This window comes from Moorena sp. SIO1G6 (assembly GCF_010672795.1).
Lineage (GTDB): Bacteria > Cyanobacteriota > Cyanobacteriia > Cyanobacteriales > Coleofasciculaceae > Moorena > Moorena producens.
Map to the genome: position 1 here is coordinate 1 of NZ_JAAHFZ010000021.1, position 57671 is coordinate 57671.

49 protein-coding genes and 3 pseudogenes (1 of these 52 running past the window's edge) are annotated in these 57671 nt (G+C 43.5%); 29 read left to right on the forward strand and 23 right to left on the reverse strand.

The window, feature by feature from the left end:
* Positions 1-45: 45 nt before the first annotated feature.
* Both F6K63_RS20095 and F6K63_RS20100 read right to left on the reverse strand, forming a co-directional pair.
* Positions 46-504: a hypothetical protein gene (locus F6K63_RS20095; RefSeq protein ID WP_287312993.1), complete on the reverse strand. Its 459-nt coding sequence runs from the start codon at positions 502-504 to the stop codon at positions 46-48.
* 9 nt (positions 505-513) lie between these two features.
* On the reverse strand, positions 514-1035 hold the full coding sequence (locus tag F6K63_RS20100) for a hypothetical protein (protein ID WP_287312994.1): 522 nt from the start codon (positions 1033-1035) through the stop codon (positions 514-516).
* Positions 1036-1526: 491 nt separating this feature from the next.
* Between F6K63_RS20100 and pstS (F6K63_RS20105) the strand changes: the two genes are divergently transcribed.
* A complete protein-coding gene (pstS, locus tag F6K63_RS20105) occupies positions 1527-2540 on the forward strand; it encodes a phosphate ABC transporter substrate-binding protein PstS (protein ID WP_008177852.1) in 1014 nt (337 codons plus the stop codon).
* On the opposite strand, the gene F6K63_RS20110 is transcribed toward pstS (F6K63_RS20105), so the two are convergent.
* Positions 2524-2718, reverse strand: a complete 195-nt coding sequence (locus F6K63_RS20110; protein WP_287263103.1) for a hypothetical protein — start codon at positions 2716-2718, stop codon at positions 2524-2526. The genes pstS (F6K63_RS20105) and F6K63_RS20110 overlap by 17 nt on opposite strands.
* 57 nt (positions 2719-2775) lie before the next feature.
* The gene (locus F6K63_RS20115) at positions 2776-3249 is read right to left on the reverse strand and encodes a hypothetical protein (RefSeq protein ID WP_137985690.1); all 474 of its coding nucleotides are present in this window, start codon (positions 3247-3249) and stop codon (positions 2776-2778) included.
* A 515-nt stretch (positions 3250-3764) separates the two neighbouring features.
* On the opposite strand from F6K63_RS20115, the gene pstS (F6K63_RS20120) reads away from it, so the two are divergent.
* The 5 genes and pseudogenes from pstS (F6K63_RS20120) to proX all read left to right on the forward strand — a co-directional run bounded on the left by pstS (F6K63_RS20120) (position 3765) and on the right by proX (position 11605).
* Positions 3765-4796 (forward strand): phosphate ABC transporter substrate-binding protein PstS, encoded by a 1032-nt coding sequence (gene pstS / locus F6K63_RS20120; RefSeq protein ID WP_287312995.1) that lies wholly within the window; start codon positions 3765-3767, stop codon positions 4794-4796.
* A 206-nt stretch (positions 4797-5002) separates the two neighbouring features.
* The gene (locus F6K63_RS20125) at positions 5003-6958 is read left to right on the forward strand and encodes an iron uptake porin (protein ID WP_287312996.1); all 1956 of its coding nucleotides are present in this window, start codon (positions 5003-5005) and stop codon (positions 6956-6958) included.
* Positions 6959-7500: 542 nt separating this feature from the next.
* Positions 7501-7977, forward strand: a pseudogene (locus tag F6K63_RS20130) (Uma2 family endonuclease); the annotation flags it as partial.
* 110 nt (positions 7978-8087) lie between these two features.
* Positions 8088-9314: a quaternary amine ABC transporter ATP-binding protein gene (locus F6K63_RS20135; RefSeq protein WP_287312997.1), complete on the forward strand. Its 1227-nt coding sequence runs from the start codon at positions 8088-8090 to the stop codon at positions 9312-9314.
* Between the two features lie 266 nt (positions 9315-9580).
* Complete coding sequence (gene proX / locus F6K63_RS20140; RefSeq protein WP_287312998.1) at positions 9581-11605, forward strand: glycine betaine/L-proline ABC transporter substrate-binding protein ProX; 2025 nt, start codon at positions 9581-9583, stop codon at positions 11603-11605.
* Positions 11606-11928: 323 nt separating this feature from the next.
* On the opposite strand, the gene lgt is transcribed toward proX, so the two are convergent.
* Complete coding sequence (lgt, locus tag F6K63_RS20145; RefSeq protein WP_287313024.1) at positions 11929-12807, reverse strand: prolipoprotein diacylglyceryl transferase; 879 nt, start codon at positions 12805-12807, stop codon at positions 11929-11931.
* A gap of 497 nt (positions 12808-13304) precedes the next feature.
* On the opposite strand from lgt, the gene F6K63_RS20150 reads away from it, so the two are divergent.
* Both F6K63_RS20150 and F6K63_RS20155 read left to right on the forward strand, forming a co-directional pair.
* Positions 13305-14105: a type 1 glutamine amidotransferase gene (locus tag F6K63_RS20150; protein ID WP_044491798.1), complete on the forward strand. Its 801-nt coding sequence runs from the start codon at positions 13305-13307 to the stop codon at positions 14103-14105.
* A 313-nt stretch (positions 14106-14418) separates the two neighbouring features.
* On the forward strand, positions 14419-15228 hold the full coding sequence (locus F6K63_RS20155; protein WP_008177664.1) for a hypothetical protein: 810 nt from the start codon (positions 14419-14421) through the stop codon (positions 15226-15228).
* A 150-nt stretch (positions 15229-15378) separates the two neighbouring features.
* Here the strand turns inward: F6K63_RS20155 and F6K63_RS20160 are convergent, their stop codons facing one another.
* On the reverse strand, positions 15379-15957 hold the full coding sequence (locus tag F6K63_RS20160; protein ID WP_287312999.1) for a hypothetical protein: 579 nt from the start codon (positions 15955-15957) through the stop codon (positions 15379-15381).
* Between the two features lie 48 nt (positions 15958-16005).
* Complete coding sequence (locus F6K63_RS20165) at positions 16006-16335, reverse strand: hypothetical protein (protein WP_008177667.1); 330 nt, start codon at positions 16333-16335, stop codon at positions 16006-16008.
* 656 nt (positions 16336-16991) lie between these two features.
* On the opposite strand from F6K63_RS20165, the gene F6K63_RS20170 reads away from it, so the two are divergent.
* The 4 genes from F6K63_RS20170 (at position 16992) to malQ (ending at position 22858) form a co-directional block, all read left to right on the forward strand.
* The gene (locus tag F6K63_RS20170; protein WP_154659631.1) at positions 16992-17159 is read left to right on the forward strand and encodes a hypothetical protein; all 168 of its coding nucleotides are present in this window, start codon (positions 16992-16994) and stop codon (positions 17157-17159) included.
* A gap of 40 nt (positions 17160-17199) precedes the next feature.
* A complete protein-coding gene (locus tag F6K63_RS20175) occupies positions 17200-19557 on the forward strand; it encodes an NACHT domain-containing protein (protein ID WP_287313000.1) in 2358 nt (785 codons plus the stop codon).
* 370 nt (positions 19558-19927) lie between these two features.
* Entirely contained in the window at positions 19928-21301 is a 1374-nt protein-coding gene (locus tag F6K63_RS20180; RefSeq protein ID WP_287313001.1) for an RNA-guided endonuclease InsQ/TnpB family protein, read from the forward strand.
* Between the two features lie 48 nt (positions 21302-21349).
* Entirely contained in the window at positions 21350-22858 is a 1509-nt protein-coding gene (gene malQ / locus F6K63_RS20185) for a 4-alpha-glucanotransferase (protein ID WP_287313025.1), read from the forward strand.
* A 431-nt stretch (positions 22859-23289) separates the two neighbouring features.
* Here malQ and F6K63_RS20190 read toward each other — a convergent pair whose 3' ends face one another.
* Both F6K63_RS20190 and F6K63_RS20195 read right to left on the reverse strand, forming a co-directional pair.
* Positions 23290-24078 (reverse strand): helix-turn-helix domain-containing protein, encoded by a 789-nt coding sequence (locus tag F6K63_RS20190; protein ID WP_287313002.1) that lies wholly within the window; start codon positions 24076-24078, stop codon positions 23290-23292.
* 31 nt (positions 24079-24109) lie between these two features.
* On the reverse strand, positions 24110-24865 hold the full coding sequence (locus tag F6K63_RS20195; protein WP_008177683.1) for a pseudouridine synthase: 756 nt from the start codon (positions 24863-24865) through the stop codon (positions 24110-24112).
* 147 nt (positions 24866-25012) lie between these two features.
* Between F6K63_RS20195 and F6K63_RS20200 the strand changes: the two genes are divergently transcribed.
* The 6 genes from F6K63_RS20200 (at position 25013) to F6K63_RS20225 (ending at position 30605) form a co-directional block, all read left to right on the forward strand.
* Positions 25013-25747, forward strand: a complete 735-nt coding sequence (locus tag F6K63_RS20200) for an LmeA family phospholipid-binding protein (protein ID WP_008177685.1) — start codon at positions 25013-25015, stop codon at positions 25745-25747.
* 352 nt (positions 25748-26099) lie between these two features.
* A complete protein-coding gene (locus tag F6K63_RS20205; RefSeq protein WP_008177686.1) occupies positions 26100-26447 on the forward strand; it encodes a slr0373 family blue light stress response protein in 348 nt (115 codons plus the stop codon).
* A gap of 117 nt (positions 26448-26564) precedes the next feature.
* Complete coding sequence (gene ycf46, locus F6K63_RS20210) at positions 26565-28091, forward strand: stress-responsive protein Ycf46 (protein ID WP_008177688.1); 1527 nt, start codon at positions 26565-26567, stop codon at positions 28089-28091.
* A gap of 152 nt (positions 28092-28243) precedes the next feature.
* Positions 28244-28597 carry a DUF1257 domain-containing protein gene (locus tag F6K63_RS20215; RefSeq protein ID WP_008177691.1) on the forward strand — a complete coding sequence of 118 codons (354 nt, stop codon included), beginning with the start codon at positions 28244-28246 and terminating at the stop codon, positions 28595-28597.
* A gap of 365 nt (positions 28598-28962) precedes the next feature.
* Positions 28963-29289 carry a thioredoxin family protein gene (locus tag F6K63_RS20220; protein ID WP_008177692.1) on the forward strand — a complete coding sequence of 109 codons (327 nt, stop codon included), beginning with the start codon at positions 28963-28965 and terminating at the stop codon, positions 29287-29289.
* Positions 29290-29378: 89 nt separating this feature from the next.
* A complete protein-coding gene (locus F6K63_RS20225; RefSeq protein WP_287313003.1) occupies positions 29379-30605 on the forward strand; it encodes an LL-diaminopimelate aminotransferase in 1227 nt (408 codons plus the stop codon).
* Positions 30606-30778: 173 nt separating this feature from the next.
* Here the strand turns inward: F6K63_RS20225 and F6K63_RS20230 are convergent, their stop codons facing one another.
* The gene (locus tag F6K63_RS20230) at positions 30779-30994 is read right to left on the reverse strand and encodes a hypothetical protein (protein ID WP_008177697.1); all 216 of its coding nucleotides are present in this window, start codon (positions 30992-30994) and stop codon (positions 30779-30781) included.
* Positions 30995-31691: 697 nt separating this feature from the next.
* Here F6K63_RS20230 and gatB point away from each other — a divergent pair.
* Both gatB and argJ read left to right on the forward strand, forming a co-directional pair.
* Positions 31692-33179 carry an Asp-tRNA(Asn)/Glu-tRNA(Gln) amidotransferase subunit GatB gene (gene gatB / locus F6K63_RS20235; protein WP_287313004.1) on the forward strand — a complete coding sequence of 496 codons (1488 nt, stop codon included), beginning with the start codon at positions 31692-31694 and terminating at the stop codon, positions 33177-33179.
* Between the two features lie 314 nt (positions 33180-33493).
* On the forward strand, positions 33494-34735 hold the full coding sequence (gene argJ, locus F6K63_RS20240; protein ID WP_287313026.1) for a bifunctional ornithine acetyltransferase/N-acetylglutamate synthase: 1242 nt from the start codon (positions 33494-33496) through the stop codon (positions 34733-34735).
* Between the two features lie 195 nt (positions 34736-34930).
* Here argJ and F6K63_RS20245 read toward each other — a convergent pair whose 3' ends face one another.
* The 5 genes and pseudogenes from F6K63_RS20245 to F6K63_RS20265 form a co-directional block, all read right to left on the reverse strand.
* A complete protein-coding gene (locus F6K63_RS20245; protein ID WP_287313005.1) occupies positions 34931-35782 on the reverse strand; it encodes a DUF547 domain-containing protein in 852 nt (283 codons plus the stop codon).
* A 396-nt stretch (positions 35783-36178) separates the two neighbouring features.
* Complete coding sequence (locus F6K63_RS20250) at positions 36179-37906, reverse strand: MptA/MptB family glycosyltransferase (protein WP_287313006.1); 1728 nt, start codon at positions 37904-37906, stop codon at positions 36179-36181.
* Between the two features lie 13 nt (positions 37907-37919).
* Positions 37920-38684, reverse strand: a complete 765-nt coding sequence (locus F6K63_RS20255; RefSeq protein ID WP_287313007.1) for a glycosyltransferase family 2 protein — start codon at positions 38682-38684, stop codon at positions 37920-37922.
* Between the two features lie 149 nt (positions 38685-38833).
* Positions 38834-39526, reverse strand: a pseudogene (locus F6K63_RS20260) (DUF3179 domain-containing protein); the annotation flags it as partial.
* A gap of 9 nt (positions 39527-39535) precedes the next feature.
* Positions 39536-40843: an RNA-guided endonuclease InsQ/TnpB family protein gene (locus F6K63_RS20265; RefSeq protein ID WP_008185136.1), complete on the reverse strand. Its 1308-nt coding sequence runs from the start codon at positions 40841-40843 to the stop codon at positions 39536-39538.
* A 29-nt stretch (positions 40844-40872) separates the two neighbouring features.
* Here F6K63_RS20265 and tnpA point away from each other — a divergent pair, with 29 nt between their 5' ends.
* Positions 40873-41340, forward strand: coding sequence for an IS200/IS605 family transposase (gene tnpA / locus F6K63_RS20270; protein ID WP_008185134.1), 468 nt, complete (start codon positions 40873-40875; stop codon positions 41338-41340).
* On the opposite strand, the gene F6K63_RS20275 is transcribed toward tnpA, so the two are convergent.
* Together F6K63_RS20275 and F6K63_RS20280 are read right to left on the reverse strand one after the other, a co-directional pair.
* Positions 41312-41572: a hypothetical protein gene (locus F6K63_RS20275; RefSeq protein ID WP_287313009.1), complete on the reverse strand. Its 261-nt coding sequence runs from the start codon at positions 41570-41572 to the stop codon at positions 41312-41314. The two genes, tnpA and F6K63_RS20275, sit on opposite strands and share 29 nt — an antisense overlap.
* Before the next feature lie 340 nt (positions 41573-41912).
* Positions 41913-42104, reverse strand: a complete 192-nt coding sequence (locus F6K63_RS20280; RefSeq protein ID WP_287313027.1) for a hypothetical protein — start codon at positions 42102-42104, stop codon at positions 41913-41915.
* 699 nt (positions 42105-42803) lie between these two features.
* Between F6K63_RS20280 and F6K63_RS20285 the strand changes: the two genes are divergently transcribed.
* A complete protein-coding gene (locus F6K63_RS20285) occupies positions 42804-43241 on the forward strand; it encodes a helix-turn-helix domain-containing protein (RefSeq protein ID WP_287313010.1) in 438 nt (145 codons plus the stop codon).
* Between the two features lie 201 nt (positions 43242-43442).
* On the opposite strand, the gene F6K63_RS20290 is transcribed toward F6K63_RS20285, so the two are convergent.
* From F6K63_RS20290 to F6K63_RS20310, 5 genes and pseudogenes are all read right to left on the reverse strand, one after another.
* Positions 43443-43988 carry a hypothetical protein gene (locus F6K63_RS20290; RefSeq protein WP_008177716.1) on the reverse strand — a complete coding sequence of 182 codons (546 nt, stop codon included), beginning with the start codon at positions 43986-43988 and terminating at the stop codon, positions 43443-43445.
* 650 nt (positions 43989-44638) lie between these two features.
* Positions 44639-44959, reverse strand: a pseudogene (locus tag F6K63_RS20295) (alpha-hydroxy acid oxidase); the annotation flags it as partial.
* A gap of 31 nt (positions 44960-44990) precedes the next feature.
* Positions 44991-45851, reverse strand: a complete 861-nt coding sequence (locus F6K63_RS20300; protein ID WP_287263096.1) for a M48 family metallopeptidase — start codon at positions 45849-45851, stop codon at positions 44991-44993.
* A 116-nt stretch (positions 45852-45967) separates the two neighbouring features.
* Positions 45968-46840 carry a transporter substrate-binding domain-containing protein gene (locus F6K63_RS20305; protein ID WP_008177726.1) on the reverse strand — a complete coding sequence of 291 codons (873 nt, stop codon included), beginning with the start codon at positions 46838-46840 and terminating at the stop codon, positions 45968-45970.
* Positions 46841-47352: 512 nt separating this feature from the next.
* The gene (locus F6K63_RS20310; RefSeq protein ID WP_044491789.1) at positions 47353-48474 is read right to left on the reverse strand and encodes an alpha-hydroxy acid oxidase; all 1122 of its coding nucleotides are present in this window, start codon (positions 48472-48474) and stop codon (positions 47353-47355) included.
* 618 nt (positions 48475-49092) lie between these two features.
* On the opposite strand from F6K63_RS20310, the gene F6K63_RS20315 reads away from it, so the two are divergent.
* The 7 genes from F6K63_RS20315 (at position 49093) to F6K63_RS20345 (ending at position 55943) form a co-directional block, all read left to right on the forward strand.
* On the forward strand, positions 49093-50034 hold the full coding sequence (locus F6K63_RS20315) for a PstS family phosphate ABC transporter substrate-binding protein (RefSeq protein WP_008177732.1): 942 nt from the start codon (positions 49093-49095) through the stop codon (positions 50032-50034).
* A gap of 359 nt (positions 50035-50393) precedes the next feature.
* Complete coding sequence (pstC, locus tag F6K63_RS20320) at positions 50394-51323, forward strand: phosphate ABC transporter permease subunit PstC (protein ID WP_287266370.1); 930 nt, start codon at positions 50394-50396, stop codon at positions 51321-51323.
* 96 nt (positions 51324-51419) lie between these two features.
* Complete coding sequence (pstA, locus tag F6K63_RS20325; protein ID WP_287266373.1) at positions 51420-52382, forward strand: phosphate ABC transporter permease PstA; 963 nt, start codon at positions 51420-51422, stop codon at positions 52380-52382.
* Positions 52376-53176 (forward strand): phosphate ABC transporter ATP-binding protein PstB, encoded by an 801-nt coding sequence (pstB, locus tag F6K63_RS20330; protein ID WP_287313011.1) that lies wholly within the window; start codon positions 52376-52378, stop codon positions 53174-53176. The genes pstA and pstB overlap by 7 nt, the downstream gene beginning before the upstream one ends.
* Entirely contained in the window at positions 53169-53411 is a 243-nt protein-coding gene (locus F6K63_RS20335; RefSeq protein ID WP_287252038.1) for a hypothetical protein, read from the forward strand. The genes pstB and F6K63_RS20335 overlap by 8 nt, the downstream gene beginning before the upstream one ends.
* 31 nt (positions 53412-53442) lie before the next feature.
* Positions 53443-54345, forward strand: coding sequence for an ATP-grasp domain-containing protein (locus F6K63_RS20340; RefSeq protein ID WP_287313012.1), 903 nt, complete (start codon positions 53443-53445; stop codon positions 54343-54345).
* A gap of 185 nt (positions 54346-54530) precedes the next feature.
* Positions 54531-55943 (forward strand): pyridoxal phosphate-dependent decarboxylase family protein, encoded by a 1413-nt coding sequence (locus F6K63_RS20345; RefSeq protein ID WP_287313013.1) that lies wholly within the window; start codon positions 54531-54533, stop codon positions 55941-55943.
* 659 nt (positions 55944-56602) lie between these two features.
* Here the strand turns inward: F6K63_RS20345 and F6K63_RS20350 are convergent.
* Positions 56603-57671, reverse strand: partial view of a PhoX family protein gene (locus tag F6K63_RS20350; RefSeq protein WP_287313014.1) — the final stretch only. Its footprint extends 1307 nt past the window's final position; the window shows 1069 of its 2376 coding nt (coding positions 1308-2376); the start codon falls outside the window, past its right edge; the stop codon is at positions 56603-56605.

Below are 57671 nucleotides of genomic sequence, written 5' to 3' on the forward strand. Positions count from 1 at the left end.
TTAGTGCTAAATTAACATCAATAGCTTCTTAAGCTTATTATAGCGTTAATTCAACGTAAAATTGACTTGGTCAATTTGATCGCTGAAAAGCAGTGCCTGAGAAAGTTTCAAGTTTTTGGAGAGGTCTAATACTTGGTGATAGAGGGATTTTTCTAGAACGCCTTTGATCCAAAAGTTTTTGACTTTAGTGAGCAATGCCTGACGGTTGCGGTATTCTTGGCGAGTTAATTGGGTTTCTGGAACAGATTGCTGCTGATTAAAAATCTTAAACAAGATGTTGTTAATCTGGCTGTTCTCCCCTTGAATGGTTTGGTTACTATTTCCCTGAACTGCCCGATTTTTCTCACCTTGAACCGCCCGATTTTCATCTCCCTGGATAGCCCGATTGTTATCACCTTGGATAACTGACATATCCTCACCAACCTGAAAAGCTTCAACCTGATGCGAATTCATCTGAGCATCAGGCTGTTGTGAGTCAGAATTCCGATCAGGTGACTGGCTCATGAGTTAGTTCTAGATACCTATAATGCGTGAAGCAGCAGCAGCACCAAACCAATCTGCCACTTTAAGCAGGATAGGCTTGGCTTTGTCCCAGAGGGTTTTACCCGCATCAACTTTTCCACTGGCTGTTTCCAGGGTTTCTGCCACAGTCTCCAGGTTGGCGAGTGCCAATTCTTTCTTAGGTTCTTCCTCTTCTGTGGCTTTTTTTGCGGCACCAAGGTACATGGTTGCTTTTTCTTTGATATCCTCTGGTAGCTCTGCCCCTCGTACCAACTTATCCAGCTCTACTAATAACTCAATAACCTGCTCTTTTGTTAGCGGTTCTTCGGTTGATGCAGTACCTTGACCTTGGTTTATTTGACTATTGTCACCTTGAATGGATTGGTTACTGTCACCTTGAATACCTTTAATCTTGTCACCTTGAATACCTTGACTATCTTCACCTTGAATGGCTCGGTTATTGCTACCTTGTAGGTTGCTGACCTTACCACCTACGGAACTACCTACAGAAAATCCACCGGGATTGTTTGTCATAATGCCTATACTTGTGTGTTTGTCTAAGAGCTAGGATGCTGTAGTCGCTATATTGTTCATATTACAGAGGTTTTAGGGAGCATGGGGATATATAAGACAGGTAAACAATCCTGTAGACCTCATAGTTATGAAAAACGCTCACTAAGAAAACTTCAGTCGGGAAAGGATATACTTCACTAATCTTTCCCATTGCTCACTGGATATGCCAGCTTTTTTGAGATTTTCAGCTGTTATATCACCTCCCCATCACAAACATCTGGTAGAGGAGGATGCGATCGCTTTTAGCGGAAGCTGAGGCCTTTGGGCCAATCGCAAAACTCCAGCAACTGTCATCCCTGCTTCACTTCAGGTGCGGTCGGAGCTAATCCGAATCACTTAACAAAAATTTAAATGTCATGGTTTTCCCATGACCATAAGCTATTCCCATAGGGTGCGCGTAGCGCATTAGCTGATAGCTTACCCCTTGAATTATTCTTAATCTTTCTAGACAAATGATTTTAGCTGTAATCAAGTCCCGTCGGACATTGATAACCTTAACAGTTACAGTTGCCATTGTATTAATTTCACTCAAGGCAGCAAGTGCAATACCATTGTTTGGTGCCGGTGCTTCATTTCCCCAACCCCTTTACCAGCGTTACTTTTCCCAATACCAACAAGAAACCAGCGTTAATGTAAATTACAGTACCATTGGCAGTGGTACTGGTATTGAGGAATTCATTAACGAGTCTGTTGATTTCGCTGGCACTGATATGCCCCCAACCGATGAGGAAAAAAGTCAGATGAAACGGGGCTTGCAAATGGTGCCAACAGCGGGGGGAGCTGTGTCAGTCATTTACAATCTCCAAGGTGTAGTGACTTCTGTCAGACTATCTCGCGATACTTTAGGGAAAATCTTTACTGGTCAAATTGGTAATTGGAAGCAAGTTAACACTTACCTGCCCAGAAGAGACATCAAAGTTGTTGTGCGCTCAGATAGTAGCGGTACCAGTTTCATATTCACCAAGTACTTGAGTGCGATTACCCATGGTCTGATCAAACCTAGCCCAACACCAGATTGGGGCTTCAAGGTCTTCTCAAGCCGTCCTCAAAATGGTGGAGTAGCTGGGGAAGTGCGGCGGATTGACGGTGCCATTGGCTATGTAGAGGCTAATTATGCTGTAGAAAACAACTTCCCTAGCGCTAGGATTGAAAATCAAGAGGGTCGCTATATCAAGCCTAGCCTTGACCAAGCCAGTAAAGGGCTGGTCAATGTGGAGTTTAACCAGGACTTCACCCTCAAACTTAACGATCCAGCCGATGGTTATCCAATTGTGGGTCTAACTTGGCTGCTACTGTACCAGAAGTACCCCAATCAGGCCAAAGCCCAGGGGATAAAAGATATGGTTAATTGGATTCTCACTAAAGGTCAGGACCTCAACGGGGAACTAGGGTACACCAGGATTCCAGAGGATATTGCTCGCCAAGCCATTCAAGCAGTGAATCAAAACATCACCGTTGGTTCATAGTAGTGGAGTAGGGTGGGTTATTGTAACGGGCAAGATGCCCGTTCCACCAAGATGCCCGTTCCACCAAGATGCCCGTTCCACCAAGATGCCCGTTCCACCAAGATGCCCGTTCCACCAAGATGCCCGTTCCACCAAGATGCCCGTTCCACCAAGATGCCCGTTCCAGCCACCGGGTCAAACAGCTTTAATGAGATGCACCCGGTTTACACCAAGCACAGTAAAGTTAGTCCCTGGTTCAATAGGTAAATAGTATCAACCTGCCACCCTTAGAGGGCATTTCAATTTGAAGGTTGTTGCCTTGCACATCCTTACCATTGAATTCGTATATAACGTCTGTGGCCCGGACGCTCCTCCTAATCACAGTAGGCTGGAAGTCAGGTAGCCAGACTCTTAGACCTTTGAGTACTGGTGGGGGTACCTGACTCTGGTCAATTTCTTCTTCAACCTGCTGAATTTCCCCAATGGCATTGACATCCACTTCAAAGCGGTTACCCTGGGAGTTCTGACCACTCAGTCCATAGATTAGCTTGCCATCAGCCCCAATCTCGATTGCTGCATCCGTGGGTGAGACACCAGCAGCAACAGTGGCCGCAGTGATAGCAGGAGCTGGCACTTCAGAGATAGAAATCTCCTGATATATCCCCCCAAAGCTTTGGGCAAATCCCTTGCCAGCTGGGAGACTAAGTGCAAGGAATGAAACCAGTGTCAAGCTAAATTTTCGCAGTAAACTCATCTCCATGTCACACCAAAAAAAAGTTTGCTTTCTTGTAAAATAGCATTAAACTTGGCTTGGAGTTTTCTGGTACAGTCTCTGATGAAAGAAATTTGATTACCCACTTGATTGCCCACTTGATTGCCCACTGATAACGCCAGTAAAATTGGCGAAACTTTAGACTTTAAATGGTCGTCATATAAATTATATGATGATTAACGCGATCGCGTAATCTCTAGGATTAAGAATACTGACAATTGTAAGACTAGAATAAATGTAAGCTATCAGCTATCAGCTATCAGCTTAAGCGCTACGCGCACGCTACGCGAACAGCTATCAGCTATTGGCCGTAGATCAGGCTAGGCCAACATTTTATGCGCTACAGATGGTGCTAATCGAGGTGCTTTTTAATAAAATAAGTTCACGGCTGACGGCTGACGGCACCTCAAGTAGCGTGGCCAAAGGCCAACGGCTGACGGCTGAATACTTACGAATAAATTAAGGATACATTAATGATTGGCTATCAATTTTTTTGGCAAAAGGTTTTAACAGCAACAGCAGTAACCCTAACCGTTGGCTTTGGTTCTATCAGTGGTGCGATCGCTCAATCCTTCACTGGCGCGGGAGCTACATTTCCTGAACCCCTTTATCGCCGTTACTTTAGAGAATACCAAGAAGAAAAACAAAAAGAACAAACAGATGTAAAGTTCAAATACAGTGCCATTGGCAGTGGTGGTGGGATTAGACGATTTCTCAATCAGTCCGTTGACTTCGGAGCGAGCAATGTGATTCCAACTCCTGTAGAGAGAAACTCCATGAAACGGGGTTTGTTGATGGTACCAACGGCTGGGGGGTCTTTGGCTGTCGTTTATAATCTTCAAGGGATAACCACCGATGTTAAGCTATCCCGAGAAACTCTCGGTAAAATCTTCACAGGTCAAATTTCTAATTGGAAGCAGGTTAACTCCCGCCTACCGAACCGGAAAATCCAAGTAGTTGTCCACTCAGGCAGTAGCGGCACTAGCTTTATTTTTACTAAATATTTGAACGAAATTACTAATGGCAGAATCCGAGCAAGTAAAAGACCTAATTGGGGCTTTAAGGTCTTCTCTAGTGTTCCGGGAAATGCAGCAGTAGCTAGCGAAGTTAGGCGAATTGACGGTGCCATTGGCTATGTACCGGCGAGTTATGCTAAACAGCTTAACCTACCGATGGCCAGGCTGGAAAACCGAGCTGGTCGCTACGTCAAGCCTACCGTTGATCAAGCCAATAAAGCCCTAGGCAATGTGCAGTTCAATGAGGACTTCACCATCGAAAATATAGATGACCCAGAACAGGGTTATCCAATTGTAGGTATAACTTGGCTGTTTCTCTACGAAAAGTATCCTAAACCAGAACTAGCCCAAGGGGTTAAAGACCTGATAAATTGGATTCTGACTGAGGGTCAAGACTTGAACGAAGATCTACAGTACACTCGGATACCCGAAGATGTTGCTAATCGAGCCATCGAAGCTGTGAATAACAACATCAGGGTTGTTCCATAGAAGGACAAAAGTCAAAAGTACTTTGGTATCGGTGTATCGCTGTTATCGGTGTGGTATAGCCTTCGAGCTTTTATAGCACTACGCATTAAGGTGTTTGACATAGATAAAAGCTGAAAAGCTCTTGTAGTTAACTTTTGCCTTTTGCCTCTTGCCAATGCCATTGCGCGTAGCGCTATACCTTTTATTTTTGTTGTGTGAGGAGAGTTGTGAAAAAATTTTGCGGTGGATTACCACTGACACCGATAGTACTTGGTGTCCATTTGGTAACCATTACCCCCGCTATGGCTGATAGCGAACCAGAAACCTTGACTGCCATAGACCCTAAACCATCACCAGATAGGTCAGATCTTAATCCCAGACCGAAATATATAGCGCGAGAGTACTTAAAAACTCCCCCAAAAACTCCTCAGTTAACCGACCAATTCCACGATGAACTGGAGTTTAAGACTACTACGTCTATTCCTAATTATGGGATATCGACAGCTAGCTTGACTAGTCTGGAGTCACCGCCAGACCTAGAGATGGCAGACACTGTGAGTAATCCGTCTATGGGTCAGGTAGCACCGATTTCTAAACTATTAGACATGCCATCTACCCAGACTAACTCCAATAGTCTAGATAATAGTCCAGATAATAGTTTAGATATATCCCAAAACTTAGGTGTGACAGACCCGTTGAGTAATGGACCAATGGAGCGGGTAACACCAGTTTATGAACTGTCTGATGTCCAACCTACGGATTGGGCTTACGAAGCACTACAGTCTTTGTTGAAGCGCTATAGATGCCTGACTGGTTACGAGGATGACACCTATCGCGGTAACCGTGCCCTGACTCGCTACGAGTTTGCTTTTGGCTTGAATTTTTGCCTAAATCGGGTGAATGCCATGATTATTGGTAAAACAGCCAACTTGGTAACCGAAGCTGATTTAGCAGCAATGCAAAGGCTACAAGAAGAGTTCAGTGGTGAATTAGCTACTGTACAGGCTCGGGTCGATAACTTGGAAGGGCGAGTGACTTTCCTAGAAGACCATCAGTTCTCGACTACTACTATATTGCGTGGGAGTGTAGATATTGCTCTAGCTACTGGCTTTGGCGGGAAAAAAGCAGTTCCTTCTGGTCAAAGCCCAACAGAAGATTTTGATGATACTAATACTCTGTTGGGAGGCCGGGCAATTCTCAACTTCGACACCAGTTTCACCGGTCGAGACCTTTTGCGCACTAGACTTCGGGCAGGGAATACCAGTAATTTTAGCACTGGTTTCACCGGTACAGCCATGACCAAGTTTGGTTTTGCCACTAATACCGGCAATGATGTTAAATTAAACCAGCTGTTCTATCGGTTTCCCCTAGGTAATAAAGGTCTGGTATCTATAGCAGCAGCAGGTCAGGGAGCAACTGCTTTGATTCCCGCCCTCAATCCAGCATTTTCCATTTCCAGTTTTGGATTCAATAATTACATCTACGACTTGGGTTTTGGTGCTGGTGCTGGAATCTACTATCAATTCAATGACCTGATTGCTACTGGAGCAGCCTATTACACTGGTTCTGCCTCTAATTCAGACTTTGGACTGTTCAATGGTGCCTTTGGTGCTTTGGCTCAGGTGACCCTTACTCCCTCTGATCGTTTTGGTATGGCCTTGACCTATGTCCGGTACTACTCTCCTCAAACAGCCAATACTGCATCGTTTCTCGGTAGCCAATTCGCTCAATCTCCCTTTGGCTCAAATACAGCCACCTCATCAAATAGCTTGGGTGTATCCACTAGCTATCGATTTAGCGATCGCTTTACCCTAGGCGGTTGGGTTGGTTATAGCAATGCGATCGCAGAATCCTCAAGCATTAGCAATAACAATGGTTTCGATGTTTCAAGCGGATCAGAAGCAGATATTTGGAGCTGGGCAGTTACCGCCGCTTTCCCAGACATCGGAAAATTAGGCAGCCAGTTGAATCTAATTGTTGGCATGCCTCCAAGACTAGCTAGTAATGATGTTGCTGGTCGTCGCGATCGCGATGTATCATACCATCTTGAACTGTCTTATCGCTACCCACTGACTGATAGAATCTTTATCACTCCTGGTGTTTTGGTGATTGTCGATCCAGAACACAATGATGAAAATGATACCATTGGGATTGGAGTACTCCGAACCCAGTTTAATTTCTAGAGGGTTGGTCTATTACTATTAGATCACAAAGCGGTTGAGAGTGACCGCCACCCCATAGTCATGAACCCTCTCATCCGTTCACTGCGCGTTGCTTTAGCTGACCGAGACGATTACTTTGTTGGGGGCAATATGTTTGTTTACCAAAAAATTTTGGTCTAAAGCCCCGTCCTTATAGGACGGCTTTTTATTAAGACTTTGTATTGACAGTTTGTACTAAGTGTGCTACTATAAAATTATAAACTATAAATTAAAAGATTAGATAGATATTATCTAACAATAAGTAGACAACGTAAAAAATATGCAAAAGAGTGCAGATTGCGTGATTCGGTCTAACGACTTGAACGTCTATGAAAAATTTAGATAAAAAAAGTACCTATCTATCTATATAAAAAAAATAAGGTACGGTGGGGCACACCGAAACCTAGATTCATTATCTAAACGCTTATGGAGAATTGTCCTCTACTTTTTTTGGTTCCGACCTGATCAAGCAAGACAGCTCGTTGAAGTAAGAATCCCCGTTATTATAGGACGGGGAGTGTCAATTCAGTAGTGAACAAGCACGAAACCGGGACTTTCGCGGGCCAGATTTATTTGTAGTATTGAATGTAGACGGTAGCCGATAACCCCTGGGCTGGGTAGTATGGGAAGAACAGGGTCGCTACCCAGATGTAATAATCGAGATGATGTCCCCCTCCACAAAGCAAGTTGATACAGGTAAAAAGAAGAGCATTTACTGCCAGACCTTCCGCACTCCAAATTATTTTGTCTACCAACCCTTTGACCCAGATTCATTGCAAGGATGGTATTTAGATATAGACAATGGCTACCAGGAGCTAACCCCAAATGAACAAGGGTGGCTATGGTGTCAGCCCTTAGTCTTGTGCTTGGGACCATGGTCTGGAACCATTGAAGACCGAGATGAGAATCTAGTTCCCTTACCAGAAGAATCAGCTGAGCAACGAGGTAAAAAATTAGCAGAACGACTGCGACAGGCAGGGATTGACCCAGATGAAATTTAAGCTGAATGGCCATAAAAAGTGCCGAGCTTACTGATTAACTGTTATAAACTAGGGGTTTTTCCGAATCACCTTTTCTCTTTTTATCCTTTTCCCCTTTTTCACAATTACTAATGACTAATATTAATTCAAACCCCAAAATTCGTATTGAACATCTGATTAAAATTTATGGAGAGAAACCCCAAGCTGCTCTCAAAATGTTTCGCCAAGGTGGTAGTAGGGATTCTATCTTAGAAAAAACCGGTCAAGTCTTAGGTATTGCCGATGTTTCTATGACCGTTAATAAAGGAGAATTGTTTGTGGTCATGGGGTTATCCGGTTCCGGAAAATCTACCCTAGCTCGCTGTATTAACCGCCTAATTAATCCCACCAGTGGCAATATCTATATCGATGATGAAGACATTGCCCATGTTGATGAGAAGCGGATGCGAGAGATTCGCCAGAGCAAGGTATCAATGGTGTTTCAGAGATTTGGATTATTTCCCCACAAAACAGTTGCAGAAAATGTCGGGTATGGTCTCAAGGTCCGGGGGATAGATCAAGCCAAACGCCGCCAAAAAGCCTTGGAAACCTTAGAAGTGGTAGGTTTATCCCAATGGGCGGATTATTTACCTTCTTCTCTGAGTGGTGGGATGCGTCAACGGGTAGGTTTAGCCCGGGCTTTAGCCACAGATGCCGAGATTTTACTTATGGATGAGGCATTCAGCGCCCTCGACCCCCTAATTCGGCGGGACATGCAGGATGAATTACTGCGACTCCAAACAGAACTGCACAAAACCATTGTATTTATCAGCCATGATATTCAAGAAGCCCTCAAGATGGGCGATCACATAGCAGTGATGAAAGACGGTTATATTGTCCAAATTGGCACACCAGAAGAACTGATTAACCAACCAGCTGACGACTACATCAGTGCATTCATCCAAGATGTTAACCGCGCCCAAGTCCTAAAAACTGGGTCAATTGCTCGTCAAACCCCTGCCTTAGTTCTTACAGAAAACTCTGCTAGGGCTGGACTGGAACAGATGATAGACCATCACCTCCAACAAATGTATGTTGTCGATGCACACAGCAAACCAGTTGGAATTGTCAAGAAACAATGGCTCGAAGCAGTCCTCCAAAAAGGCAGTGAAGATATTACTGAAGTGATGGAAACAGATTTCCCCACAGTCAACGCTTCCACCCACCTAGAAGATATATTTCACCTCTACCGAGATGGACTTCCTGTTGCTGTAGTCGATACTGACGGTACATTCAAAGGAATGGTGGAACAGTCTGATCTTATCGCTAGTATTGGCAAACCTCAAAAGCTTCTCCAAGACAACCTAGCTGAATACTGAATGCTGAATACTATTAAGTTAAGCTATCAGCTTAAGCGCTACGCGCACGCTACGCGAACAGCTTAAGCGCTACGCGCACGCTACGCGAACAGCTATCAGCTGATGCCCTACACCCATGCTAAGGGAACAGCTTTTGAATCAAAGAGGTAAGCATTCGAATAATGCTGAGTTACGGAAAGCTGATAGCTGATAGCTGAATGCTGAAAAACTAAATATCTAGATAAATTGACAATCTATACTAGAAGAGTGTTGCTTTGAATAGTATTGTGTTCAATTATTTAATTCTATCCCTTAATAATATCGCAACAAGCCAAGTCGGTCTAGATATTATCTTGAATCCCTTTGAGCTTTATACCTTACCCCTTGACGAGTGGATTACCGCAGTAGTTAATTTCCTAGTTGACAACTTCCGTCCCTTCTTTCAAGCAATTAGCTTGCCCATTACCTGGACTCTGGAAGGGATACAATCGCTATTCCTATCCATTCCTCCCCTAATTTTTCTGATTATTCTGGCTTTGATAGTATGGCAAATTGCTGGCGGAAAAATTGCTATTTATAGCCTTATAGCCTTGACCTTGATTGGTTTTTTTGGAGCTTGGGAACAAGCCATGACTACCCTGGCGCTAGTGGTGACAGCTGTAGTCTTTTGCGTGGCGATTGGCATTTCCTTTGGCATTGCCTGTGCTAGTAGCGATCGCGTCGAGAAATTCCTGCGACCCCTGCTTGATGCCATGCAAACCCTGCCGTCATTCGTTTATCTTGTCCCAGTGGTAATGCTGTTTGGCATTGGTGCAGTCCCCGGAGTAATCGCTACTTTAGTCTTTGCTGTTCCCCCCCTGATTCGCTTGACCAACCTAGGCATCCGACAAGTATCTACAGAAGTTGTCGAAGCTGCGATCGCATTTGGCTCAACCCCAAGACAAATGCTTTGGGAAGTGCAAATTCCCCTAGCAATGCCAACTATCCTAGCTGGAGTCAACCAAGCGATCCTATTAGCACTATCGATGTCGGTAGTGACTTCTATGATTGGTGTCGGGGGATTGGGACAGATGGTCTTACAAGGTCTCGGTCGGGTGAATGTCGGACTGGCTGCTGTGGGAGGATTAAGCATCGTTCTGATTGCGGTGATGCTCGACCGGATCACTCAAGTGGTGAGTCAAGGCAACAACCAAATCCCTTGGCTAGAGCGAGGACCCATTGGTTTTGTGCGTTTGAGGTTAACCAGTAAACCACGGACTGGGACTACTACTGTTGCTGCAATGGTTTTAGTGGCATTGCTTGTGGGTTTCATCAGCTCGCAACAAATTCCCCAAGCTACAACCGAATTAACCTCATCAGAAATAGCCCTACCTGGGAAAGGGGTGAAAGTACGCTCTACCTATGGTTATCTAGCCGATTCACAATTCATGACACACATCGTTAACACGGCTCTGGAAAAGCTCGGTTACGAGATTGAAAAACCCAAACAACTCCAGCCAACTACCAGCCACATCGCTTTGGGTAATAACGACCTCGATTTTACCGCTAACCACTGGGAAAAGTTGCACACAGAATTCTTTGAAAAAAATGGTGGCGACAAGAAATTAGAGCGAGTTGGGGTTATTGTTTCTGATCTGTTGCAAGGGTATCAGATTGATAAAAAAACTGCTGAAAAATACAAGATCACCAATTTAGAGCAACTCAAAGACCCTAAAATTGCCAAACTCTTTGACTCCGATGGAGATGGTAAGGCAAATTTAGCCGGTTGTATTCCCGGTTGGGGATGTGAGTTAGTTATTGAGCATCACTTAGATGCTTATGGGCTCAGGGATACTGTCGAACACGACCAAGGAGAATATAGCGTCCTAATTGCGAATAGCATTGCTCGCTACAAACAAGGAAAACCAGTCCTATACTACACTTGGACTCCTCTGTGGCTGGCTACGGTATTAAAACCAGGTGAGGATGTGGTTTGGCTAGAAGTTGCCCAAACCAATCTACCAGAAGCCCAGAAAGGGTTGACAGAAAAACATACTTCAATCGATGGTAAAAATCTCGGATTCGCGGTGGATCAGATCCGCTTTGTGGCAAACAAAAAATTCCTAGCAACTAACCCAGCAGCCAGAGACTTGTTTGAGCGATTTAAGATGCCGATTGAGGAGCTTAATGCTGAAAGCTTACGGGCCAAAAAGGGGGAAGATAGCCCAGCAGATATCCGTCGCCATAGCCAAGAATGGATTAAAAAGAATCAAAAGTTGTTTGATAGCTGGCTTGAAGAAGCTAGAAAAGTTGGAGAAACTTCTGGAATTTGAGGTTTCCTATAATTTACGAGAACATTAATATTGTCAAGGTTGAGTAATTGGTATTTGGTAAAGGGGAATTGGTATTTGTGATTAATCCCGACCTTTTACCCTTTACCCTTTACCCTTTACCTGCAAGTATCTTGGGTCAACTACCAGACACTCACCTATCGGTTACATCCCCTTGAACGATCCGTTGCCCCATCTTCCAACTATCACAACTAATAACAGATTGCTATATTCCCAAATTATCCGGATTAACCTGATCTACCCAGTAAAAAGAAAGTGGTAGATGCACCCTGGTAAAGTCCTAGAGATAAACTCTGGGGCTTTTTTTATTTAGATACCGTATCCCACTGCTGATTATCGACTGGAACAACATCTGGCAAAGACCGACCGATCCAATACAGCCACCCTAAACCAGCAACTCCCAATGCGATCGCAACTAAACTGACCACTTGAGCAATGCGTAATGGACCGAGCATCAGACTATCCATCCGCAATGCCTCAATCCAGAAGCGACCAGTACTATAGGCGACCATATAAACTAGAGCCATCGTCCCTACCTTCAGATGGGGTTTGCGGCGTAAATCCCGAAAGAACAGAGTCATCAGTAACCCAAAGACCAATAAGTTCCACACAGACTCATACAGAAAAGTCGGATGGAAATAGTCAAAATTCTTAAAGCTTAGGGGACGCTGTCCTAGTGGAATATACAATTTCCAAGGCAAATCCGTGGGAGCCCCAAAGGCTTCGGAATTAAAGAAATTACCCCAACGTCCGATGGCTTGACCTAATATCAGGGAAGGAACTACTAGATCAACTAACAGCCAGACAGACAGTTTATTGAGGCGGGCAAAAATTATTGCAGCTAAGATACCACCCAAGATAGCGCCATGAATGGCAATCCCACCATTCCAAATCGCAATAATTTGGTCTGGACGCTGGGCGTATTGTTTCCACTGAAACAAGACATAGTAAAGTCTGGCTCCAGGAATCGCAGAAATCACCAGCCAGATAGCCAAGTCGCCCAACAAATCTGGGTTAACGTTACGACTCTTGGCTAGGTATTGGGAAAGGCTAACTCCAATTAACACTGCTGAGGCAATCAATAGTCCGTACCAGCGGATTGTTACCGGTCCGAGTTCAACGATTATTGGCCCGGGACTTGCAAATTGGAACCCTAGGGTTAGATGAGAGATTGCTTGCAGCATTGATTTATCCATAGGCAGCAAACCACAAATTTCATTGTAGTCTCCTACAGCATCGGTTAAGTCATCAGAAAACTAAGTAAATTGATGATGGGGTAATGGGATAATGGGATAATGGGGTGGTCAGGTGATAGAAATATCCTGTACAAGTGCTTGGTCTAGCTATTGCTAATTTTGTCAACTTCTATTACTTGACCAGCTCTCTAGCATTTCCTAATCTGGAGTGCGATGGTGGGAAGCAAAGGCTTAGATCAGCTTCTCCTATAACTGCTCAGCAGACAGTATAAATGGACTATATAGTTGTCAAAGTTTTGTGATTCCAAGAAATTAGCGTAACTTATCCATAGAAAAACCTTGACCTTCGGTCACGCTTTGCGAACAACCTTCTGACCTTGGCCAAAAGGCCACGCGATCGCTCGATTGCGGGACTCCGTCCATCGCGTTCAACCTACCCGACCAGGGACCCCAAAGGCCAACAACCAAATCACCTTCAACCCAAGATGAATTCCGAACAACTAGAATTAACTATAGGCTGGCTTTACCCTACCCTAATGAGTACCTACGGTGATCGTGGTAATGTCATCTGCTTACAACAACGAACCCAGTGGCGAGGCATTAGAGTCAATCTAATCCCCCTGGATCAGCAAACCCCTGCTGAGCAATTCTATAAAGTGGATATCTTCATGGGTGGTGGTGCTCAAGATAGACAGCAAGAAATTGTTATGCGAGACTTACAAGGTAGCAAAGCCAATGCCCTACAAGAAAAAATTGAAGCAGGTGTACCGGGAGTATTTACCTGTGGCTCACCTCAATTGCTAGGTAACTACTATGAACCCGCTCTAGGTAAGCGGATTCAGGGATTAGGGTTGCTGGATTTGGTCAGCAAGCATCCTGGCGTAGATGCTCGCCGTTGCATTGGTAATGTGGTATTTGAGATTACTGCATCACCCCTAGCCCAAGACTTAAAGGCTATGCTGGGGAAAAATCCAGTAGTGATTGGCTTTGAAAATCACGGTGGTCGTACCTATTTAGGTAATGTCGAACCCCTAGCTCAAGTGGTCAAAGGATATGGTAACAATGGGGAAGATGGCACAGAAGGAGCATTTTATCGAAATGCGATCGCAACCTACTCCCACGGTCCGCTGTTACCGAAAAACCCCTTTCTTGCTGATTGGCTGATCCAAACTGCCCTCAAGCAAAAGTATGATATACCAGTGTCCTTAGAACCACTGGATGATACCTTAGCAACCAAGGCAAGGGTGGCGATGTTTAAACGTCTTGCCCTGACTAACCTGAGTTGACTAGGACTAGTAGCAAGAAGTCGTGACTCTTACGGCTAATCGGTAATCGGTAATAGTAGAAATGTTTACCAATTACTAATCATCCACAGTCCCGACTTGAGTGGATAGCCCCTCAATGCCTCGTAAACGAATAAACTATTAACTATACCCCCTCCCAAGCACTTGAGCGAGGGATGAGGTTCTTTGACGGCGGTTAAAACCGCTGGTTTCGTAGTTCCTCCGCGCTTTAAAAAGCGGTGCGACCCCGGCGAGGTTCCCTCGCCATGGGAACGCGCACCAAGACAGACGCGGTTTCCCTACCCCGTAAAGTCAGATGACTGGAAAAGTAATCGATAGCAGTGCCACTGGAATTCTCATTCTAATCATCCCCTTCGCATTGGTGATGGTTCTGTTGCTAAAGGCATGGCCGATCGTACTGGCAATGCTAATCTTGATTATCATCATCAGGCTTTGGCAGCAATATCAATGGCAGAAGTGGACTCGGAAAGTTAATCCCTTCTTCAATCAACTGATTAAAGATAACCAAGGCTGTCTGACACCCATGGACTTGTCGATCAAGGCGGATATTTCTGGAACTGCAGCCAAACAGTATTTAGACAAAAAGGCAGAGGAGTTTGGAGCTCAGAGTAAAACCTATGATGACATTGGCACTGTTTATTACTTTCTGACTGCTAGCGCTCTCGGTAGTATCTTTGATCAGAGTGAACCCTCCTTCGACCCTGAAAGTGAATCCTCCTTCGAGCCTGAGAGTGAATCCAACACCAGTCAAGCAACCCCGTCTTTGGAACTACAGCTCCAACAAGATGAGTTCTCTAGCAATGACATCCCAAAACTGCAAGAAAATCCACGATCACAAGAATCTGTTGCCTCTAAACTAGCTGCCTTGACTGCTGACGCTTCAGGTGATCAAAAAAACCGGGTCAAAAAGAAGCAGGATAAGAAAGTTTATCAACCTCTGATCCAAGCCGAATTAGCCAAGCGACTGAATGTTCATGCCAGCACAGTTGGTAAACGTAAATCTGATGCCGACTTTTCACAATGGAGTCAAAGTAAAGATCCAGACGGAATTGCCTGGGAATATTCATCACAGAGAAAGGAGTTTTTGCCAATTGTGAACAATTAGGAAAATCTCGATAATTAGTTTGTTATTTGTCATCTGTACCGAATAACTAATGACTAATCAGCCAGCTTGCCACAATGATAAGTATTCAACTGTAAATTATATCATACTAGCAATGATATAATACTACCTAAGGTTATAAAAAGCTAGGAACTAGGAAATGGAATGAGCAAGTTCTGGCTGGGTTGGGGAATTAAACCTGTCCAGAGCATCCCATTTATTCAACAGTTGGGATTTTAGTTGTTCAAATTTGAGCTTTAGTATGCGTCTGCTGACTATGGGTTGAGCTATAGGTTGTGAGGTTTGACCAGTATTAGCCGACTCTTGTAACATTTGGCATTGTTGGGGTTTAAGCGTTACGGTCATTACCTGGTTACAGCGTTGTGGTTCTTCAGTGGAAAACAAAAGTAGTCGATAGAAGCCTTTATCTGCTAAGCAACGAGTAATGGTCTGAACTTTCGAGGTTTTCAAGTCTAGATAACAAGGGAGTAACCGAGAGTCCTGTGCTTTAGACTGAAGTACAGTAACCCATAGTAGCATCGGATGAGGCGAATTGATGAAGACAAATTGACTGTGGGGCTTGCTGAATAGATAATACTGAATTTCTTCTGGAGATAACATCAAGCATAAGGTGGCAAAATTTCCCAAGCTGCTTGGTAAAATTGCTGGAAATATAATTTTGCTAATTGGTTTATCCTGGGGCCAGGATTGCTGTAGACACACTTGTAACATTTTAACTCCTGATTATCTATTTATAGTCTAATAAACCTATGAATAGCATCATTGAAAACTTCCTAAGCTGAAGGCAGAATCAATGAAATATTCCCCGCTAACCGTTGATGCTGTTAATTGGTTAAACTTGACATGCCATAAGGTTTCAGGTAAACTATCTACGCTCCCTAAGAATGATAGTGATGAAATATTCAACGGGTAAGTAGATTGTTGAGCGACTACTTCCTTAACCCCATCCTTATAATTCTGGAAAAACTTATTATTTATCAGGGTTCCAGAGATAAAATTTTCAGTCATTGGGGGAATCCCATTGACAAACATCAGGCAGGTAGTGAGAGCAGCTGCTTCGATAAAGGTTCTCCAATAACGATGGTTCATAAGTATAGTTAAGTTGATTGAGATATAGAAATAAGGCTTACTAGGATCCCAATTCAGTAATCAATGGCGGTCGTTATCCTAGGGTTATTCATGGTTCACAGTCCTCTTCACCGAACGCCTAAAGTGTACGAAAAATTACTGAATTGATGCTATAGTTTAAGGATGAAGTTTGGATGTTTGCGATTGCGTTTTTGTTGTGTTTGAGTTGATGTATACCAATCACTCACCAGAAATGGAAGAGGGTGAAAAGGGAAAAGGCTTGCAGGCAAAATCGATATCTTCTTGCCTGACGTTTAACATCATCTTTTGTCCGAGAACAACCAACGGTCGGACTGGGAGAGTGGGATAGAATAAAATATATAGCAGTCGCCAGGGCAGTTAGGACATGACAAAAGTCTCACACCCTTTGTAAGCGATGCAGAGGTGCGACCCGTGGCGAATTTAATTCGCCAACGGAAAGCGCACCTAAGCGGTCTTGGGGGTTTCCCCCACTCGCTATTGCATCAAGAAGCGCAAGAGTTTGACTTCTGACAAATGACTTCTGACAAATGACTTCTGACTTCTGCTATAGCAATCCGATTTGAGTTGTGAAACACCAGAAGAGGGGGAGAGGGGTCTGAGACCGGAAGTGGAGGAAGAGAAGTAAGAATCTCACCATGGGTTCTTTTTCACAAATGATTGAGGATTTCTATATACTTCTGACCCCATCACCTGATCACGTCATCACCCCATCACCCCATCACCCCATCACCCCCTCTGATCAAAAATTTCCCATTGTGATCCGTTCGTTGTGGCTCTTGACCTATTTTTCGGGAAATCTATAGGTGAGTGTCGAAAGATTTTTCAGTAAATTAAGCTTGAGCTATGGCAAAGCGATCTCTCCAGGCATCTCCAGACGGCATCAGAAAAGCCAAACAGGCTTTTGAACGCAAGGGATGGACACAAGAATATTTTGCGGGTGAAATCGGCATAGAAACTCGCCAACCGATTTGGAAGTTTTTTGCCGGTAAACCCGTTGACCGCCGCGTTTTTAGCGAAATCTGCTTTCATCTGGATTTGGAGATGGAAGAGATTGTCGCTATACCAGAAGATGCTCAGATAGATGCAGAACAGAAAGCAGCTGAGGACAAAAGTAGAGTTGATGCCATCGTCACCAAAGTGCGATCGCACTACCATGACAAAATTCAAAATCAGTGTGGCACTCTGCGCCTATTAGATATTGCTCGACCGGTGAGTTTAGATCACATCTACGTAGATGTGAATATTCTCGAAGAAATCACTAGTCAACGATGGTTGGAAATTGAGGATTTGCAAGGCTTCCCACCGGAGGAATTTGACCGCTTGGGTATAGGCAAAGTGCGCCGGGAAAGCATACCAGGAGTGCAAGCGGTAGAACGCTATCCTAAAATGATGGTGCTAGGTAAACCTGGCTCTGGGAAAACCACCTTTTTGCAATATCTGGCTATTCAGTGCAATCAAGGAAATTTTCAATCGGATCGGGTTCCGATTTTGATTCGATTGAAAAACTTTGCCGAGGATGCTATGATCGAATGTAGTTTTAGCCTATTTAACTACATTAATCAAGAGTTCCAAAGTTGTGGTATTTCAGAACAAGATATTGAAACTATCCTCAGCTATGGCAGAGGCTTGATCTTAATGGATGGCTTGGATGAAGTCCCGGAAACTGCCAGTAATCAAGTTATTCAACAAATCCGCAAGATTTCAGAAAAGTATTACAAAAATCAGCTGATCATCACATGTCGTATTGCAGCTCAACAGTATCGATTTCGGGGATTTACTGAGGTTGAGATTGCTGACTTCAAACCAGCACAAATTCAACACTTTGCTAAAAAGTGGTTTGTGGCGATAGCAAGGAATGACCCAGAATCAGGTTTGGAGAAAGCATCTCTGTTTATCGAGCAGATGAAGCTGCCAGAAAATCAGCAAATTAGAGAACTAGCAACAACACCAGTCTTGCTGAATCTAGCCTGTCTGGTGTTTCAAACCAAAGCTGACTTTCCTGTTAAACGCTCTGATCTTTACCAGCAAGGACTAGACTTACTACTGATTCGCTGGGATGAAGCCCGGGGTGTTAAGCGAGATGATATTTATCGTAATTTATCCTTGCCCCACAAGCTAGAATTACTTTCTCAATTAGCAGTTATCACCTTTGAGCAAGGGGAGTATTTCTTTGAAGAAATTCGGCTGCAACAATTAATTGCTGATTATTTACGGAAATTACCAGCAACTCAAAGCAACCAGGCAGCTTTAGAATTAGATAGCTTAGCAGTACTCAAATCTATCGAGGTGCAGCATGGACTATTGGTAGAGCGGGCACGACGAATTTACTCATTCTCTCATCTGACATTTCAAGAGTATTTTACCGCCAGAGCGATTGTGATCGGCAATGGGATGTCTTTGTTACAGCTAGTCGAACACCTACAGGAGAAACGTTGGCGGGAAGTATTTTTACTCACAGCACAAATGTTGCCAGATGCTGATGAGCTATTGTTGCTGATCAAGCAACAGGTTAATCGGTTAGTCTGTGCAGAAATGGTGTTTGACTCAGTCAAACAGACACCAGGCGTTATGGCTTTAGATGATACCTTGAGCAAGTTCTTGAACTGGATCGAGATCAAATCCCTCGACATCGATACTCCCTACAAGCCAGCAGCAGTGCGTGCCTTTTACATGACCCTTGCCCTTCCTCCTAACCATCCTCTTTCCCGGAATCAAGCCTTAGCTTTGGCTATTGATCACAGACTAGGAGGGGAGTTGGGTAGTGAACTTGCCCTAGATTTAGCCTTAGATCATGCTTTAGCTGTTGCCCAAGCTATGACACCAGAACTAGTTTACGACCGACTCAGTGCTCTTTACCTTGCCCTTGACTTGAATCACCTGACTGGGATTGAGTCTATAGGAGACTATCTAGAGAAGCTTAAAAATCAGCTACCTGACCTAGATGATGACGACCGAGATAGTATTCAACAATGGTGGCAAAGTCATGGTCCGGAATGGTTATCACAATTAAGGGCTTTGATGATTGAGCATCGTAATATGGGTCACCAATGGGATTTGAGCAAGACATCCCAAGATTGGTTAGAGCAGTATAGTCGTGCTAATCACTTGCTAGTAGAGTGCCTCAATAGTAATTGTCAGCTGAGTCTGACGGTGCGCAAAGAAATAGAAGATACGTTGTTTTTGCCGCTGTGCCACTCGTAATTGATCCCTCACGGTCGATGTTGACCTGAAGGGGTGAAAAGTAGCTTCTCACCCCTTCACCCTTTAACCTACCGTAAACCGAATCGCCTTGGGCGAACAACCTTGGCCTTGGCCTTGGCCAAAAGGCCACGCTACGCGAACAAGCCCTAACCCTTAAACCGTTTTGACCCGTGCTACGGTGAGAATGTCGTAAGGCTTACTTACCTAAATGGAGCAATAAGGCTCACACCATAACGCTAGTTTGGTGTTGGGACGGGGCTTTCAAGGTGCTGAACTAAATTCCGCACACAGCCCCTCATGAATTGCGACCCACAAAAAAAAGAATGCAGAACTTTTGGTGATCCGCATTTGTTTGTTGTAAAATAGGCTGATGATAGTCAGAGAAGCCAAGCTTTTAAACGGGTCTAAGGCACAATACCAAGCAATAGACTCAGCCATAAGAACTGCTCAATTCATTAGAAACAAAGCAGTTAGATTATGGCGCGACGAGCCGGATGTAAATAAGGCTCGTCTGTCTGAGCTGTGTAAAGAACTGGCACGCGCATATCCTTTTGCCAAAAAGTTGAACTCAATGGCGCGTCAGGCATCGGCACAGAGGGCTTGGAATTCAATCTCTAGCTTCTATCGTCGCTGTAGAGAGGGATCCAAAAAGAAAGGTTATCCTCAGTTCAAAAAGCATTCTCGCAACGGCTTTGCCGACGCTGCGCGAACAGTTGAGTATAAAACTACGGGCTGGAAGCTATCAGAGGATTGTTTAACGATTAATTTCACCGATGGTTTTCAAGCAGGTACGTTCTCTCTATTCTGTAATCATGAAACCAGAGAGGACTTATTTAGGCTAAAAATTAATCGGGTGAGAGTGGTTAGACGAGCTGATGGTTATTATGCTCAATTCTGTTTTGATGTTAATCGTAAAGAAGCGGGAAACTATACAGGGAACTTTGTAGGCATTGATTTGGGATTGAAGTATTTCTACAAAGACCAAAACGACAATGGTGCAATATATCCTAAGTATTTAAGAAGAGCACAGAAGCGAATTAAGAAACTACAGCGACGGTTGTCCAGAAAGTTTGTTAAGGGTAAGAAACCTCAATCCAACAACTACCACAAAGCCAGAATTAGACTCGGTAAGGCACATTTGAAGGTTCAAAGACAGCGTAAAGACGAAGTCTTCGCAGCTCTCGGAGCTTGCATCCGAGAGAACGAAGACTGGGCGGTGAAGCTCGCTCGGTGCGTAGTCCACTCTAATGATGTGGTTGTCTACGTTGGCGCTAGCCTGCCGACGCTAGGAGGCATAGACCTAAAGATACAAAACATGGTCAAGAATCATCATCTGGCTCAGTCTATTTCTGATGCTTCGTGGTATCAATTCACTCAATGGTTAGATTATTTTGGCAAGGTTTGGGACAAGACAGTGATTGCTGTTGCCCCTAACTATACCTCCCAAGATTGTTCAAATTGTGGTCATCGAGTGAAGAAATCACTCAGCACTCGAACTCATCAATGCCCTAAATGCAAGACAGAAATATGTCGGGATACGAATGCGGCATTAAATATTTTAAACAAAGGTATGAACATTCTAGGTGTTGAGTGCAATAACAACAGTACCCTAGGGCATAGGGGATCTGCCGGGGAACCGGGAACGCTTGAGGAGAGTTCGACCGCTGTTGATGAAGAGAAATCTAATTCAATAAGTTGTCTCGATGAATCAAGAATCACTGTCTGTGAGAATCCCGCCCTGTAATCTTTGATTCAGCGCCGGGAGTATGTCAATATTGTTGATCGCTTTTTTATGCCTTTTCCCAGATCTAGTGGTCTTTTGCTCCATCCGACATCCCTACCCAGTCCCTTTGGTATTGGTGACTTAGGTTTACAGGCTTATCAATTCATTGACTTTTTGGCACAAAGCGCCCAGCAATACTGGCAAATCTTGCCCCTTGGTCCGATTGGGTATGGTAACTCTCCCTATGGCTCTTACTCAGCCATGGCAGGCAATCCCCTGCTCATTAGCCCAGAACAATTGCAAAAGCAGGGACTGCTCAAGGATGAAGACTTTGCCAATCTACCAGAGTTTCCCCTCGACTCAGTGGATTATAATCAGGTAATTCAAACCAAGATGCCCCTGTTATACCAAGCTTGCGATCGCTTCCGTGCCAACGCCTCACCCCAACAGCACCATAAATTTACAGAATTTTGTCAAGCAAAAGCCAGCTGGTTGGAAGACTATGCTTTATTTATGGCTGTTCGTGATGTGTTTGACCAGAGTAGCTGGCATACTTGGGAACGAGACATTGCTATGGCTCAACCCAAAGCAGTTGAGTATTGGCGGCAGAAATTGCAAGATGAAATTTATTTCTACAAATACCTACAGTTTGAGTTTTTCTGCCAGTGGTCAGCTCTCACACAGTACGCCAACCATCACCAGATCCAGATTATTGGTGATATTCCAATTTATGTGGCTCACGATAGTGCTGATGTCTGGGCTCATCGGGAAATCTTTGCCATTGATCACGAAACTGGCGAACCCACACTCATGGCTGGGGTGCCTCCGGACTATTTCAGTGCCACAGGTCAGTTGTGGGGTAATCCAGTTTATAACTGGGAACAGTTACAGGCAGATAACTTCCGATGGTGGATACAACGCTTCCAAACCATCTTGGAGTATGTAGACATTGTGCGGATTGACCATTTCCGGGGATTTGAGGCCTACTGGCAAGTCAAGCAAGGAGAAACAACTGCCATCACTGGAGAATGGGTTAAGGCACCAGGAAAAGAATTTTTTGAAGTACTCCAAGACAAGTTGGGCAATTTGCCAATTATTGCGGAAGATTTAGGGATCATCACTTCAGAAGTAGAAGCATTACGCTCACGCTTCCAGTTTCCTGGTATGAAAATTTTACAGTTTGCCTTTAGTGGGGGATCAAGTAACCCTTACTTACCCTTTAACTATATCCAAAACTGTGTGGTTTACACCGGCACCCATGATAATGACACAACAGTGGGTTGGTTTAAAAAACTCTCTGCTGAAGATAAGCAGATTATAATGAATTACTCCGGATCAGTCAGCCAAGAAGGCATCCATTGGGATTTAATCCGATTAGCGCTCAGTAGTATTGCCAAACAAGCGATTATTCCTGTGCAAGATATTTTAGGTCTGGACACAGATGCTAGAATGAATTTTCCCAGTACCGTGGAAGGTAACTGGCAATGGCGCTATCGACCGAATGCGTTGAGTGAAGAATTGGCTAATCGCCTCAAAATCCTCACTCACACTTACGGTCGTGCTCCCAGTTATAACTAGCAAGCCTAGTCATTTTGTCTTCGAATAGTTTTAAGAATTAATCCTATTAAGTTCATTATTGGTTGTTTATATTTTTACAACCAACAAATTTTAATTATTAGTTGACAATCGTCAACTCACAATCCTACATAATTCTATTCTATACAAGGGATTAACTGGACTTTATATAAGTTAAATCGTTGCTATAGCATTTGAATTTTAAGATATCAAATTTAATTGATTAACCAAGGTAACAGGTAACATTAGTAAAGAGAGCCTAAACTTGTTAATTTTTATGGTAAATTAGCATTGGTTTTCATGTATCTATTTTGAATTTTAAATGCTATAAATTGTTATTTTTATAGTAACATTTATAGGTTTTTGCCCCCAATTATATGCTTTTTTAATGTTTAAGATTTATGAATTTAATGCTTTTCCTATAGAAAGCTTGACTACTGAAGAGAGGGTCTAGGTTTAGCAGCAAAAGTTAATGCTTGTACTGCACCAGGAGCCCCCATCTGCTTTGCCTGTTGGTTATTGAACTCAACGATTACATTCCCAGCATCGCCAGCTTTAACAAATAGTTTTTCGTTAGCAACCCAAGTCTTCTGGGTTCCTTCTTCTAGGATGCCTTCATATTCTTTCTTGCCATCTGCCACGATCAGAAGCCAAGATCTACCTTTGAGAGTGATATCCACCTGAACTGGCTTATGTGGACCCGACGGTATCTTGGTTAAGGCTAACTGCGCTTGCGAGTTAGTTTGATCTAAATTACCGGGTGTCGGTAATGATTGAGCTGGAGACAAGTTTGGTTCCTTATCAGTTATTTGTGGCTTAGAAGGGTTGATTAGGACAGATAAGCCACTCACCGAACCAATAACCAAGCAAATGTAGAACAAATAAAGATGAACCGGTCGCAGTTGAGGAATCCAACTGTTACCCCACGAAAGTGTTGACCTTTGTACAGTTACCCCAGTGGGAAAAGCCTTGGCAAACTCGTCTCCATCTAAGCCTAGTGCATCCGCAAAGTGCTTGATAAACCCTTGAACATACACAGCTTCTGGTAATTGGTCTAGCTTGCCTTGCTCTATTGCCCTCAAAAATCGTGCATTAATTCGGGTGCAAGTGGCAATTTCCCCAATGCTTTTAGACTGTTGAGTGCGTAACTGGCACAGGTATGAACCCATTTCTGCCAGCTTCTTCTGTTGTTGTTCCTGCAACGGGACTTTGTTTTCATTCATACACGGTACTCCTCGACATCTGCTGGCATTTTTACTGAACAATGGTGGATTTACTGGTAAGAAAACTCACCTCTACATCATTCAAGGCACGGTAGTCACCACAAGGAAGAATTGGCTCTCCTGGTAGATTTAATTTAATCGGGCCAATAGCAGTACGATGTAGATGAATCACTGGATAGCTTAGCAGTTGAGCAACACGACGGATCTGTCGGTTTCTACCTTCGGTTAAGACCACCTCCAAAAGTGTGGATTGACCCTTACGCTTAAGTACACGGACTTGAGCGGGTAACGTTTTTTTACCCAGCAGATTAACACCTTCACGCCAAGTTTGCAGGACCGATTCTGGGGGATTACCCCGTACCCAAACCTGATACGTCTTAGGTATGTGATGACTAGGATGGGTCAGGCGAAATGTTAGCTCACCATCATTGGTCAGTAGTAATGCACCTGTAGAATCGGCATCCAGCCTTCCTACAGGATGAATCCCCTGACCCTTGGTTAGTTTATCCGGTAATAAGTCAATTACTGTCGGACGATTCCGGGAATCTCGGCAAGTGGAAACTACTCCAGCAGGCTTGTTCAGTAAAAGGTAGATAGATTGAGGTCGCTGATAGGGGTTTATCGGTTTGCCATCCACTTCGATTACATCTGTTTCTGGATCAGCTTTCTGCCCCAAATGTACAGTCGTACCATTTAGGCGCACTTGTCCTGCGGCTATCATCTTCTCGGCTCGACGCCGTGACGCAATACCCCACTGTGAAAGAATTTTTTGTACTCTTTCCTCCATGACCCAACATTTGGCTTGAGCTTTGTCTTCTGGACTATGGTGATGCTGAATTTAGTTTGCCTTATGCTTATAGTGTGCCCAGGAGTTGATTTCCATTAGACAACGACTTCAAAATACTATGTACAAATAGTACAAGAAGGTGTTCTTTTGGTTAAAACTCCGAAAAGCTCGAAGCAAAAGCCAAGCCAGATTATCAGCAAAGTTATTTCCCCAGCGCTACGGCTGTGGCTGCGATCGCAAGTAGAGGAAGTTGCTACATTGCAACTAAGCATTGTGGGACGCGATCGCCAAATCCTGACTGGTTACATTCCTCAGGTTGCCCTTGCTGCCAACCAAGCAGTTTATCAAGGACTGCATCTAACCCAAATTCAGCTCGAAGGCAGTAATATTAAACTTAACCTGGGTCAGATAATTAAGGGTAAACCCCTACGTCTTTTAGAACCAGTTCCCGTAGTGGGTCAGCTATTACTCCTAGAACCAGACCTGCAATCATCTCTTGAAGCACCCTTGTTATCTAACGCTTTGACGGAGTTATTATATACATTCCTTAAATCAGATGATATCATTAAACCCGGTAACGACCCAAAACAGCCACAAATACGCTGGCAAAAGATTAATATCAATATAGGACAGCTGACCTTAAGAGGCATTTCAACTAATCCTGATGTTGGTACCAAGCTGATAGTAATTCGTGCTGGTATCCAACTGGCGACCCCCAACCAACTGGAACTGAACCCCTTGCAAGTTCAGATAGACCCTGATGCCCCCCCGATTAGCTTAGATGGGTTTCTAATAAATTTAGGACCAGAGGTGGAGCTTCTTGAACTTACCCTCACAACTGGACAACTGATATGTCGTGGAGGACTGAAGGTAATGCCTTAGGTGTTAGTCCTTACTTTGTATAGCACTACCCATTCAGATGTTTGACATTCCTAAACTCCGAAACGTAAGTAATCGCTTACTTTTGACTTCTGACTTCGTTCCTTCTCACGCTAAGCGTAGCGCTATAAGACCCGTGGAGATTGTCGTTGGCCTCACCATCGCTACCTTTGAGGGCGCTCCATCCCTTGCCAACTAAATCCTATTCCATATCAATAAGATAACCATCTTCCTTCCGCCCCCTAATATTAAGTAATGTAACAATTATGCCGTCATAGCAGCTTAATGTCTTGACAGCTAGAGAGGAAGCCGATAAGGTTAAATACATACCCGGGTACAACGATATAAAAAATATATGCAAGACAAGCAAAAAGTTACTCTTTATCTTCCACCAGGATTGCACCGTCGGCTCAAAATAAAAGCGGCTGTTGATTCTGAATCAATGTCAGCTATGGTTGAGAGGGCGATTATATTCTACATAGAACACCAAGATGTGGTTGAAGAGGTAGACCAATATGGACAAACCCATCAAGTATACTCCTGTCCTGAGTGTTCTAGTGACTTGGTTCTCTCAGAGGGACAATTAGTTGCTCTGAAAAACCAACCTGGTGTGATATCGGAAGAACTCCCAGTAGAAAAGGTAACAGCGAAAGTATGCTCCATTACCGATTCTCACGGAGAAGAGGAATTGGTTCCTTGTTAAGGTAGCCAAAGTTAAGGTAGACAAATTAATCTACTCCCAGAGCAGACTTAGTTAGCTCAGTGGTTCAGTTGAAGATGTTTGGGCAGTTGTAAGCCGTCTCTAATATTAGGTAGAGTTATGCAAGAAGAGATAAACGTTCTCATTCAAGCTCAATATCCTCTAATCTACCTCGTGACTCCCGAGGAGGAGCGGGCAGAGAGGGCAATAGCAATGATTGCTCAAAGGAAGTCTCAACAGCAACGAGTCTTTGTTTGGACCGTCACTCACGGGATTGTTGAGTATGGTCAATCGCGCCACACCACTCAGCACAATACGGTCTCTCCTGAGGCAGCAGTTCAGTGGGTAATTCAACAAAAAGAACCTGGTATATACATCTTTAAGGACTTACATCCCTTTATCGATGCACCAGCAACTACCCGATGGTTGCGGGATGCGATGGCAAGCTTTAGGGAGGAAGCTAAGAAGTCTCTTAAAAAGTCTATCATCGTAATGTCCCCGGTGCAGCAGATTCCTATTGAGTTGGAAAAGGAAGTGGTCGTGCTTGACTTTCCCCTACCAAACCTTAAGGAACTTAACCAAGTCCTATCCCACCAACTGGATCAGAGCAAAACTCGTCGAACTACTACAGAAACTAGGGAAAAGCTGCTCAAAGCAGCATTAGGCTTGACCCGGGATGAAGCAGAGAAGGTTTATCGCAAAGCCTACGTTAAAGCTGGTCGTCTCACCGAAGCTGAAGTCGATATTGTTCTATCCGAGAAGAAGCAGATCATCCGCCGCAACGGTATCCTAGAGTATATCGAAGAAGATGAAACCCTCGATTCTATAGGAGGGTTAGAGGAACTGAAGCGTTGGCTAAAGCAGCGCTCTAATGCCTTTACAGAGAGGGCGAGAGAATATGGTTTGCCTCAACCGAAGGGAATGTTGATTCTAGGGGTTCCTGGCTGTGGTAAATCTCTGATTGCCAAAACTACGTCTCGTTTATGGGGTCTGCCACTATTGCGCCTGGATATGGGGCGGGTATACGATGGCTCGATGGTAGGGCGCTCGGAAGCCAACCTGCGCAATGCTTTGAAGACGGCAGAATCAATCTCTCCAGCTATTCTCTTCATAGATGAGCTTGATAAGTCGTTTGCTGGTAGCAGTGGTTCTTCTGACTCTGATGGGGGTACTTCAAGTCGAATCTTTGGTTCTTTCCTGACCTGGATGCAAGAAAAAACCTCACCAGTTTTTGTGATGGCGACAGCCAACCGAGTGGAGCGCCTACCAGGAGAATTCCTGCGCAAAGGTCGTTTTGATGAGATATTTTTTGTTGATTTACCCAACACCCAAGAACGCCAGCAAATCTTTGAAATTCACCTGAAAAAGCGGCGTGGAGATATTGACCGCTTTGACATTGAACAGTTAGCTAAGGTTTCTGAAGGTTTTTCTGGGGCTGAGATTGAACAAGCCCTGGTGGCAGCGATGTACGAGGCATTTGCTCAAGACCGGGAGTTTACTCAACTGGATATTATTGCCGCGATTAAATCAACTCAGCCTCTATCGCGCACGATGACAGAGCAGGTTGCAGCCCTGAGGGACTGGGCTAGGCAACGCGCGCGACCTGCTGCATCCTCCGTAGCTGAATATCAGCGTATGGAGTTCTAACAGGCTTTCTCCTGCTCCCAACAGGAGTAAAGGCTAGCAAAAAATTGCTAGCAGTTTGATAAGTAGCCGCTTGTAATTGTTGAGGGCGGCTAGCCATAAAAGTAAAACGCTACGTTGTCCTTTCTCTGATACCTTTTCTGGAGGAAATCCACATGTCTCACTTTAGCACTCTGCGCACTAAAATCACCGATGCCGAAATCCTGAAGACTTCCCTGTGTGACCTGGGAATCAATGTTAAGACAGAAGCTGATGTTCGCGGCTACAATGGTCAACGAGTTCGCGCTGACTTGGTTGCCGTTCTCGAAGGCGAATATGATCTAGGTTGGTCTCGCAACAGTGATGGCACCTTTGACCTGATTGGTGACCTTTGGGGTGTGGCGAAGAAGCACAACCAAACCGAGTTGATCAACTCCATCAACCAGAAGTATGCCGTTAACAAGACCTTGGCAGAAGTCAAGCAGCGTGGCCTAAACAATGCCAACGTTAAGTTGGTGCTACAAAAGTAGTCCATTTAGGCGTTCCCAAGCTCACGGGTTGACCAATTGTATAGCGGGTTAACCCGTTTTTTTGTGCAAATTTTTGTGCAATTGTATAAATTTCGATTTTATAAAAGCCGATAAAGCATAAAGGCTGACAACTCCGACGGCTTGATTAAAACTTCTTTTTCAAGGAAGTTTTAATATTATGCAAACGGTATGATGTTTTCAGTCATAGTAAAATATCCTATACTCAACCTGTCCAGATGCGGCTCTACGCCCATCTCGTAACAATTGTTGATAATCCCCCATGCTTGAGCTGGGGGAAAGTTCAAGCAATTAATATATAGATTGTGTCAATGCAGTCTAATCTAGTATTTTGAGGGGATACCGTTGTGAGTAATGTGATTACAATCGAAGATCAAGAGTTTGAAGCCGAAGTTTTAAAAGCCGAGAAGCCAGTACTGGTATACTTTTGGGCAACTTGGTGTGGACCATGCCGCTTAGTATCCTCATCAATAAACTGGGTTGCGGAAAATTATAGCGATCGCTTAAAAGTCATTAAGATGGAAGTAGACCAAAATAAAGATGCCGTTGCCAAGTGCAAGGTAGAGGGTGTCCCTGCTCTAAGACTGTTTAAAAATGGTGAGCTAGCCAAATCCCATGAAGGAGCAATTAGCAAAGCTAAATTGCAGACTATGCTGGATGAGAATTTAAATTAGGGAAGTAAGGGGCAATGGGAGGAATGCCAGCGCAACCGATGGGAAAGACTCGTGCATGAATAGACAAAAGAAAAAGACTAAAGATTAAAATGCAGTTTGCCCAACGTTTACAACCCCTGCAAGCAAATGTATTTGCCGATATGGATCAGGCAAAAGCGTTGGCAGCTGCTGGGAAAGAAATCATTGACCTATCATTAGGGTCTTCCGATTTACCAGCTCCCAAGCATGTGTGTGCTGCGATTGAAGCTTCGTTGTATGATCCCAGCACTCACGGTTACTTGCTGTTTCATGGTACTAAAGCTTTTCGTCAGGCAGCAGCTAGCTGGTATACTAAAAAATTCGGTATTCCGGTTGACCCAGAAACTGAGGTGCTACAACTGATTGGTTCTCAGGAAGGCACAGCTCATTTACCTTTAGCTGTGCTTAATCCAGGGGATTTTGCTCTGCTACAAGACCCAGGCTATCCTTCCCATGCCGGTGGTGTCCACCTAGCCAGTGGTCAGATTTATCCCATGCCCCTATTGCCAGAAAACAATTTTTTGCCTGTATTTGAGGATATCCCCCAGGCAGTGCTAGCTCAAGCACGGATGATGGTGTTGAGTTATCCCCATAATCCCACTACTGCGATCGCATCCTTGTCTTTTTTTCAGGAAGCAGTGGCGTTTTGTCAGTGCCATAACCTGGTATTAGTTCACGATTTTCCCTACGTTGATATCGTTTTTGAAGATACCAGAGGCAATGGGGAGCAGATTGGGAAAATCCCAGAAACCCTAAATCCCACCTCTGTTGCTCCCTCGGTTTTGCAAGCAGACCCAGATAAAACTGTATCGATTGAGTTTTTTAGCTTTTCCAAGTCTTACAATATGGGAGGCTTCCGGATTGGCTATGCTATCGGTAATGCTCAATTGATTCGAGCGTTGCGGCAGGTAAAAGCGGCCATTGACTTTAACCAATACAGGGGGATTCTCAATGGTGCGATCGCAGCGTTGAATGGTTCTCAAGACATTATTAAACCGATAGTCACCACCTATCAACAGCGGCGGGATACCTTTGTCCATGCTTTAAACCGCATTGGTTGGTCAGTGCCAGTGCCACTAGCCACTATGTATGTCTGGGCAAAATTGCCAGAACCTTGGGCAGGGAACTCAGTGAAATTTTGTACTAGCTTGGTAGAAGCCACTGGGGTGGCTGCTGCTCCAGGAGCTGGTTTTGGCAAGGCTGGTGAAGGCTATGTGCGTTTTGCCTTAGTACAGGAACCAGAAGTTTTGGAAAGAGCAGTGGAGAGAATTTCAGGATTTTTGCAATCTCATCAATAGGTACCTAATACCCTGTCGAATTTAATGTTAAGGGTTAGGGCAAGGTATTAGGAGCAACAGCTCAGAATGAGTTTTTAGTAGGTTAAACCCTAATCAGCTATGGGGCGGCCCTTGAAAACCATAGGTTTACCTACACCCTATGTTATTGCCCGATGTTATTTATTGTTAACGTGTTACAGCACCTGATTAGTATCCTCATTGATAGGCAGATCGAAAACTACTTCAAACTTTGCTTCTGGCATATACCGATCCAAAAATCGGAGATGGTTATCAGCATCCTGACGATTAAAGAACCTAGCAACTGTGTACCTTTGGCATTTAGGCAGTAGACGCATAAGAGCCCAAGGGCGAGTGTAGTCTTCTGTTAGTGGGATTTGTCGATTAGTCATGCTTACCCCTGATTTGACCTAATAAGATCACTGGATGATTGCTTGATGAAAGGCGATCACAGGCTGATATGCGTTCGCTGAAAGCGGGACGCGCGTCCATCGCCTAGCTTATGAAAGACCTTTGTTTTCTGTCGAATCTTTAGTCACATTAATCTAAAATGGCTGACTAAAACATAGCCACGTGATCTGGACATTAGGATGATTCTGTGATATATCCAGACTCCTGATCACAAAAGGGAAAGATGATGAGCTGATTGCGGTGCGACCCCGGTCGGGTTTCCCGACAAGGGTGAACGCGCACCAAGAGAAAAGCTCACCTATTAACAGAGCTGTCCGCCGTAACCCACCAATATTCACCAAGTAATCGCTGTCTTAAGATTTACTTTATAAACAGTCTCTAATTTTCATCAGCTAGCCTAGCCATTAAACGTAAGTATTTAGTTAAAAAAAGCCCTTTAACATTACACTTACGACATTATAGCGTAAGACACATTTGCTATAATAATGGTATGTAAAAAGGTCGAACAATTACCAAGCTGGAAACATAAAAAGTTACCTAAAAATTGTTAACTTGAATCCTGCCAGTAATTGCAATGATTGACGCTGTAGCTAATGAAATAGTGTACATTAATGGGAAGACTGGACAAAAAATGCCCTAAGCTCCATCAATAAAGTTAACCTTTAATCATAACATCCAATGACTACTGCTGCACCAGCTAAAACTCAATACGAAGCAATCATTGGTTTAGAAACCCATTGTCAGCTTAGTACCGAAACCAAAATTTTTTCTAACTCTTCCACAAAATTTGGTGCTACCCCTAATACCAATATTGACCCAATTTGTATGGGGATGCCAGGAGTGTTACCGGTTCTGAATCAAAAGGTACTAGAGTATGCTGTCAAAGCGGGTTTAGCACTCAATTGCCAGATTGCCCCCTACAGCAAATTTGACCGGAAACAGTATTTTTATCCTGACCTACCCAAAAACTACCAGATTTCCCAATACGACTTGCCCATTGCTGAGCATGGCTCACTGGAAATTGAAGTGTCCGATGATGACGGTAATCCTATCCGTAAAACGATTGGCATCACTCGCCTACACATGGAGGAAGATGCGGGGAAACTGGTTCATGCTGGTAGTGACCGACTGGCTGGTTCTACCTACTCCCTAGTAGATTTCAACCGTGCTGGGGTACCCCTGATTGAAATAGTATCAGAACCGGATCTGCGCTCTGGTCAAGAGGCAGCAGAATACGCTCAAGAGCTGCGTCGGATTGTACGCTACATCGGTGTCAGTGATGGCAACATGCAAGAAGGGTCCCTGCGTTGTGATGTCAATATCTCTGTACGTCCTGTGGGTCAAAAGGAGTTTGGCACCAAAGTTGAAATCAAAAATATGAACTCCTTCAATGCTATCCAGAAGGCGATTGAGTACGAAATTGACCGGCAAATCGCAGCTGTGGAAGCTGGAAAATCGATTATTCAAGAAACTCGCCTTTGGGAAGAGGGTAGTCAACGCACCATTAGTATGCGGACTAAGGAAGGATCTAGCGATTACCGCTATTTTCCTGAACCTGACTTACCACCGATTGAAGTGTCAACGGAACAATTAGAGCAATGGCGCAGTGAGCTAGCAGAACTTCCTGCCCAGAAGCGGCATCGTTATGAAAGTGAACTGGGACTTTCTGCCTATGATGCCCGGGTGTTGACGGATGATCGTCAAGTGGCAGAGTATTTTGAAACAACTGTTGCTGCTAATGCTAATCCCAAACAAGCCGCAAACTGGGTAATGGGAGATATTGCTGCTTATCTTAAGACTGAGAAACTGGCTATTACAGAGATTGCTCTGAAACCCAATACTCTGGCAGAACTGATTAACTTGATTGATGATGACACCATTAGTGGTAAGATTGCCAAGGAGATTTTGCCAGAATTACTGTCTCAAGGTGGTTCTGCTAGGGAACTGGTGGAACGTAAGGGTTTGATTAAGATCTCTGACCCGGATCAACTCTCAACCATTATTGATGAGGTACTGGCTGCCAATCCTAAGAAACTCGAACAGTATCGCAATGGTAAGACCAAGCTGCAAGGTTTCTTTGTGGGACAGGTGATGAAGAAAACTAGCGGACGAGCTGATCCTAAGCTGACTAACCAAATTTTGGGCAAGAAGCTCAAGGGTGATTGAGGTAACGGGCTTGCCAGGTGTTGCTGATCACCAATCACTAATGACCAATAACAAATAACAAATAACAAAGAAAAGGAGAGTCACTGTCGTGACCCTCCCGATCATCAGGGTGCATCTACATATCAAAATATACACTATTTTGTATGAGGGGTGTAACCCCTTTTTTTGTTTTTTTGTAAAGTTTTGAGATTTTATAGCAATTCTGGAAATTACGGCTACACATCAAGCTACAGATCAATACCCTTGGTGCGTAAGTCCAGAAGACTTGGTATAATCCCGGATTGGGCATGAATTATGGTTTAAATGGAGGAATCATGTCGGACTGGCAAGAGATTAGTGGTGGGATAACAGCTCCCAGGGGCTATCAGGCAGCAGGCATTACCGCAGGTTTAAAACCTTCGGGTCAGCCAGACTTAGGGTTGATATTATCAGAGGTGGATGCGATCGCAGCTGGGGTGTTCACCACCAGTCATGTCCGGGCTGCTTGTGTAGATTATTGCCGTCAACGCTTACAAGCTAAAGCTAGTGCTCGTGCTATTTTGTGTAATGCTGGACAAGCCAATGCAGCAACGGGTGAGCAGGGTTGGCAGGATGCTCTAGCTAGTGCTAAAGCTTTGGGTGAAGCACTCAATGTTTCTCCTAATTCGATTTTGTTGGCATCGACAGGGGTGATTGGTCAACGTATCAAGATGGATGCTCTATTGTCAGGAATTCCCCAATTGGTAGCACAAGCATCCGAAACTGGTTCCGATGCAGCAGCTCAAGCGATTATTACCACGGATTTAGTCACTAAATCCATTGCTATGGAAACCATGATTGATGACCGTCCGGTCAGGATTGGTGGTATGGCTAAGGGATCTGGTATGATTCATCCCAACATGGCGACTATGCTAGCATTTGTAACTTGTGATGCTGCAGTTTCTACTTCCCTGTGGCAAGAGATGTTACAGCGGGCAGCGGATAAAAGTTTTAATCAAATTACGGTAGATGGGGATACCAGCACCAATGACACTCTAATTGCCTTGGCTAATGGTCAGTCCCGAACATCAGCAATTACAGAAATGGGACCAGCAGCTCAGAAGTTGGAGGGGATGCTGACAGCAGTATGTCAGCATTTGGCAAAAGCGATCGCACGGGATGGAGAAGGGGCAACCTGTTTGATTGAAGTCCAAGTCACTGGCGCACCGGATGATAAAGGGGCTCGTCAAATTGCTAAGACGATTGTTGGGTCATCCTTGGTGAAGTCTGCCATCTTTGGACGAGACCCAAACTGGGGCAGAATTGCCGCAGCCGCTGGCCGTGCAGGAGTACCGTTTGAGCAAGAAAACCTGCGGATTCAGTTAGGGGATGTGTTGCTGATGGAAAATGGTCAACCCTTAGGCTTTGACCGTCAACAGGCTAGTGATTATCTCAAGCAGGCTGCTGTTGGTGCTTATCTTAAAGAAGATACGGTTTTAATTCAGGTTAATGTGGGAAATGGTCCTGGTGTTGGTCAGGCTTGGGGTTGTGATTTGAGTTATGACTATGTCAGGATTAATGCCGAATATACCACTTGATTAGCCTTGTTGCCAAAGACGCCTTGAACAATAAGAAACCATAACAAATCCTGATAGCAAAGGGAACAGGGAACAGGGAACAGGGAACAGGGAACAAAAATTATCATAATTCCTACACGGATCCCTATAATAATCAATTAATCAACCTAGTTATGGTTAATTGGTTAGTGTTAGTGGTTATTTATGGTTAATTAGTTATTGCTTATTCAAAGACCAATCATAGTTCAGATATTTGATCTTGTAATTCCCCTGCTCAAGATACTTCTGATCTTCTGGACTAAGGTAGTCACTGATAAAGTTTAACACCGCCCGTTGATTGGCGTTACCAGTAAATTTGTCATCGACACCATAGGTTTCTTTCCAATCTTCCCCAAACCACTTAAAGATGGAAGAAAGATATACGCTACCTTCTTGACGGTCAATACGAAAGCCATGGGGACTAACTAGAAATTTCTGTGTCTGGTCATCCAGTTGCTGATCGAGTTTTTCCCCAGTATATGGTTCATTTCTTAAGGGAGGACAACTGATAGCGGCGCAAACTAAAGCCATATGAATTCGGGGCTCGTTGAATTGCGTTCGCAGTGTCTTGTGTTCGATATTATCTAAGGTTTTAGAGTCTCCAGCAATGTTGAATTGGCGTCCTTTCCAGACTCCTTTAATATCCCGAATACTCTTTTTGAGCGGGTTTTGATCAATAATTGATTCTAGAGTAAAGGAGTTGTAAGCATTTATCAAGAAAGCAATCTTTTCTGCTTCATCCCAAGACTGATAGGTGCTAGGATCAACAGCACCTAAGGAGGCATTAAACGTCTCCAGCTGCTCTGGATTTTTCTGCAATTCTTGGTAATTAACTAGCGCTTTATTGTTGACATGGTTTTTTAGGACAGTAGCATAGTCGTCATAATTCAATAGATTTCTATCAGTGCCTCTATTTACTTGTACTTGAGAATCTTTTGCTGGTGCTTGATTTATCGGTACGGAAAGTGTACAACTTGTCAGAATAATCAGGGTTGGAACTAGGGTTAGTAATCTCTTGGATGTATTCATAGTAATTCAGATGATTTAGCCGATAAGATGCTTGATATGTAAGCATATGCGCTACGCGCACGCTGCGCGAACAGCCGTCAGCCGTCAGCCGTTGGCCTTTGGCCACGCTACGCGAACAGCCGTCAGCTAATGTAACAGAGATTAAAGCAATGCTTACCTGTTTTATTCAAAAGATGTAACTCAGATTAAAGCAATGCTTACCTGTTTTATTCAAAAGCTGATAGCACCTCAAGAAGCGTGCGCGTAGCGCTAATCGCTGATAGCTGATAGCTGATAGCTGATAGCTGATAGCTGATAGCTGATAGCTGATAGCTGATAGCTGATAGCTGATAGCTGATAGCTGATAGCTGATAGCTGATAGCTTACCTTGACCTAGGCAATTTTGATTAAAGCTAATCAATCTGAGTTTTGGTTGAGAGCAACATTAGGATTGCGGTAATGGGTCCACAACCAACCCAAAACAAAGGGTAACCATAAACACCATCGCTCCTGAGGAGTTAGATACCAGCTGTAGTTACCTAAAGCCATGCGATGCTGAAGTACAAAGTAAATAAAAGCAGAGATACTGACTAAACGTACTCCCAGATTCCGATAAGGAACAGCAAAAGGAATTATCCAAGTGAAGTACCAAGCATGGATAATCGGAGATAGGATTAGCAGGGAAAAAAAGTACCATTCGGTGAATTGTTGAAAATTGCGCGATCGCAAAATTAGCCAACTTACCGTTAACCCTAGGGGAAAAGCATAAATCCAATTAACCCAGCGAGAGGGTTCCCAATATTCGCTAACAATATAAGGAATCAATTCCGCACTGCGACCATGGGACACAAACACTGATCCAGTAGGAATCAAAGGACATTCTCCACTAGAGCAAAATTGGAGAGCAGTGATGCCAAAAGGTAAGAAACCGCACAATAGCACTACTATTGCTAGTTTTACCCCTACTTTTCGGAAAGCTTGCCAGGTCAGAAACCCTAAAATTGGCAAAGACATCCACTTCACTGCCATACTAATTCCTACCAGCAAAGCCGAAGCAATCCAGTGCCACCAGGTCAGGGAGTGATCCGATGAAGACATCAATGGGTTAGGAAATGAGGATTTTTCTGCTACTGTTCCAATCTCCAACTTTTCCTCTATTTCTGTTATTTCTGTCTGCCTTAAACTCTCTGTTTTTCGGTCAAAGACTAACCAAGCTGCAACTAGGGGGAAAACAAACCAACTGTCGTAATGAGCACCACCAGCAAAGGAGTAAATCACCAAAGGATTCCAGGCATAGAAAATTGCCTGGTGATAACCAAATCGACGACTGAGTAACCAACAGATTAATAAGTCAGCTAAGATAAATGCAATTTTGAATAACCAAACCTTAAGGTCAATCAGCGCTAACATCCGAAAACCTAATTGCGCTACTGGTGGATAGATAGCAGAAACAGTAGGATGATTGATTAGTGACCACCATTCCGTATGGTAGGGAATCAGTTCAGTAGCATTAGGTGGCAAATGGTATGGACTAAACCCTAAGGTTTGAATATACCCTTCCCATAGATAGCGCCATACATCATCTCCAGGATACATTGGTAGCAGTAGCAGCCTGCTGAGGATAGTAGTACTCCAAAAATTTAGTCCTGAGTGCTGAGTTTTGAGTTTTCGTAAGTACTTTATACTAAGAGATTTAGAGGTTGTCTGAGAAGTCTCATTTGCTACATTAAAGCCCCCTAAATCCCCCAATTTTGGGGGACTTTTGCCATCAAATTGGATTCTAGTCCCCCCCAAATTTGGGGGGCTAGGGGAGCGAAATTCAGTATCAAAAAACTTTTCAGATATCCTCTTAGTAAATCCTTTGTAGACTCCTTGCCAAAGTCTGGTCTTGATACTGTTGTTGTTAATTCTGTTGTTAATTCTTTTTGCTTGTTGGGAAATCCCAAGTTTGCTGTTACCAACTTTCGCAGGATATCTAGTATATACGCTTAATCCCCAAGACAACAGAAAACCTAAGCTGATCACACTGATCCCTAACCAAAATCTAGGCACAGCTCCCACCTCTCGGAAATCTCCATGAGGTACAATCAAGATACAACCTAACAACAGGAGTAGAGAACTAAGCCATATATATAGCGTTTTCATTTGAGATGTGAAACTAGGATTGATGGAAATTCCCTATTCCCTTTTCAACACTTCTAGCAATTGTCCCATCTGCGTGGCTAAGCTTAAGGCGACGTAGATATAGACGACCTAAAGTCATCAAAATTATTGTTCCTGCTTGGACACTACCAGAAAGGGTACCAGATATTTTCGAGCGTCCCCCTTGTCGGCGACGGTAACCAACAGGAATTTCACAGATTCGCAAACTACATTCAATCGCACGGGCTTGCATTTCTACTGTCCAACCAAACCCTCTATCTTGCATTTGGATTTCATCCAAAGCTGAACGGCGAATTAGGCGCAATGGTCCTAAATCCTGATACCAGTGTCCCCAACCCCAACCGATCAGGAAGGTAGCCAGCCAGTTGCCAAAATTTTGCACTGGGGTCATCGCCTTACGTCCATCTACTGTGGCGCGGCGGTTACCTAAAATTAGGTCATACTTATGCTTAGCAGCTAGAAACTGGGGTAAATAACTTAAGTCATCACTGCCATCACCATCACAGAATAATATCCAATTAATATCTCGGTCTAGTTGCTGCAATCCTCGCCAACAGGCTCGACCGTAACCAGGAATAGGCTCACAGATTACCTCTGCACCGGCTTCTTTTGCTTTAATAATACTGTTGTCGGTGCTGCCATTATCGACTACCCGAATATTGTTCAAATTATAGGATTGAAGAGACTTAATTACTCCAGTGATAGTGGTTTCTTCATTGAGAACAGGGATAATTACTAAGATATTGTGGTTATTAGTCATGAGTTATCCAGCATTTCTATTTTAGTGGTGAACAGAATTGGTAAAGGAAAGGCAAGAGGCAAGAGGCAAGAGGCAAGAGTTAATCAAATATATCGGGATTTTTGCTAGCAATGTAGTTTTCAATTGGGGGAATTATCTGGTCTGTAAGATTATTTGCCAAAGTAAGCTGCATACACAAAGGCAAAAGCAGTAGAACTGGGGATGGGAGTGCCGTCGAATTCTTCTACTAATACAGTTTGGAGTTGGCTATCCCAACGTGCTCTAATTGGACGACCATTGAATTCTACAACTTTTTCGCCCACTTTTTTTAATTGGTCATGGACAAATTGATAGCTAGCCCCAGAAAATTGGTTTTTAGGGGTTTGTTGATCCGCTTCCCACACATAGCTAACAATAGCTTTGGGATGGAGGGTAAGTCGTTGTTGATTTCTGACTGGGAAAATAATTCGCTTATCGGTATAGTAACTACCATAGGGATAACTGAAGTAATCCCGGTTATGACCTGTATCAGTGGATAGAATTTTACTATTGGGATACTTGCTTAACCAAGCGCCAAGAGTAGTTTTGATAGCGGGAATTGTTTTAAGATTACGATTGACTTTAGCACCAATAATACCCATCCCCCAAGGTTGAGAGTAAAGGGTATCATCGGCACGGTCATACATTACTAGGCAACTTTGATAAAGTTTGCCTGTAACACCGTAGGTTGTATTGCTGCGATTAAAGGCAACTATAGTATCACAAAGGGGACAATAGGATACACTAACATTAACTCCACCTACTGTGTCATTCACCAATTCATGCCAATTCATGACCCCGAAAGGATAGGCTGTGACTACTCCCACATCAAATCAAAGATTATGATGTGGGCTTCTCAACCTCACGAATGAGACTTGCTGCTCCTCGGCGGATGCCGACGCTACGCGAACGATATCCTGTACCGATTTACCACAGCCATTAAGCGGCAGTCCAACCGCCAATAGTCCACGATTTAAAATGTTGATACCACTGTTCCAGTCGCGGTCAATTTTAACTTTACAACTAGAACAATAATGAATGCGATCACTTAAAGTTTTTTCGACCCTAGAACCACAACTAAAACACTCGATACTTGTGCCACGTGGGTTAACTTCCTGAACTAACAAACCGCGTTTAACCGCCACTGCTTGCAATATTTCCAAGAATGCTCCCCAGGCCGCATCATGTATTGATTTTGCTAAATTAGTTCTAGCGAGTCCTTTGATATTTAAATTTTCGTGAGCAATTAAGTCATACTTACTGCACAGCCAATGAGCAACCTGATAATGAAATTCTTTTCGGCAACGGCTTAAATGAAGGTGCATCAAAGCTACTTTATGTTTAGCTTTTTTCCAGTTTTTAGAACCCTTGACGCGGCGCGACATTACTTTTTGAGCTTGAGCAAGTTTGTCCTGAGCTTTTCTGTAAAACTGCGGGATAGGCACTGCTTCGCCGTCAGATGTCGTCAAGAATTTCTCCAGGCCAACATCAATACCAACGGCAGAATTGACTGAATCTACAGGTAGCAGTTCAGGTACGGTATCATCTTTCATCGAAATACAACAATACCAACCATCAGCTTTTTTGACGATAGTGCATTGCTTGAGTACAAAACCCACGCCCTTCGGGCAAGCTTCGCTAACAGGTAATGGCCGATGCATTACCACAGGTATTGACCCAATTCGACTTAGTTTTAAAACACCGTCAACTAGGTGTGCTCCCGCTTTGGTATTGTTAACCCTGGGGAATACAAATGACCGGAGATCTCCGGGCTTTTTGAAGCGAGGTCTTCCGCCACGCTTACCACTGGCGTCTGGTTTTCGCCATTTCTCCCAGGCTTTGTTAAGCCGCTGTAGGTTAACCTGTTGCGTCTCTGCGTAAATTTGTTTGTACTCAGGGAACAACCGCTTAGTTTCCTTGAGAGCAGATTGCTGGGTGTAGTAGTTGACCGGGTGAGGAATTTCACCAATCGGCTCATAACTAACGCTACATCGATCAACCGGTGAACGAGTCCTGTTGAGCCAATCAAGCCTTTGCCCTAGAGCATAGTTCCAGTGACGGCGCAACAGTTCTAGCCATCTATCCATGATGGCTATCTGTTCGTGACTTGGTTTGATTCGGTAGCAGTATGTAAGTATCATGATTTTATTTTACCACTTATCGTCATCTCATGAAAGGCAACTATACCAAACAAAATAGGTCTGTCTATAGACTTACTGTGCATATTGTATTAGTCACTAAATACAGACGAAAAACCATTACGGACGAGGTATTGACCAGACTCAATCAAATCTGTGCTGATACTTGCGTGAAATGGGAGTGCAATTTGATTGAGTTCAACGGAGAAACAGACCATATTCACCTGCTAGTTGATTTAAACCCAAAGGTTGCACCTGTAAAACTGATCGCAAACATCAAAACCGTTACCAGTCGTCTGATACGTCAGGAGTTTCCAGAACACCTCGAGAAGTTTTACGGTGACAAACGGGCTTTCTGGACAGGTTCGTATTTTGTAGCTTCCTGTGGCGGAGTAACAATAGAACAATTGAAAAGTTATGTTCAAAACCAAAATACCCCGTCGGGCAATTCCCCTCCCGTTAAATCAAAGATTATAACGGGAGACCCCTTGCCCGTTTAGTTGGGGGACCACCATTGAGGAGTTCCGTTAAATTAATGCGAGTGGATTTGGCTAGATTAAGGTTTTGTTTTTGGAGGTCAGTGATTTCTTGGTCTTGGTTGTGGAGATAGGCAGTGAGATGGAAGTAACGGAGTTTGAAATTATCCCAGCTCCCGGCTTGTACGACTAGTGCCATCAAACACAGCCCGACTAAGGAAGTAGTGCTGAGGGCTATTTTAAGTAATTTATTCATAATCGTGCTTTCCCTGCCTAGATGTCACTGCAAACCTAATGAGTGCGAGCCTGTGGGTGGTGCGTTACGGGACGGACTATCCCAAGGCTGGCTAGGATAGGAAAAATCAGAATTAGTCCGCCCCTAACGCACCCTACGCACCTGGCACCCTACGCAACTGCCCAACCCCAGCATCAGAAGCTGTGCCTGGAATCCCTAACCTTAGGGTGAGGGGGTAACATGAAACCAAGGTGAGTGATATCTGAGAATTGGATTAAGGATTGATAGCTAGACCATTTTCAAATCGATCATCAAACTCAATGGTGATTAAAGTCCCAAACCGCTATATGAGATTTACCCCTTAAGATTCCTCATCGATCCGATTACCAACATCAAAAACAATTATAAATTCCGCATCCGGCATCAATCGTTTCAGGGCCCATAAATGTCCCTCGGCATCCGATCGATTGCGGAAGCGAGCAACAACAACTCGTTGCATTTGTGGTAACAGCCGAATGACCACCCACGGATGAAGGCGTTCAGAATAGGTCATCATTAAAGTATCTCCTTTTTATAGGGGAGCCAGAGCTAGCCCGTAGGTATTGGACTCTCCCCGGGCTAGCTCTTGACTCTGGGCGTCTCAGCGCCCACTCTTATAGTATAGCACAAAAATGTTTTATTATAGCATATTTTTCAAAGTTTTGTAACAAATTGTTTGAGGGAGTCGGGAGCAGGGACTTTTGAGCAGGTAAAAGAAATATGTCCTAAGCTTTGCTTAGACTGCTATAACAAAAACATCCTTGTCTCTGTTTGATAATCTTCTCTGTTTCCTATTCCCTCTTCTCTGTGGTCTAGGATTTTTTCAAAATAATGCTATACTTTAATTAGGCAAGAAAGGTTAATATATAGCGTTTCTCTTTCCCATGATATACAAAGGGATCCCCCTAAATCCCCCTTAAAAAGGGGGACTTTGAGGTTGAGAAGCTTACCTCATTGCAATAAAATATATAGCGATTATCTTTCCAATAATATACAAAGGGATCCCCCTAAATCCCCCTTAAAAAGGGGGACTTTGAGGTTGAGAAGCTTACCTCATAAATGCAATAAACGCGCTTATAGCGTTTCTAAATCAAATGTAAACCTAGGAGATCTTTTTTTATTAGACAATAAAACTCTGGATCTCTTTCCCCTCTTGCCTTTTGCCAATTCCAGCAAGAAGTGTGTTTACAACCCAGATACAAACGCGCTTATTATGGTATGTCTTGTTAAATTAGAAATTAAAGAATCTCCAGAAGAACTTAAAGCACTACTAACCTCTCTAAAAGAAAGTAGTCATAAAAAACGAATCCAAGCTTTGTATTGGCTCAAAATAGGAGCGAGTAATAGTATCGAGCATATAGCGATGCTACTAGGATGCCACCGCACCACGGTATCACGGTGGTTTAGTCTATATCGTCGGGGTGGAATTGAAGCGTTATTAGAGCAGAAAAAAAAGCCAGGTAGACCAAGAAAGATTCCCCTGGAAGTAGAGGAAAAATTACGAATTAAATTACAACAAGGGGAAGGATTTAGTAGTTATGGGGAAGTGCAACTTTGGTTAAAGGGATTGTGTGGCATGGATATACCCTATGCCACAGTATATAAATATGTGCGCACTCGTCTGAAAATTAAGTTAAATAAGTTAGATTAAATTTGTTAGAGTCAGTTAGTAGTAACAAAGCTGAGGGAATTTAAAACAGTTGTAAACTACCAGACGCCAAGCTTAAGCTATGGCGCTGGGTAAGGTTGGTTTAAATGTAAAGGTGCGATAGCTGTCGATAGCTTGGGATTGGCTTTTAGGACAAACAGCTCAGTTTTTAATTAGTAAAATTAGGATAATAATCGATAAACTTTAGTTAACTGAAATGCTACCTTCTCTTACCAATTCACTAACTTTCCCTGGCATTCTGCAACGAAGATAGCGTGGTTGTGCCCCGATAGAGCATGACGTTTCAAAGTCCTCACTTTTGTTTATCCAGCCGCCAACGCATTTCTTTAAGGCAAAAGTAGTGCTCCAACATAATCGAACAGACCATCTAGCGGTGATTGGTACACTTCCATTACTAATAGAACCTCTGGTCATAGAAAAGACTTTGATGTTACTAACCCACTTCTCTTTTGACTCAACATTGAAACTAGGATTAGCAGATATAAAATTATCAAGCTCTTGTCCCAGAGTTCCTGTTTCCGGAAGGCGTACAGAAAATATTCCATCCTCAAAGTTTGCACTACGTCCAGATGCAATCAAAAAATCATTGCTTTGTCCTATCCCTTCACTGGTTGACTGATTAGGAGATGTATAGGCAAAGGTTTCCAGTGGTTTGGCAATATCTACTATGGCTAAAGTGGTGATAATGGATGCTACACCGAGGGTGGTTAATAAGTTCGGTAGTTTCATTAATTTTTCGGTCTTTTTAGGATTTTAGTGTTTTGGTAATAGCACCCTATTTACTTTGATAAAAAATTGATATAGCTCTGGATTTATAGGTAAAAATTGTTGGCTATATAATATATTTTATTCACGGAGTAGCCTTGCTATTATTGAAACTAATAATTACTTACTAGTCTTAAAGCTAGTCAACTGGGGTTGCTGAATTAAAGTATGAAGCGCGATCGTTTGGTTTTGCTAAAGCCCCCTAAATCCCCCAATTTTGGGGGACTTTGAAACTCTTGTTCCCCCCAGAATTGGGGGGCTAGGGGGGCGAAACCATACCCAAAATCAGCAACGCCAGTCAACTAGCCCTAGGGCTTGAAATTGGCAATTATCCTAGGTAATGATGCACAATAGTTGCCTATTTCACTTTCCAATAGATAAATAGATTAATCTCAAAGTTTATATAACTCTTACCATCACCCTGATCAGTGGCGGTAATTTAGTGAGATACTATCAAACTATTACCAATAAATACTAATTTATATATTGATTTTTCTAATCAAAGATAGCATACCTATTATTTCTAGAATGTCAGCCAAGTCATTGATATTACTAAGCAAAATGTATTATTAGTGATTAATTATTGGTGACTAGTTATTCGTTAATTACTCTGGTCAATGTTTAATTTTTACAAAACTAAGGTCAATATCCTTGACTTTAGTACAGCCACTCAACACCATCGCTATGTGCAATTCATCCCTTAACAATTGCAAGACATGGCGTACTCCTGCAACTCCTGCTACAGCTAATCCCCATAACACCGGATGACCTACCAACACCGCTGATGCACCTAAGGCTAGGGCTTTGAGCACATCAGTGCCTCTACGGATACCCCCATCGATTAATACCGGTAGATAATTTCCCACGGCTGCGACCACTTCGGGTAAGGCATCGATAGATGCGATCGCACTATCCAATTGCCGACCCCCATGATTCAATTACAGCCAGTCAGTATAGGTAGCTCACCTACTCGATTGGTAGAGATTTAATTCTCTGTTTGTAAGCATCACTGTCTAAGCCATCACCATCATTGGGATCCCAACCTTTATTGTTGATTCTTTCCTTGAGAGTATCAAGGCGTTTTGCTGGTTCTGGGTGGGTTCTTAGCATTGCCGGTGTATTGCCTTTGGTTAATTTTTGGAGAAATCCAGTCATGCCTGAGGGAGCGTAGCCAGCACGGTGCAACATTTCTAATCCCTTGCGGTCTGCTTCATATTCCTGCTGCCGTCCTCGGGGAAGAGAGAAGGCGATATCCTCAAGAAGATTTATAATGGTTTTGTACTCGACTTCACTATTTTCCTCAAGGTTCTTGTCTTTGATAATCTGGCGCAGCCTCTCGATACTGTGTTTGCTGGTAATGTGAGCAATTTCGTGAGCTATCACTGCAGCTAACTCAGCTTCATTTTCTACCCCTTTGAGCAAGCCCGTATGAACATAAACAAAGCCACCCACCAAGGCAAAGGCATTTATATCGTTGTTCCTGACTACTTGAAAGGTATAGGGAAAATTGGGGCGATCGCTATAGGGGATTAATCTCTGACCAATGTCTTGGACGTATTCAGTGATTTCGCGTCCGCTATAAATCTCCAGCCCGTGATCAACTTCTTGTTGATTCAAACACTTACCCAGCTCTAATTCTTGTTGATCAGAAATGGTGATTAACTGAATTATCTCAATTCCTGCATCACCATCTAACCCACAGGAGTCAAATGCTGATGAGGTATTGGGTAACCCTACCCCTAGACCCAGTGCCACAACTACCACAATCAGCAGGTAAAACCATCGACGATGGGAAGCACGTTTAATCCAAAAGAATGGGTTTAACATTGTCGTCTATTTAAGCGTCTATTTGAATAATCAAAAATAGGGTTGTAAGTATTCATTATTCAGCTTTCAGCAGTCAGCTTTCAGCAGTCAGCTTTCAGCAGTCAGCTTTCAGTGATTTAGTTAGCACATTTTTCATAAGCAGCTTGTCGTATACCTTGGTAATAAATCGAGTCAACACCCAAGGATTTTTCCAAAATTATATTCCACCTTAAGTTAGTAATAAATTTATCAATTTTTGTCTTCCATTCTATATCATTATCAGGTAAAATTATTCCGTAAAAATCACAAGTCAACGGTCGGTCAGGAGTTAAGGTAAAATCCTGGAATGTCAGCCCTTGTCTTAAGGCTTCTGCCATTAAGAGCATGCCATCACTGGCAAAAGCATCAATTCTCCTTTCGACGACATCTCTTAGAGCCAATTCTCGACCGTTAGAGCTTCTGTAACGAGTGTCTACTATTTCAGCTAATGGGTAGGTACTGGAGATTAAGGGATGTGTATTTGAACCAGGAAGGACACCAATTTTTTTACCAGCTAGGGAAGTTTCAGGATTAAATATACCCTTCATTTCGGGTCTGATTAGAAAATGTGTCCCGGAAAAATAAAAAGCAGTGGAGTAAGTAACTCCTGATAGTGGTGGAGCACTTTTGATCGTATTGGGACCACAATCTAGATGTACCTTGCCATTGGCTACCATCCCATAACGATTGTTAGGGGAGTCTTCGTCTAGAACAGATGGAATTGCCTCGAACCGAACAGGTCTATTGAGTACTTCACCAAGATGGTTGGCTAGAACATACATTTTAGTCACGCAGTAGCCTTGCCATTGATCTTGCTCTAGAAAACCAAAGGGAGGGGCATCTCTCCTAATTCCTACTTTCAAAACACCAGTGCGCTTAATTTCTGACAAGACTGTTTCAGCTAAACTGGCTGAGGTAAAGGTTAAGGATAAGATAATACTAAGGGTGATAGTGGCTAGCTTATTACTCATTTCTTTTTCGGATTTCAGGCTAATAATTACTTACTGATATCACTTTCCAATAGATAAATCGCTCAAAGCTTATCTAAGAGGATATCTCCCAAGTTTTTTGATACTGAATTTTGCCCCCCTAGCCCCCCAAGCGAGGGATTGCTCGCTTGGGGGGAACAAGAATCAATTTGCTGGTAAAAGTCCCCCAAACTTGGGGGATTTAGGGGGCTTTTATGTAGCAAATGATACTTCTCAGACAACCTCTAACCCTTACCCTAACCCTGATAAGTGCCAGGAAGTTATGGCAATAGTATCAAAGTATTACCAATAACTAATAATTTTTTTCATAAAATTTAACATAAGCAGTCTTGCTATAACTTCAGCCAATTCATTGATATTACTAAGCTATTTGGCTTAATATTTAGGTATGAAAAGCTATTATTAATTTATTAATAATTTAGTCAATAGACATCTCCGACAAAGAATCTGAAACCCCGATCCTATCTAGGTGAAAACCTAATTTCTGGAGATGTCTAATCTTTAATTTTAACCAAACTAGAGTCAATATCCTTGACCTTAGTACAGCCACTTAAGGCCATCGCTATATCCAATTCATCTCGTAACAATTGCAAGACATGGCGTACTCCAGCAACTCCTGCTACAGCTAATCCCCATAACACCGGACGACCTACCAACACCGCTGATGCACCCAAGGCTAGGGCTTTGAGCACATCAGTACCTCGGCGGATACCCCCATCGATTAATACCGGTAGATGATTTCCCACGGCTGCGACCACTTCGGGTAAGGCATCGATAGACGCGATCGCACTATCCAATTGCCTACCCCCATGATTCGATACAATGATTCCTTTCGCTCCATGGTCCAATGCCTTGAGAGCATCATCTCCTCGCAAAATGCCTTTGACTAACACCGGTAGAGTAGTGATCGATTGTAACCATTCCAGATCCCGCCAGGTCAGTGCTGGATCAATTTGCTGGGCAAAATAGCTCAATAAACCCGATTCTCCTGCGGTTTTGGGAATTTCCAGACCAGTCATTGTCGCTAAATTAGCCAGTTCCATCCCTACCGGTAGAGTAAATTGATTGCGTCGATCCCTTTCCCGACACCCCAACACTGGTGCATCTACGGTCAGACAAAGGGCACTAAAACCAGCTGCCTCCGCCCGTTCCACAAGTCTACGGGTGAGAGTGCGATCGCGATGGACATAAAGCTGAAACCATGAGGGATTTTTGATCTCGGATGTTGCCTCCTGCTTCTGTTGGCTCTGTTTGCCAGCTAGGGCTACAGCTTCTAACGGTTTGGTGGACATCGTACTCAACACCATGATTGCCCCTACCTCAGCTGCAGCCCTTGCTGTGGCCAATTCACCTTCTGGATTGGCCAGACATTGGAATGCCATGGGAGCAACCAGAATCGGTATGGGCAGAGACTGATCTAGGATTTGCGTGCTTAAATCTCGTTGACTAACATCCACCAACATCCGAGGACGAAGTTTTATCTGTTCAAACCCTGCACGATTCTCTCGCAGTGTTACTTCATCCCAAGCACCACTGGCGTAATAATCCAGTGCCATGGGAGATAGATACTGCGGCGCTAGGGATTCGTACTCGAATAGATTAATTGGTTGATTCAAGGTAGGTGTTTGGTTGAAGGTTGTTTGGTTGAAGGTTGAAGGTTATGAAGGTTTAAGGTTGAAGGTTGAAGGTTCAAGGTTGTTTGGTTGAAGGTTGTTTGGTTGAAGGTTCAAGGTTTAAGGTTTAAGGTTGAAGGTTCAAGGTTTAAGGTTGAATGGTGAATTCCAAATTCTAAATTCTAAATTCTACATTCTTAATTCAAAAATGTTGTTCGCCTTTGGCGTTCGGTGTAGGTTAAATGGACATCTGGCACCATTCTGAGTAAGGCACCTGAACGGCTGCGGGACTAATTATACAGGCTTTTAGATCCAGTCCACAGGAGAATGGCAAAGAGACTATAAATAGCCCAGAAGCCAGAAGGGGTCGGATTTCTGCTTTATTTATCTAAATTTGTTTTAGTCTTGACAATCAAAAAAAGAAAGATAATATGAAGACTAAGGATAAATAGATATAAGACGAAAGAAAGCCTGAAATTGTTTCTTAAACAAGGATTAACCTAAATTTAACTAAACCTTACGCGATTACTTACCATTACTTAGTAATCGCTCTATAGTCTTGACCAAGTGTGGATTGCGACACCCTAACATTGCTGGGAGTTTTTTACAGTGGTCAAGGCGATGAATTTCAAGAAAAATAGCTGGAAGCTAGCTGGCTTGTTTGCCCTAGTAGCCTCAACTGTTGCGTTAGTGGCACCTACAGTTAACTCTCAAGGTAGACCCACCGTCAGAATTGATGGGTCTAGCACCGTTTACCCGATTACTGAAGCAGTAGCGGAAGAGTTTCAGGATCTCAAGAAAAATGGGGTACGAGTAACCGTTGGTATTTCTGGAACTGGTGGCGGTTTTAAGAAATTCTGCAAAGGTGAAACCGACATCTCTGACGCTTCTCGACCAATTAAGGACAAAGAGAAGGCACTGTGTGCTGAAAATGGCATTGAGTATATGGCCATTCCAGTGGCATACGATGCCATTACCGTCGTAGTCAATAAAGGTAATACTGCGGTTACAGACATTAAAGTTGAAGAACTCAATAAAATCTGGAAGCCTGAATCTGAGGGGACTGTAACCAAATGGAGTCAAGTAAATTCCGCTTGGCCAGACCTGCCCCTAGTTCTGTACGGTCCTGGTGCAGACTCCGGAACCTTTGACTACTTCACCAAAAAGGTTAACGGCAAGTCTGGTGCTAGCCGCACCGATTACACCCCTAGTGAAGATGACAACGTTTTGGTTCAAGGTGTAGAAACGGATCGAAGAGCCCTGGCATACTTCGGTCTTTCCTACTACCTAGAAAACCAAGACAAGCTGAAGGCTGTTGCTATCAATGGGGTGACGCCTTCTCTGACAACGGTACGTAACGGGACTTACACGCCCCTATCCCGACCAATCTTCATCTATGTCAACAAAAACGCTGTTAAGCGTACGGAGGTAAGTGAGTTTGTGACCTATTACCTCCAAAATGCTGAGCGATTAGTCACTGAGGTTAAGTCGGTGCCTCTATCTTCTGCAGACTATGCCAAATCCCTCGCAGAGTTAGAGGTTCTAGTCGGTAGCGGTAACTAAGCCTAGAACTGAATCTAACCTAGAGGACTTAATTGGTTTAATCTCGTCAAGAGCGATTAGTAGTAGAATTATCAATCATCGCTCTTGACTTATGTTGAAAAGAGTCCTAAGTTCTGGGGTAAGCATTCAGCCCTCAGCTGTCAGCGGTCAGCTTAAAATAAACGTTGTTACCGTAGTGTGCGCCGATACGCAAACAGAAAAATATAATAGTTCGAGATTAATCAGAATTAAAAGTCTGGGGATTTGCCCATCTAACGCATATGCTGATAGCTGATAGCTGATAGCTGATAGCTGATAGCTGATAGCTGATAACTGATAGCTGATAGCTGCCTTAAAACAATACTTTTATTACCGATTTAATGACCGAAAAACTGATCCGACTTAACCAGACCAAACGCCTCTCACCAAAATTAATTCGCAATTTGCGAGAGCGGGGGATTGAAATACTATTGTTTTTGGCGGCATTGTCTTCCGTCGCCACTATGGCAGCAATAATCTTTTTCCTGCTTAGGGAATCTCTGGCATTTTTCAAGGAAGTATCATTATTTGATTTCCTAACGGATACCAAATGGACACCGATGTTTTTGGAGAAGCACTACGGAATTTTGCCATTGATATCAGGAACCCTAGTCACCTCTACTATTGCTCTTCTATTTGCTATCCCGACTGGAACTATTGCTGCGATTTACCTAAGTGAATTTGCTCCTCCTACATTACGAGAAATAATTAAACCAGGTTTGGAACTTTTAGCAGCAATTCCTACAGTGGTTTATGGTTATTTTGCCCTGCTGGTGGTTAGCCCTTTTCTGCGCAAGATTTTTACTGAATTGCCGGTTTTTAATATGCTAAGTGCCGGTCTAGTCATGGGTTTGATGATTATTCCCTTTATTAGTTCCATTAGTGAAGATGCCATGCGAGCGGTTCCGGTAGAGTTACGGGAAGGGTCTTATGCTATGGGAGCAACTCGGTTACAGACAGCATGGAACGTTGTGTTTCCTGCTGCTATTTCCGGCATTGCCTCATCCTACATCCTAGGAACATCAAGGGCTGTAGGAGAAACCATGATTGTTGCGATCGCAGCGGGCTTACAACCCAAGATCGCTTGGAATCCCCTGGACCAAGCCGCTACAATCACTGCTTACATCGTCCAGGTAAGTCTTGGGGATTTGCCTCATGGTACTCTAGAATACCAGACCATTTTTGCGGCTGGACTAACCTTAGTCTTAATGACTCTAGTCCTAAACATCATTGGACATTTCTTAGCTAAGCGTTATCGAGAAATTTATTAGTATAGCGATTTTAAATTGGGTGAAGTACATAATGTTTTGATTTTAGTGATTATCCATCAATCCTAGTTTCACATCTAATAGTAAAACGCTATATAAATGTCACAAGAAAATTTACTTACAATTCGAGAAGATATAAATCGCCGTAAGCTTATTAATCAGATTTTTGCCATCGTTGGTTTGGTAGTTATTCTGGTCGCTATATTTATCTTGCTGGGGTTAATCATCTATATGGTAAAATCAGGGATATCCCGGATTTCACCAGAGTTTTTTACATCGTTTCCTAGTCGTAGAGCAGAAAAAGCGGGGATTATGTCGGCCTGGGTAGGCACTAGTCTGGTGATGTTAGTGACCGCCTTAGCTGCAGTGCCCATTGGTGTAGCTTCAGGAATTTATTTAGAAGAATATTCCCGAAAAAACTTGCTAGCGGATTTCATTGAAATTAATGTCACGAATTTGGCAGGAGTTCCCTCCATTGTCTATGGTTTATTAGCCTTGGGCTTATTCGTCTATGAGTTAAATTTAGGTCGAAGCATTCTCTCAGCAGGTTTGACCTTAGCGTTGTTAATTCTGCCAGTGGTGATTGTCACCACACGAGAGGCACTGCGGGCAATTCCTAATCATCTCCGGGAGGCTGCTTATGCCCTTGGAGCCAGTAAGTGGCAAATGATTTGGGATCATGTTTTGCCCTATTCGTTTGGTAGTATTCTCACAGGCGTAATCATTGGTTTATCTCGGGCAATTGGGGAAACTGCTCCTGTGGTTACCATTGGTGCTCTAGTATTTATTCGCTTTTTGCCAGATTCTCCATTAAACAGCGAATTTCCCTATATTCCCTTTCAGGGTGAATTTCCCTATCTAAACTTACAGCAGCTGTTTGCATGGCTTCAAGCTGAATTCACAGTTATGCCGATTCAGATGTTTACCTGGGTATCTAGACCTGAACGGGCATTTGAGGCAAATGCAGCCGCAGCCGGTACAGTCTTGATTGCTATGACCCTAGCTATGAATGGTATTGCTATTTATCTACGCTATCGCTTCCGTAAAGGTCTAAAATGGTAGAAAAACTATCTAATAAATTATCCGACTCAACCATTAGTAACGCCAAAGCTGAGGTGGATAACCTTAGTTTTTACTATGGTTCATTTCATGCTCTCAAAAGTATTAGTTTACTGGTGCCGGAAAAACAAGTAACCGCACTAATTGGACCGTCAGGGTGTGGCAAAACCACGTTACTGCGATGCTTCAATCGTATGCATGACCTTTATCCTGGTAATCGCTACGAGGGAGCAATCTGGCTCGACTCCGATGTCAACATTTTAGGTAAGAAAATTGACCCGATAGAAGTGCGGATGCGGATTAGCATGGTATTTCAAAAGCCTAATCCTTTTCCCAAATCAATTTATGACAATGTTGCCTATGGGTTGCGAGTCCGGGGTGAAAATAGACGTCGTCTGATAGAAGAAAAAATGGAGAAAGCGTTGCGGGGAGCGGCCTTGTGGGATGAAGTAAAAGACCGCCTCTATGACTCAGCCTATAACCTATCTGGAGGTCAACAGCAACGTCTTTGTATTGCCCGCGCTTTAGTCGCTGACCCAGAGATTATTTTATTCGATGAACCCACCTCTGCTCTTGACCCCATTGCTACTGCCAGCATTGAAGAATTAATTGCTGAGCTGAAGAAACAAGTCACAATTCTGATTGTGACTCACAGCATGCAACAGGCAGCAAGGATATCGGATTATACCGCGTTTATGTACTTGGGGGCAATGATGGAGTTTGGGGAGACTAGGCAAATCTTTGAACGACCGGCGAACTCACAGACAGAAGCTTATATTAGCGGACGCATTGGTTAGAACCTCAGCGTTGCTTAATAATGGAGTTTTGTGGAATAGGCATCTTGCCTGTTCCTTGATATTTTGGGGCGGGCAGGATGCCCACTCTACTCCTATTCATTCTTTGACTGACGCAACGCCAAAAACTCAGCAGGCTCCGGTGAGGGGATTAGCGATTAGCCCGAAGGGCTACGCTACGCGATCGCATATCGTAAACCCTTGTCAAACATCCTGCTTCCTTAAAAAATTGCTATAATTTTCGGTTGATTCCCAGTTTGAGGTCAACCTTGAAAACTGTTGCTGTCTTTTTTGAGGAAGCAGGCACCTTTTCCTACCCATTTACTAAAAAAAAGTACATACGACACATTGCCCAACTTGGTGAAGCAATAGAAGCCTTTGGTGCCAATTTTCGTGTTGTTCGTCACCAATCTTCTTATCTAGGGTCAGGACAATTTTCCCAGAGTTGGGAATTACGAGATGGACAAGTTATAGAAACCGGTCCTATCAAAGCTGATGTCATTTTCGATAAAGGATTGTTTAGCTCTGATGGAACTATCCCAGTTCTTAACTGTCAGGAAATTAACGAAATTTGCACCAAAAAATATAAAACCTTTCAGCTGTTCAGTGACTATTCTCCCCAAACCTATCTTGTTAACAGCCAAGAAGAGTTTTTTGATGCACTAGATGATATACCAGGACAGTATAAAGTTGTCAAGCCAGTAGATGGTCTTGAAGCCAGAAATGTCCACATTGGAGACGATGAGTTCTTAAAGAAGCAGGATTGCCCCTATCCCTTCTTAGTGCAAGAGTTTATCGATTCACGCTCAGGTATACCCGGTATTGTCAATGGTGTTCATGACTTTCGTGTAGCACTCCTCAACGGGGAAATTCTTCACTCTATAGTACGTACTCCAGCTTCAGGAAAATTAGTAGCATCCGTGACTGAAGGAGGCGATATGCGTGTTGTAGAAATAGAACTCATCCCTAGCACTGTCTTAGATCTAGTCGAACAAATTGAAAAACACATGGTACAGTACGGTAACCGTTTTTATGGTATTGATCTTGCCCTAGTTAACGGTCAACCGAAAATCATCGAGCTTAATTCTCGTGTTAGCATTTGGGACAATCAACAACATGAAGTATTCGCTAGCACCAAGAGGAAACTTGCCGAGGTGTTAGTAGCACTTTGATAGTTGGGTAGGGTGCGTCATAAGACGGGCGATCCCTCATTTTATGCGTAGTCGTCACCGTTGGGACAGAACGCCCGAAAATTGTAACGGGCAAGATGCCCATTCCACCCACCGGGTCAAACTGCTTTTAGGATATGCACCCTTATCAATTCCACCAAATATCTAATTATACCAAATAATAAATTATGATCGAGTTTGAAAAAATAATCAACTTAACTGTTGATAAACTCCTTAAGTATTTGCAGGAAAATAAAAATACCGATACCAAGGTAATAGATTACAAAAGCCCTCAAACCCTTAAGGAAAAACTCGATTTAAGCTTACCGGAAAACGGAGTTCCCTTAGCCGATTTAATTCCGATTATTGAATCATACCTCGATCACAGCGTGCGGACTAGTAGCCACAAGTTTTTTAACCAGCTTTGGGGTGGATTTGAGATAACTGGATTATTAGCAGAAATGGTAACTAGTACTGCTAATACTTCTATGTATACCTATGAAGTTGCTCCAGTCGCCACGCTGATAGAGATTAAATTGATTGAGGCTCTCAACGACTTGATCGGTTTTCCTCAAGGTGAGGGGTTGATGGTGACAGGAGGGAGTAATGCTAATCTGATCGCCATGCTTTGTGCGCGACACAAACTCCTACCCGAAGCCAAAAACAAGGGATTGGGAAATCACCAGCTAGTAGCATTCATCTCAGATCAAGCTCACTATTCCTTTTTCAAAGCAGCAAATTTGTTGGGCATGGGCATAGACAATGTAGTTAAAGTCAAATCCGATCACGATCAGCGCATGTGCCCGCAACAATTAGAAGCTGCTATTCAACAAAGCCTAAGGGAAGGAAAAACACCTTTCTTTGTTACAGCGACTGCGGGCACTACCGTTGCCGGTGCATTCGATCCGTTGCTCTCAATTTCAGAAATTACCAGCAAATATGGACTCTGGCTACATGTGGATGGGTCTTGGGGTGCTCCGGTTTTATTCAGCAACCAGCACAAGCACCTGTTACAAGGTAGCTCCTTAGCAGATTCGTTTACTTGGGATGCTCACAAACTTATGGGGGTGCCGTTGATTTGTTCAGCTATTCTGGTTAAACAACCAGGGACTTTATTGGAGGCTTGTTCTAGTCAAGGTACTCACTATATCTTCCACGATGATGAAGATAGTGCCTATAATCTCGGAACTATGTCCTTGCAGTGTGGGCGGAAAGTAGATGCCCTTAAGCTGTGGCTAGCCTGGAAATACTACGGCAAAAGTGGTTATGAAGCACGGGTTGACCGCTTGTTTGAACTCGCTAGCTACGCGGCGGATTATATTCGCAGTTGTGAGAAATTACAATTGATAGTTCAACCAACATTTTTGAATATCTGTTTTCGCTATAATCCCAGAGATAACAGTCTGTCTAATCATGGTTTAGATCAGCTTAATCTGGAAATACGTGATCAATTAATGCGCTCCGGTCAAGCATTAGTCAATTACGCTCACTATCAAGAACAGATTCTAATTCGCTTCATTCTCAGCAACCCAAATATTAACGAAGCTGATCTAGATAGCTTTTTTGCTAACTTTATCAAAATTGGCGATAGTTTATCCTAGCAGTAGTCGTTTTAGGCGATTGAAATGTAAGCATTCAGCCGTCAGCTGTCAGCCGTTGGCCTTGGCCTTTGGGCCACCCTACGCGAATGGCCACGCTACTTGAGGTGCCTAATGCTTAAAATAAACATCAAAAAATAAACATCAAACGGGAGAATTGAATAGTTCGAGATTTTACAACATTGAAAGTCTGGGGATTTGCCCATCTAAGCATATGTCCTAGGCGCAAGCTACTCGAACAGCAGTCAGCCATTGGACTTTGGCCTTTGGCCAAGCCTGCCCATAAGCTGATAGCTGATAGCTGATAGCTGAATGCTTACATAAAAACAAAAAAAAGCTGACGAATCTATAAGCGAACGCCAGCATCTAAAATGTAAAGGTGTAAAAATAAGGTAAAGAATGGGAAAGATAAAATGTCTTATCTCATTCTGCTGTCTTGTCTAAACAAACATAGTCGTAAGCATTCAGCCGTCAGCTATCAGTTATCAGCTATCAGCTAACAACCTACGCCCACGCTACTTGAAGTGCTCAAGGTCTGAGGCCATGCTAAGCGAATAGTTTATGCCCATAGCTTAGGCTACTCATGGTGCTTGTGAATAAAATAAGCTGACGGCTGACGGCTGATAGCTGAATGCTTACCATTAGTCTAAACCAACATTAGTCTAAACAAGCCTTTCACCAGACTTGCGACGAATACCAACTACAGAAGGACGGGGTGGTCCAGAGGGATTGCCATCACCACCATCAGCCTTAGGTAAGCTACTAGGCCAGTTACTACCAAGAGGTACAGTCCGGCTCTGAGTAAACAGAGTTCCATCCAAGTTCAGGATTTCAATGTCTCGTTGTAGAGGTGCCTGACCTGCACCAATGGGTACACTTTCCCCAGGATGCTGTACTGCAACAATTAAAGTATCACCAATAAAGGTTGGACCAGTTATCTCGCAACGCACTGGACCATAAGCAAAGGGGATGACTTCCCCAGCATTAGGCCCACTAGTGGGAACATAGAACACCCAGTTGTTACCATAAACCCCAACCAAAGAACTAGTAGCACCAGTGTCGGTGTGGTCAATGGTGCGTTCTGTTGGCTCAGCACCAGTTCTAAAACCGTTGTGCTGACTAGTAGACATATCGGTGACACCCCAGATATTACCTTTAGTATCGAAGGCTAAGTTATCTACATTAGCAAAACCAGCACCATCGTCTGCTCCAGCTTCTCCAGATTCCACGAATCGAGTCCAGCGGAAGCTAGTACCTGTACCATCAGCGCTGTTTTCAATAATCTTGTAAATCCCACCAGAAGGCTGCTTAGCATCAACATCAGCGTTGAGTTTAGCAGTTTGGAAGATCCGGGAATCTGGATAGCCATCTCCACCAGCAATATGGTCGGTATAGGCAATGAATACCGCTTTAGTCCGGGGATGGACTTCTAGATCCTCAGGGCGGGATGAGGGAGTACCACCAACTAGATTAGCTGCCAGGAAAGAATCAACGACAATAGCACCTTGGCTAGTGTAGAAATCTGCCAGGGTTTTCTTCTTATAACCAGGGAGGGCAGTTGCTTCATTAGTGAGATCTACCACCAACGAGCCACCATCCTCAGTAGCACCAGCAATACCAGCACGCTTTGGTAAGCGCACCCGACCATCTCGTTGTGCCTCACCTAAAGCAGCTAGCTCAACAGAAGCCAGTTCAGAGGGAGCATTGGGATTGGTGGGAGTACTCAAGACC

Excerpts from the sequence above, each read along its gene's own strand:
- F6K63_RS20315 (WP_008177732.1), top strand. The coding sequence starts at position 49,093 with ATGAATTTCAAGAAAAATAGCTGGAAGCTAGCTGGCTTGTTTGCCCTA.
- F6K63_RS20100 (WP_287312994.1), bottom strand. The coding sequence starts at position 1,035 with ATGACAAACAATCCCGGTGGATTTTCTGTAGGTAGTTCCGTAGGTGGT.
- pstA (WP_287266373.1), top strand. The coding sequence starts at position 51,420 with ATGTCACAAGAAAATTTACTTACAATTCGAGAAGATATAAATCGCCGT.
- F6K63_RS20135 (WP_287312997.1), top strand. The coding sequence starts at position 8,088 with ATGACTAATATTAATTCAAACCCCAAAATTCGTATTGAACATCTGATT.
- lgt (WP_287313024.1), bottom strand. The coding sequence starts at position 12,807 with ATGCTGCAAGCAATCTCTCATCTAACCCTAGGGTTCCAATTTGCAAGT.
- F6K63_RS20285 (WP_287313010.1), top strand. The coding sequence starts at position 42,804 with ATGGTATGTCTTGTTAAATTAGAAATTAAAGAATCTCCAGAAGAACTT.
- pstS (WP_008177852.1), top strand. The coding sequence starts at position 1,527 with ATGATTTTAGCTGTAATCAAGTCCCGTCGGACATTGATAACCTTAACA.
- F6K63_RS20215 (WP_008177691.1), top strand. The coding sequence starts at position 28,244 with ATGTCTCACTTTAGCACTCTGCGCACTAAAATCACCGATGCCGAAATC.
- F6K63_RS20245 (WP_287313005.1), bottom strand. The coding sequence starts at position 35,782 with ATGAATACATCCAAGAGATTACTAACCCTAGTTCCAACCCTGATTATT.
- F6K63_RS20165 (WP_008177667.1), bottom strand. The coding sequence starts at position 16,335 with ATGAACCATCGTTATTGGAGAACCTTTATCGAAGCAGCTGCTCTCACT.
- F6K63_RS20180 (WP_287313001.1), top strand. The coding sequence starts at position 19,928 with ATGATAGTCAGAGAAGCCAAGCTTTTAAACGGGTCTAAGGCACAATAC.
- F6K63_RS20170 (WP_154659631.1), top strand. The coding sequence starts at position 16,992 with ATGGGTTCTTTTTCACAAATGATTGAGGATTTCTATATACTTCTGACC.
- F6K63_RS20250 (WP_287313006.1), bottom strand. The coding sequence starts at position 37,906 with ATGAAAACGCTATATATATGGCTTAGTTCTCTACTCCTGTTGTTAGGT.
- F6K63_RS20265 (WP_008185136.1), bottom strand. The coding sequence starts at position 40,843 with ATGATACTTACATACTGCTACCGAATCAAACCAAGTCACGAACAGATA.
- F6K63_RS20345 (WP_287313013.1), top strand. The coding sequence starts at position 54,531 with ATGATCGAGTTTGAAAAAATAATCAACTTAACTGTTGATAAACTCCTT.
- pstB (WP_287313011.1), top strand. The coding sequence starts at position 52,376 with ATGGTAGAAAAACTATCTAATAAATTATCCGACTCAACCATTAGTAAC.
- ycf46 (WP_008177688.1), top strand. The coding sequence starts at position 26,565 with ATGCAAGAAGAGATAAACGTTCTCATTCAAGCTCAATATCCTCTAATC.
- F6K63_RS20095 (WP_287312993.1), bottom strand. The coding sequence starts at position 504 with ATGAGCCAGTCACCTGATCGGAATTCTGACTCACAACAGCCTGATGCT.
- F6K63_RS20175 (WP_287313000.1), top strand. The coding sequence starts at position 17,200 with ATGGCAAAGCGATCTCTCCAGGCATCTCCAGACGGCATCAGAAAAGCC.
- F6K63_RS20300 (WP_287263096.1), bottom strand. The coding sequence starts at position 45,851 with ATGTTAAACCCATTCTTTTGGATTAAACGTGCTTCCCATCGTCGATGG.
- gatB (WP_287313004.1), top strand. The coding sequence starts at position 31,692 with ATGACTACTGCTGCACCAGCTAAAACTCAATACGAAGCAATCATTGGT.
- F6K63_RS20160 (WP_287312999.1), bottom strand. The coding sequence starts at position 15,957 with ATGTTACAAGTGTGTCTACAGCAATCCTGGCCCCAGGATAAACCAATT.
- F6K63_RS20280 (WP_287313027.1), bottom strand. The coding sequence starts at position 42,104 with ATGACCTATTCTGAACGCCTTCATCCGTGGGTGGTCATTCGGCTGTTA.
- F6K63_RS20305 (WP_008177726.1), bottom strand. The coding sequence starts at position 46,840 with ATGAGTAATAAGCTAGCCACTATCACCCTTAGTATTATCTTATCCTTA.
- pstC (WP_287266370.1), top strand. The coding sequence starts at position 50,394 with ATGACCGAAAAACTGATCCGACTTAACCAGACCAAACGCCTCTCACCA.
- F6K63_RS20255 (WP_287313007.1), bottom strand. The coding sequence starts at position 38,684 with ATGACTAATAACCACAATATCTTAGTAATTATCCCTGTTCTCAATGAA.
- pstS (WP_287312995.1), top strand. The coding sequence starts at position 3,765 with ATGATTGGCTATCAATTTTTTTGGCAAAAGGTTTTAACAGCAACAGCA.
- argJ (WP_287313026.1), top strand. The coding sequence starts at position 33,494 with ATGTCGGACTGGCAAGAGATTAGTGGTGGGATAACAGCTCCCAGGGGC.
- F6K63_RS20205 (WP_008177686.1), top strand. The coding sequence starts at position 26,100 with ATGCAAGACAAGCAAAAAGTTACTCTTTATCTTCCACCAGGATTGCAC.
- F6K63_RS20275 (WP_287313009.1), bottom strand. The coding sequence starts at position 41,572 with ATGAATAAATTACTTAAAATAGCCCTCAGCACTACTTCCTTAGTCGGG.
- F6K63_RS20290 (WP_008177716.1), bottom strand. The coding sequence starts at position 43,988 with ATGAAACTACCGAACTTATTAACCACCCTCGGTGTAGCATCCATTATC.
- F6K63_RS20230 (WP_008177697.1), bottom strand. The coding sequence starts at position 30,994 with ATGACTAATCGACAAATCCCACTAACAGAAGACTACACTCGCCCTTGG.
- F6K63_RS20155 (WP_008177664.1), top strand. The coding sequence starts at position 14,419 with ATGACTGGAAAAGTAATCGATAGCAGTGCCACTGGAATTCTCATTCTA.
- F6K63_RS20225 (WP_287313003.1), top strand. The coding sequence starts at position 29,379 with ATGCAGTTTGCCCAACGTTTACAACCCCTGCAAGCAAATGTATTTGCC.
- F6K63_RS20195 (WP_008177683.1), bottom strand. The coding sequence starts at position 24,865 with ATGGAGGAAAGAGTACAAAAAATTCTTTCACAGTGGGGTATTGCGTCA.
- F6K63_RS20150 (WP_044491798.1), top strand. The coding sequence starts at position 13,305 with ATGAATTCCGAACAACTAGAATTAACTATAGGCTGGCTTTACCCTACC.
- tnpA (WP_008185134.1), top strand. The coding sequence starts at position 40,873 with ATGAAAGGCAACTATACCAAACAAAATAGGTCTGTCTATAGACTTACT.
- F6K63_RS20190 (WP_287313002.1), bottom strand. The coding sequence starts at position 24,078 with ATGAATGAAAACAAAGTCCCGTTGCAGGAACAACAACAGAAGAAGCTG.
- malQ (WP_287313025.1), top strand. The coding sequence starts at position 21,350 with ATGCCTTTTCCCAGATCTAGTGGTCTTTTGCTCCATCCGACATCCCTA.